We start from the raw sequence: 56,555 nt of genomic DNA, 5'->3' as shown, positions 1-56,555 counted from the left end.
GGCCATCCGCGTGGTCGGCGACGTCACCCGCGCAGGCTACAACCTGGTCAACGGCCGCAGCGTGACCGACACATCGTCCATCGCTGCCGCCAGTTGCGCGAGTCTGTCTTGCCAGACCTGGACCTCGCCACAGCAGGCGACCGAATGGGCCACACGGGTTCTCGGCGAACAGGTGCAGCGCACTTGCGATGCCTGCACCAAGACCGAAACGGTGCCCGGCGTCGGGCTGACGCCGCTGATCCAGGAGGAGTACGAGGCAAAGCTGGAAGCCTTGCAGGAACTGGTCTCGGGAACGCGCAACACCACCTTCGAGAACCTGCGTGCGGCTGGCAGCACCTCGCTGCCCATCACACGCGGCGTCATCGAGGCGCTGCGCGACGAGCCGGATCAAGACCTGCTGGCGCGGCGCCTGGCCTCGGAGGTCGCGCTGGCGTCGGTGCTGGAGAAGGCATTGCTGCTCCAGCGCACCCTGCTGACCGGCAAGAAGGAGCCCAACGTCGCGGCGAACCAGTTGGCGGTCGAGGCCGTGAACCACGAGAGCGACACGCTCGACCAGGAAATCCGCAACCTCAAGACCGAGCTGGAGCTGCGCCGCGAGCTGGCGAACAACTCCCCCATGGCCATCATCCAGCGCCACGGCACGCGCGCGGCTGGCTCGCGTGGCATCTACGAAGGCGATCCCATTCCCGACCGCCTTGACCGGCTCCAGAAGGGCAATCCGGGAGGCAACCCATGAACCCGACGCGCGCCAGTTGGCTGCGCCCGCGCTGGCTGCTGAATCGGCGCGCGGCGAAGGCATTGCTGTGGACGGTGGTGCTCGTCGCCGCTGCCGTGGGCGCCAACATCGTCGGCATTTTTCTCGTCGGCAGCATTGACAACTGGGAGCGCTGGCTGACGGCCACGGCGGGCTACTTCCTGGTGTGGCGGCTGTGCCTGTATGGCGCAACCGCCTACGGCTGGGTCTGGATGCGTCGCCGGCTGCTGGCGCGTGAGGCCCAACGCGGGGCGGATAGGCAGGCGCGGCGGCGACTGCTGCGCAGCGAGATCGCTGGCGTCGCCGCCATTGTGGCGCTGGAAGCCAGCCTGTTGCTGCAGGCCGCTTGAGGGGAGATCGGGGTCATGACGCTTTTCACCACCGACTACTTGGAGTACTACCTGACGCTGGTGTCGTGGATCGTCCATAACGGCATCTGGGCCGTGCTGGTGGCGAGCGGTGTATTCGCGTTGCCTTTCATTGCCATCATCGTGCAGGAGTGGCTGAAGGCCCGCGCGGAAGGCGCCGACGAAGGCAACAAGGGCGTGCTCTCGGCTGCGCGCATCGAGAACCGGGTCTTCGTCGCCATCGTGGTGGTGATGTTCGCCGGCATCCCATTCATCGACGTGGATCTCAACACCATCCGCTACGACAGCTCGCGCTCGGCCCAATGCCAGGTCAGCGTGCCGCAGCCCACCGATACCGGCTGGTCGCAGTCCTTCAGCACTATCAACAACCAGTCGGCGAAGGTGCCCGTCTGGTGGGCCTTTATGCACACACTCTCGCGAGCAGTGACCGGTGCCTCTGTGGCGGCGATTCCCTGCGGCACCGACTTGCGGCAGATGCGCATGGAGATCGACGCGACCCGCATCGACAACCCGGTGCTGGCTCAGGAAGTGGCGGATTTCTCGCGCGACTGCTACGGACCGGCGCGCGCCAAACTCTTCATGCAGCGCCCGAACCTCGATGAGGCGCAGATGCACGACGTGACCTGGATCGGCTCGCGCTTCTTCACTGACACGGGCGGCTACTACGACACCTACCGCTCCAGCACACCACGCGATGACTGGCCTTACGACAGCAACCGTGATGCTGGGCTTGCGCAGGTGGCCAGCGGTGGCGGCTATCCGTCCTGCAGGCAGTGGTGGGCCGATGGCAGCAATGGCCTGCGTGCACGCCTGCTGGGGCAGGTAAACCCAAGCCTGCTGAATCGCCTGGCGGGCTGGGCCGGATTCCTGACCCGTGCCGATGTGGACGACTCGGTGATCCGCACCATCGCCTCGCCGAGGCAGCAGAAACTGAACCAGGGCAGCGTCTATACGGACTACGGCGGTCAGATCGACAAGACCCTGCCGAACATCGTAACGCGGGCCACGGGCGACGTCGGCATGGCTTTCGGCGCGATTGCCGCGTTTCCCGCCATGGACGTGGTGCGCCAGGCGCTGCCTATGGTGCTCGCCTTGCTCAAGATGGCGCTGGTCATCTGCATCCCGCTGGTGCTGGTCGTGGGCACCTACGACCTGAAGACCGTCGTTACCGTGAGCGTCGTGCAGTTCGCGCTATTCTTCGTCGATTTCTGGTTCCAGCTCGCGCGCTGGATCGACAGCACCATCCTCGATGCGCTCTACGGCTGGGGCTTCGGCTGGAACCGGCCACACAGCAACTTCGACCCGCTGGTGGGGCTGAACAACGCCTTTGGCGACATGCTCCTGATGTTCGTCACGGGAACGATGTTTATTGTGCTGCCTACGTTCTGGATCATGGCCCTGGCTTGGGCGGGCGTTCGCGCCGGTAACGTCTTACAAGGCCTGGCTGGAGCTACCGGAGATGCCAAGGCCGCTGGCGGAAAGGGAGGAAGTACCGCAATCAGCGCGGTGCCGAAGAAGTGAGCACAGCTAATCGTCCTGGACATGAGGGTCAATGCGAAAACCATCGTAGGTGTACAGGCCGAATCCGGCAGGCCCGTTTCGCCATTCTGGTTCGGGCAGTTCATCGTTCAAGTCGGCATTGCGCGCCATCCAGGCAACCACCATGACGAACACCAGTAGCAGCGCCATCCAGAAGACTGCATAGAACAGCAATCCCAGCACAACCAGCTTGACCGTCCACAGCAGCACGGTGGCACCTGCCATCGGCACGCCCTTGGATACCAACCAGTTCGACGCCCGCCGTTCGCCACGCGCATAGGCGCGCCACCCACGGCCAAAGCTGCGGCCGAGGCGTTCTGCGGTGCTGATGCGGGTCGTCGTGCTCATGGTCGTCACCTGCTACATGTGAAATCGCTACTCCAGTTTGCTCCAATCCTGCTTGCTTGCCTGTACCAATGCGCTCCATTCGTCCGGCGGGTTCCCGCGCCCGAGCATCTTCTCGAACACGGCATACGGGTCTGATTTGCTTCCCGAAGACCGCAGAGTCTGCTCATCGTTGACCCAGGCGTACACGATGACTTTGGCCTTCGAGTCGTAGCGGAAGAACAGTCGGTATCGCCTTCCGAGCTTGGCCCGCCGCCAGTGGCGATAGGCCGATCCCATGGTGTTGCCCTGGCGGTATTCGTCGCGCGCCGGATCACTCGGCACCACGTCTTGCATCAACTGGACCAAGGCCCGGAAGAACTTGACGTTGGCGTTCGATCCGAACCCTTCCGGGTCGTTCTCTTGGGCGCGCAGCACGGCCGCGCGCAGCTTCATCATCTGCTCGATCAGGTTGTCGTGGAACAGCAGTGACCAGCCATGCTGTTGCATCAGATCTCCACGTCCTCATCGAAATCATCGCCCAGGTCCACCTTGTGCCCAGCGTGCTCCAGCATGGTGCGAGCCAGATCCTCGGGCAGGCCACGCACATTTCGGCCCGCTTCAATGTCGCGGGCCAGCAGGGTCAGAAACGCGGCAATGGCAGGGTCCTCGTGCTCGGCATCAGCGCGGGTCACGACGACTTCGCCGCCGCGCAGGTCGAACGCAACTTTGCCGCCCGTATCCACCCCCAGCGCCTGCCGGATGGACTTGGGCAGCGTGATCTGACCTTTGGAGGTCAGCGTGGCAACTTCGTGAATGGCAGGCATGGTGGCTCTCCTGATTGCGATACCCGCACGGTAAGGAAATTTCCTTACTTTGTCAATCTGAGGTCTCACGGCGTTCTCCCGAGTCCAAGAATCGGTCCATCGTAAGGCGTAAACAGCCAGCCTTCCTGCATCAATCCGGCCTGCCGCAACTCGTATTGGAGGTGGACGGCCGGCACCCGTCGCCCTATACCCAAAGGCTGTAAAGGGCCGAAATGGCAAGGGAATGGGGTGCAAGGGGAAAGGCCCTACCCGAAAAGGCGAAAAGGCCGCCCGCTTGCCCGCCACCAGGACACCCACATGCTCTCTCTGTTCCAGCGGAAACGGCCTCCGGTCGCTGCCGCTCCGTCGCCAGCACCCGTCACCGATCTCCCGAAAGGGCTGCTGCAACCGGAATCGGCCGCATCGCTGCTGGCGACACCGCGCCGGCAGAAGCTGCTGGAACACATCTGGCAGCGAACCTCGCTCTCGCGCAGGCAATTCGCCACCCTGTACCGCACGCCCCTGGAACGCTACGCCGAGCTGGTCCAGGCCTTCCCGGCCTCCGAGGCGCATCACCATGCCTACCCGGGAGGCATGCTCGACCACGGTCTCGAAATCGTCGCCTACAGCCTGAAGCTGCGGCAGTCCCATCTGCTGCCCATTGGCGCCAGTCCTGAGGACCAAGCGGCGCAGGAGGAAGCCTGGACCGCTGCAGTTGCCTATGCCGCGCTACTGCACGACGTCGGCAAGATCGCTGTCGATCTGCACGTCGAGCTAGCCGACGGCAATACCTGGCATCCGTGGCACGGCCCGCTGCGTCAACCATACCGCTTCCGCTACCGTGACGATCGCGAGTACCGGCTCCACAGCGCCGCGACAGGCTTGCTCTACCGGCAACTGCTTGACCGTGAAGTCCTGGATTGGCTCAGCTGCTATCCGTCGCTGTGGGCACCGCTGCTCTACGTCCTGGCCGGACAGTACGAGCATGCCGGGGTCCTGGGCGAGCTTGTCGTGCAGGCTGATCGCGCTTCTGTGGCTCAGGAGCTGGGTGGTGATCCGGCCCGCGTCATGGCAGCACCCAAGCACGCACTGCAACGCAAGCTGCTCGACGGGCTGCGTTATCTGCTCAAGGAAGAGTTGAAGCTGAACCAGCCGGAAGCCTCCGATGGCTGGCTCACCGAGGATGGTTTGTGGCTGGTGAGCAAGACGGTTTCGGACAAACTGCGCGCACACCTCCTGTCTCAGGGGATCGATGGCATTCCTGCGAACAACACCGCCGTGTTCAACGTGCTGCAAGACCACGGCATGCTCCAGCCCACCTCGGACGGCAAAGCGGTCTGGCGCGCGACCGTGACCAGCACGACCGGCTGGTCCCATTCGTTCACCCTGTTGCGTCTCGCTCCCGCGCTGATCTGGGAGTCTGGCGAGCGACCAGCACCTTTCGCGGGCACGGTAGAGATCGACGCGACGCCCGCGGAAAACGACGCCTGCATGTCGGCTCCCGCGCCTACCGTCTCGGTGAACCCAGCGCAGGGAGGTCAAGAGCCTCCGATTTGGGAGGGCGACAGCACCACCATCGTTTCACCGCCCGCAGCCCAGCCCGTGCCCGACGTCATGGAGGATTTGCTCGCGATGGTGGGCTTGGGTGAGTCGGCCGGCGTTGGCCAGGATGCCGAGGAGTTCCTCCACACCCCCGCGCCAGCAACAGCCGCGACGTCCATTCCATCGCCTGCACCTGCACCCGCGCCTACGCCTGGGTCATCGGCAACGAAGCCATCCGGGGAACAGTTCATGGTTTGGCTGAAGCAGGGAATCGCCTCACGACGGCTCATCATCAACGACGCGAAGGCACTCGTGCATACGGTGAATGAGACGGCCTACCTGGTCAGCCCGGGTGTGTTCCAACGCTATGCGCAGGAGCATCCCGAAGTGGCCGCACTCGCCAAGCAGGAGAATCAACAGGATTGGCAGTGGGTGCAGAAGCGCTTCGAGAAGCTGCAGCTACATCGAAAGCAGCCCAATGGCCTGAACATTTGGACCTGTGAAGTCACGGGCCCGAGGAAGTCCCGCCGACTGCATGGCTACCTCCTCGAAGATGGGGCCTTGGCACTCGCCGAAATACCGCCCAACAATCCCTATCTTGCTCTGACTCAGGAAGGATGACGCGATTCGGGCATTGATCGCCACCGTCGTGTGGCGACGATCAATGCCCCGCGAAAATTGGCAACATTTGGCGAACTGAGCTACTCGGCCCGCGCCAACTCCTGTGCAAGGAACGGAGCGGTTCTGCTGCCAGACGTTCGGGCCACCTGCTGAGGGGAGCCCGCCACCACGATGCTGCCGCCGGCAGCGCCTGCACCAGGCCCCACGTCGATCACCCAATCGGCCTGGGCCACCGCGCGCATATCGTGTTCGATCATCACTACGGTATTGCCGGCATCGACCAGGCGCTGCAACTGCACCAGCAGCCGGTCGGCGTCCGACGCATGCAGCCCGGTAGTCGGCTCGTCGAGCACGTACAGGCTTCGGCCGCGCTGGCTGCGCTGAAGCTCGGTCGCCAGCTTGATGCGCTGCGCCTCGCCACCGGAAAGCTCAGTGGCTGGTTGTCCCAGGCGCAGATAGCCCAGTCCGATGTCGCGCAGCAGTTGCAGGGGCCTTGCCACCGCGTCTTCACCCGCGAAGAATTCGCTGGCCTCGTCCACGGTCATCTGCAGCACCTCGGCGATGTTGCGCCCGTTCCACTGCACCTTCAGCGTGGCCTCGTTGTAGCGCGCGCCATGGCAGGTCGGGCACGGCGCGTACACGCTGGGCATGAACAGCAGTTCCACGCTAACGAAACCCTCGCCCTCGCAAGTCTCGCAGCGCCCCTTGGCGACGTTGAACGAGAACCGTCCGGCATCATAGCGGCGGCGTCGAGCATCGGGCGTGGCAGCGAACAGCTTGCGCACATGGTCGAACAGGCCCGTGTAGGTGGCCAGGTTCGACCGCGGCGTGCGCCCGATCGGTTTCTGGTCCACCTGCACCAGACGCTGTACGGCGTCCACGTCGCCCGCCAGATGGCCGCCGGTCGCTTCGATCACTGCCGGCCCTTCGCTGGTGGCGCTTTCGGCTACATCGTCTTCCGGCTCGTGGCCCAGGTGCAGCAGCACCAGCTCCGGCAGGGCCTGCGCGACGAGGCTGGACTTGCCCGAGCCGGAGATGCCGGTGACGGCCGTCAGCACGCCCAGCGGAATGCGCGCATTCACGCCATGCAGGTTGTGGCGGTGAATGTCCTGCAGCTCCAGCCAGCCGGTCGCTTCGCGTGCCCGGCTTCCCGGCGCGGGGATCTCATCGAACAGGTAGCGTGCAGTACGCGATTCGGCAATCTTGCGCAGGCCATCCGGCTCGCCGCTGTAGAGCACGCGGCCGCCACGCTCCCCAGCATCCGGCCCGACATCCACCAGCCATTGCGCGCGGCGCATCAGGTCCAAGTCGTGCTCCACCACGAACACCGAGTTGCCGGCGTCGCGCAGCCGGTCGAGCGCGTCGTACAGGGCCTGGCTATCGGAGGGGTGCAGGCCCGCGGAGGGCTCGTCGAGCACGTACACGACACCGAACAGCAGGGAACTCAATTGCGTGGCCAGCCGCAGGCGCTGCAACTCGCCGGCCGAAAGCGTCGGCGTGGCCCGGTCCAGCGTCAGGTAGCCCAGGCCCAGCCCACGCAGTTGGCGCAGGCGTGCCATCACGCCACCGGCCAGGCGCTGCGCGGCGAGGCGCTTTTCTTCCGATAGCGCCGAGGTGCGGCGCACGTCGGGCGATACCGCATGGACGGCGCGGCCGGAGGCCGCGCGTTCGGCACGGTCGCGTCGGGTCGCTTCCTTGTCCGTAGCCGCCCCCGCTGCATGGGCGCGGAAATCGCCCTGGGCGATGGGTTCGAGCAAGGCCGCCAACTGGTCCAGCGGCATCTGCATGAACGCGCCGATGTCCACGCCGGCGAAGGTGACCGACAGCGCCTCGGGCTTGAGCCGCTTGCCGTGGCAGGTGGGGCACGGTTTGCCCTCCATGAACCGGGACACGCGCTTTCTCATCAACGCGCTCTGGGTGTTGGCAAAGGTGTGCAGCACGTAGCGCCTGGCGCCGGTGAAGGTGCCCATGTAGCTCGGCTCCATCTTGCGCTTGAGCGCGGCGCGGGTTTCGGCGGGCGTGAAGCCGGCGTACACCGGCACCGTCGGTGTTTCCTCGGTGAACAGAATCCAGTCGCGATCCTTCTTCGGCAGGTCCTTCCACGGTCGGTCAACGTCGTAGCCCATGCTGACCAGGATGTCGCGCAGGTTCTGGCCTTGCCAGGCGGGGGGCCAGGAGGCGATCGCCCGCTCGCGGATGCTCAGGGAGGGATCGGGCACCATGATGGCCTCGGTCACCTCGTACACATGGCCCAGGCCGTAGCAGGTCGGGCACGCTCCCTGCGGCGTGTTGGGCGAAAAATCCTCGGCGTACAGCATCGGCTGGTTGGCCGGATAGGCGCCGGCGCGCGAATACATCATCCGCACCAGGCTGGACAAGGTGGTCACACTGCCCACGGAGGAACGCGCGTTGCTGGAGCCCCGCTGCTGCTGCAGCGCCACCGCCGGCGGCAGGCCGTCGATCGCATCGACGTCCGGCACGCCGGCCTGCTCGATCAGTCGCCGCGCATAGGGGGCCACCGACTCGAAGTAGCGTCGCTGGGCCTCGGCATAGATGGTGCCGAAGGCCAGCGAGGACTTGCCGGAGCCGGAGACACCCGAGAACACCACCAGCGCGTTACGCGGGATGGAGACGTCCACCTCCTTGAGGTTGTTCTCGCGCGCACCGCGCACTTCCACCATGCCGCTGGCCGCAGCGGTACAAGAGGATTCACCGAAAGAATTGTTTGGCAAGTTTTTATCCTGTAGTTCGTCCCGCTCAGGACGGGACTTCCTGAGTTCGGGTGCCGCGGCGGCTGGCTTCGAGCACTGCGGTGACAGTGCGGGCGTCGTAGCTGCCGCGCAGACGACGACCCTCGACGAAGAACGTCGGCGTGGCGTGCGCACCGCTGGCGACCGCACTGGCGAGGTCGCGCTCGACACGCTCGATCACCGCAGGGCTGTCGAGATCCGCGATGAACCGTTCGACGTCGAGCCCAAGCTCGGCGGCGTAGCCGATCAGATGCTCGCGCTCCAGCGCATGCTGACGGGTGAACACGAAGTCCAGCCACGGCCAGAACATCCCCTGGTTCGCCGCTGCCTCGGACGCCCGCGCGGCAATCGGCCCGTGCGGGTGGTGCGGCAGATGGCGCACCACATACCGCAGGTCGTCACCGAAGTGGGCGCGAAGATCGTCCCACGAACCGGTGGCGTGCGCACAGTACGCGCACTCGAAGTCCACGTACTCGACGAGTGTGAGCTGGGCGTCCTCCGGCCCGCGGATGTGATCGATCTCCGGATCGACCGGCGGCTCAAGCACCATCGGCAGGTCAGCGGTCTTCTCACCCCACCGCTGGGCGGCGACCTTGAAGATCAGCCACCCGAGCAACGTGGCGAACACCATCGACACGAGCACGCCGACCGTCGCCTGGCGGCCCAGGTCGGAGGTCGTGCCGAACGCGAGCCCGATGATCAGCAGCGACACGGTGAAGCCGATCCCGGACAGCGCCGCCCCACCGAACACGCTCCCCACCCCGACGCCCTCGGGCAGCCGGCCCAGGCCGAGACGGACGGCGACGAGCGTGGTGAGCCCGATGCCCAAGAGCTTGCCGAGCACGAGCCCTGCGATGACGCCCCACGTGACTGGCGAGCCAAAGGCCTCGGCGAGCAGCCCGCCACGCACGTCCACCCCGGCGTTCGCCAAGGCGAAGATCGGCACGATCAGCAGCGCCGTCGGCAGCCGCAGGAACTCGTGCAATCGCTCGTTCACCGAGATACCCCGGGACAGCCCGCAGTCCACCGCGCGGGCCGATGCGGCACTCGGCGACTGCCAGAAGTCACGGAACAACTGTCTTGCCGCAACGACCCCGTGACGTTGCGTCGCATAGGCGGGGATCAGCAGCCCCGCGGCCATCCCGGCGAGGGAGGCATGGATGCCGGAATACACGGTTGCGAACCACAGCACGATCACGATCAACACATACGGCGTCGCCCGCCACTGGCGGGTGCGCCCCAACAACCACAATCCAACGAGGCTGGCGAGGGCGATAAGCAACGGGACGATCCGGATCTCCTCGCTATAGACGATGCCGATGATGGACACTGCGAGGAAGTCATCGACCACGGTCAGGGTGAGCAGGAACACGCGCAACTGACCCGATAGCCGCGGGCCGACGATCGCCAAGGTGCCCAGCATGAACGCCGTATCGGTGCCGACCACCGCACCCCACCCGTGCAGGCCCTCACTTCCGGCTAGTTTCACGATCAGGACATACACCAGCGCGGGAAGCACGACTCCCGTGACCCCCGCGATCAGGGCGAGGCGGGCACGGCTGCGGTCACGGAGCGATCCGTGGGCGAACTCCTGACGCACCTCCAGTCCGATCAGGAAGAAGAAGACGACCATCAGGCCGTCGTTGACCCAGTGATGCAGATCCATGTGTAGGCGCAGTGGCCCGAAGTTGAACCCGACGTCTAGGTGCCACAACTCGAAATAGGCGTTAGATAGCGGCGAGTTCGCCCACACGAGCGCCACAACCGTGACGATCACCAGCAGCACCGCAGCGCCAGACTCCGTGCGTAGATAGTGGGCAACGCGTCTCCGTCTGATATGCGCCGAGGACTCACCAAAAGAAGAGGCTGGCATGTGCTTATCCTGTAGTTTGTGAGATCACGATGGGCAGGTTTCGGAGGCGACCGGTCAGGCGTCCGCCTCTGGCAGCGTCCCATCATCCAGCGAGCGCAGCCAAGTAAGCCATTCTCCCAGCCTGCGCTCAACACCTCTGTCCGTTGGCTGATACCAGCCCGGCCGCGCCACGCCCTCGGGAAAGTAGCTTTGCCCAGCGGCGTAGCCGTTGGGCTCGTCAGGAGCGTAGCGGTAGCCTTCGTGATACCCCATCTGCTGCATCAGCTTCGTCGGCGCATTGCGAAGATGGAGAGGCACAGGCAGGGAGCCGCTGTTCTTGACGAAGGTCTTCGCCTTGTTCCAGGCGGCATAGGCAGCGTTCGACTTGGGGGCGGCAGCAAGGTAGGTCGCCGCGTGGGCAATCGGTATTTCGCCTTCGGGGGAACCCAGCCTCTCATAAGCCAGCGCGGCATTGAGCGCCAGTTGCAGCGCCTGCGGGTCGGCATTGCCGATGTCTTCGCTGGCCACTACCACCATGCGGCGGGTCACCTGGCTGACGTCGCCGCTACCGTCAAGGATGCGGGCCAGCCAATACAGGGCCGCATCAGGGTCGGAGCCCCGTAGCGACTTGTGGAAGGCTGAGAGCTGCCAGTAGAACTCGTCACCGCCCTTGTCGAACCTGCGCAGCGATGGACTGGTGGACAGCTTGGCGGACTGGCCATCGACCACGGTCTTGCCAGCGCCCGACGCCGCATTCGTCACCTGCTCAAGCAGATTGAGGAAGCGCCTGCCATCGCCATCGGCAAAGCCCTTGAGCAGATCCAGCGCGTCCGCGTCCAACGTGACGCCCTGGAGATGCGGCAGTGCGCGTTCGTAGAGTTGGTTCAGTTCGTCGCTGGACAGCGGTTCGAGGGTATAGACCTGCGCGCGCGAGAGCAGTGCGGAATTGACCGCCAACCCCGGATGCTCGGTCGTCCCCCCCACCAGGGTCAGGAGCCCCGACTCGACATGGGGCAGCAGGGCATCCTGCTGCGCCTTGTTGAAGCGATGGATCTCATCGACGAAAAGCACCGTCGATCGACCATGGTTGTCCAGTTCGGCCTGGGCCTCGTCGATGGCTTGCCGGATGTCCTTCACCCCGGCCAGCACGGCCGAGATGGCGATGAATCGGCTGTCGGTCGCACTGGCGGCCAGGCGCCCTAGGGTGGTCTTGCCCACGCCTGGCGGCCCCCAGAGGATGAACGAGTGCAACTTGCCCGCCTCGAACGCGAGACGCAGCGGCTTGCCGGGGCCGAGCAAGTGCCGTTGCCCGACGAATTCGTCCAGCGTCTTGGGCCGCAGGAGTTCGGCCAAGGGAGGCTTGGGCTTTGTCGTGAATAGATCGGTCAAGTTCCTCTCCCTGGCATTTCTGATAGTTGACGTTCCGATAAGGTGGGCACCTCAATCCAGAGAGCCGGATTTATCCAACGCCGTGGGCTCTTTGTCGGCAATCGCATGCATGATGATGCGAGAGCCGCGGTAGCCGATGCTGTGGTTCCATACCCAGCTCAAAGCGACACTGAGACGATTTCGCGTGCCGATCAGAAAGTAGATGTGCGCCAGCTTCCAGATCCACCACGCAAAGGCACCACGCAGCTTCACCCGCCCCATGTCAATCACCGCCAGGCTGCGGCCGATGGTGGCCAGGTTCCCCTGATGCCGGTATTTGAAAGGCCCGTCAGCGGGCTTGCCCTTCAAACGCCGTCCAATCAGGTTAGCGACGTACTTCCCTTGCTGTTTGGCGGCCGGGGCGATGCCCGGCACGGGCTTCCCATCGGCCATGGTGCACGAGGCTGTATCGCCGATGGCGAAGACCTCCGGGCGACCGGCCACCGTCAGGTCAGGGCCAACGACCACTCGACCAGCACGATCAGACGCAGCGCCCAACCAGCGAGCCGCGGGAGACGCCTGGACTCCGGCGGCCCAGACGATGGTCTTGGCCGAAAGGGGCTTGCCGCCATACACCACGCCGTCGGCCGAGCATTCGGTGACCGGAGTACCCAGCACGACCTCGACCCCGAGTTTTTCGAGTGCCTGGCGCGTATAGGCCGAAAGATCCTCTGGAAAGACCGACAACAGACGCGGGCCAGCCTCGATCAGTACAACCCGCGATGTGCTCGGGTCGATCGAGCGGAAGTCACGCGCCAGCGTGTCTCGTGCCAGCTCGGCGATGGTTCCGGCCAATTCAACCCCGGTGGGACCACCACCGATGATGACGAACGTCTGCAGCGCGGCACGCTGCTGAGGATCGCTCGTGCGCTCAGCTTCCTCGAAAGCCGCGAGGATTCGGCCCCGAATGGTCGTGGCATCTTCCAGCGTCTTCAACCCCGGCGCGAAAGCCCCCCATTCGTCGTGTCCGAAGTAGGCATGGGTAGCACCTGTCGCGAGCACGAGCGTGTCGTAGGTTTGCCGCATTCCATTGTTGAGAATGACCTGACGCGCGTCCTGGTCGATACCTTCCACTTCCGCCATCAAGGTGTTCACTTCCGGGCGATTTCGGAAGAGATAGCGAATAGGCCAGGCGATCTCGGATGTCGAAAGTGACGCACCTGCGACCTGGTAAAGCAAGGGTTGGAACAGGTGATGATTGCGCCGATCGATGATCGTCACATCGACCTCGACACCAGCAAGCTGGTTGGCAACCTCGATCCCGCCGAAGCCCGCTCCGATAATGACGACGTGATGTCGGTTTTTGGAGGTCTTTGTCATGACCTGATCTCCTCTCTCAGCGTTTCAGCGCCGATGCGTGGTGTGCCATATGCTCGCCAATGAAGCTGGCAATGAAGTAGTAGCTGTGGTCGTAGCCTGGGCGCAGATTCAACGTGAGCGGGTGCCCCGTCTCGTCGCAGGCTTTGCGCAGCAGGTCGGGCTGAAGCTGGCTCTCCAGGAACTCGTCGCCCAAGCCCTGATCAACCAGCAACGGCAAACGCTCCTGCACGGTGCGAATCAGCTCCACGGTGTCGTACTGCTTCCACACTTCCCGATCGCTGCCCAGGTACGCCTCGAAGGCCTTGTGCCCCCAGGGAACCTGGGTGGGGGCGACGATGGGCGAGAAGGCCGAGACGCTTCGATAACGGCCCGGGTTGCGCAGGGCGATGACCAGAGCGCCGTGTCCTCCCATGGAATGGCCGCTGATGCTCCGCTCCGCTGTCACGGGAAAGTGGGCCTCGATCAGCGCCGGCAATTCCTGCACGACGTAGTCGTACATCCGATGATTCGCAGCCCAGGGTTCCTGTGTGGCGTTGACGTAGAAACCCGCCCCCTGTCCGAGGTCATAGGCAGGATCGTCGGCAACGCCTTCGCCGCGAGCACTGCTATCGGGCGCGACGACGGCAATGCCATGTTCGGCCGCGTAGCGCTGGACGGCGGCCTTGGTGATGAAGTTCTGCTCGGTGCAGGTGAGGCCTGAAAGCCAGTACAGCACCGGCACCTTGCCGTGCTGTGCCTGCGGAGGCAGATAGACGCCGACCTTCATCGTGCAACCGAGCGTCGTGGATTCATGCTGATAAACGTCCTGCCAACCATCAAAGCTGGCGTGATGTTCGATGCGTTCCATGTAGTTCTCCTATGTTCAAAGGAACGGCGCAGCTCTCGCGCGCCAGGACGGCAGCTCGTCAGGAAGATTTCTCTTCCGCTGCCGTGTCGCCGTGGGCGTGTCTGATCCTGCGCACGATCCACCAGATCGTCAGCATCACCGCAGGCACCAGAACCGCCATCACCGGCGCCACGCTGTCGTGAACCATCGGAATGCCCTTGAGCAAATAGCCGAGAAGACTCACGACGTAATAAGAAATTGCCGCGACCGACAGGCCTTCGACGGTTTGCTGAAGGCGCAATTGCATCTTGGCCCGGTTGTTCATCGACGCAAGCAGATCGCGGTTCTGGCGTTCAAGCTCGACGTCGATCCAGGAACGCAGCAACGCGATGGCCCGGGTCAGCTTGTCGGAGAGCTTGGTCTGGCGCTCCTTTACGGATTGGCATGTCCGCATGGCGGGAGCGATGCGACGCTGCAGGAAATCCGCCCAGGTGCAGTACCCGGATACGGCCTCTTCCGAAAGCGCTGCCAGCCTTTCCTCGACGATCTCGTAGTAGGCACGACTGGCGCCGAAGCGATAGAGATTCGCCGCAACGCCAGCTTCCAGTTCGGCAGCCAGGCCGGTCAATTCGGACAGCAGCACGTCGCTGTCGCGCCGTTCCACCAAGCTCGTACACATCTCGTCGGTGATCGCCGCAAGGCGCGACTCCATGCGCCGCAGCTCCGACGTCATCGACCGCGTCAACGGCAAGGACAGCAACGCCAAGGTACGGTAGGTCTCGATCTCCAGCAGACGTTGAGCCAGCGCACCCGCCCGCGCCGGGGTCAAATCGCGGGCAAGGACGAGGATCTGCGTCAGGCCATCCTCATCCTGTCGGAAGTCGGTGAGGATGGCGGCAGAGCCGTTCTCCACCAGCGAGTAGCACAGGCTGGCAGGATCGAAGCGATCGGCCTCCTTCTCCGTTTCCGGCGTCCATGGAAGAAGTCTCAAACGGATGCCGGATACGACCGGGCCGGGAGGAACAAATCCATGCTTGAACGGATTTTCGCCGCACGGCTCTCCCGTCTCGGAATCCAGCGAAGCGCACCAGAGATACGTTGAGAACTCGGTGTGCTTTTCACAGTGCAGGTCTCCCTCATCCCATGTCATGCCGTGAAGCGGCGTAGCGTGGTCGGGCTCGGCAACGCCGAAGCGATGAGACAACTCACTCATCGCCATCTGATCCCTGGCCTGATCGCCTTCGGTCATGAAAGCGAGCTGCAATATGCCGCGGGGGGCCTGAATCAACAGATGCGGGCGCGCATGCACTTCACCCACGGCCGCAGCACGATCGGCATAGGCCGGCATGCCGTACACGGTGGCGGTCGGGGCGGGTTGTACGGTCGTCGCATTGATGTTGGCCGGCTCTTGCATAACGACCTCATTTCTCATTGGTTGAAAAACACGCTTCAAAGCAAATGCCCGCAGCCATGCGTTTCGCACATGGCTGCGGGCCGATCTTCATGAGCAGGCACCGCTCTACACGGTCCGTCTAATAGGCTCGCCGTATAGAGGCTTGTGCTGGCCCTTTCAGAACGCCCTCAGCTTCCTTGCTTTCAGACGAAGGTGTACGAGCAGACCTTGTTGCCCGCCGGATCACGCAGGTAGGCCGCATAGGCACCCGGCAGGTGACCACGTGCGCCAGGCTGGCCCTCGTCGGTGCCGCCTGCGGCAAGGCCGGCAGCATGGAAGGCATCCACTTCGGCGGGAGTGGCGGCCGCAAAGCCGATCGTCACGCCGTTGCTGGAGGGCGCTTCACCATTGCCCGGACGGGCGATGATGAAAGCCGGCTTTTCGCGACCGAAAAGTACCCATCCGTTGTTGAAAGGACCGAGGTTCTTGATGCCAAGAGCACCCAGAGCGGCGTCGTAGAACGCGACCGACTTCTGAAGGTCGGCAGCGCCGATAAAAATGTGCGAAAAGATGCCATCGCCAGAAATGACAGGAGTGGACATGATTAATTTCCTTGGTGGTTGGTGTTGAATGGGTAGTGGGCGGTCAGTAGTGGATCACCGTGCGAATCGACTTGCCTTCATGCATCAGGTCGAAGGCCTTGTTGATGTCGTCGAGGCCCATGGTGTGGGTGACGAACGGGGCGAGATCGATCTCGCCTTTCATTGCGTCCTCCACCATGCCGGGAAGTTGAGTGCGGCCCTTGACCCCGCCGAAAGCCGAGCCCTTCCAGGTGCGACCGGTGATCAACTGGAACGGGCGCGTCGAAATTTCCTTGCCTGCACCAGCCACGCCGATGACGATCGACTGGCCCCAGCCACGATGTGCTGCTTCTAGTGCCGAGCGCATCACGTTGACGTTGCCGATGCACTCGAAGGTGTGATCGACACCCCAACCGGTCATCTCGATGAGAACCTCGTGAATCGGCTTGTCGAAGTCCTTCGGGTTGAGGCATTCGGTCGCGCCGAAGGTACGAGCCAGCTCGAACTTCGCTGGATTGGTGTCGATGGCGATGATGCGACCTGCCTTGGCCTGGCGTGCCCCCTGAATCGCAGCGAGCCCGATGCCGCCGAGGCCGAAGATGGCCACAGAGTCACCCGGCTGAACCTTGGCCGTGTTGTGAACAGCGCCGATGCCGGTGGTCACACCGCAACCCAGCAGGCAGACATGCTCGGGATTGGCGTCCGGGTTGATCTTGGCCAGCGAGACTTCGGCCACCACCGTGTATTCGCTGAAGGTCGAGCAGCCCATGTAGTGGTAGATCGGCTGGCCGTTGTAGCTGAAGCGGGTGGTGCCATCGGGCATCACGCCCTTGCCCTGGGTGGCGCGCACCGCGACACACAGGTTGGTCTTGCCGGACTTGCAGAACAGGCACTCGCCGCACTCGGCGGTATAGAGGGGAATGACGTGATCGCCAGGCTTCACGCTGGTCACACCTTCACCCACCTCCACGACGATACCCGCACCTTCATGACCCAGCACGACCGGGAAGAGACCTTCGGGGTCGTCGCCCGACAGGGTGAAGGCGTCGGTATGGCAAACGCCGGTGTTCGTGATCTTGATGAGCACCTCGCCCTTGCGCGGCGGCTCGACGTCGATCTCGACGATTTCCAGCGGCTTTCCTGGCCCGAAGGCAACTGCTGCACGTGATTTCATGATGTCGCTTCCTTTACTAGCTAACTAAATTTGCCCTCACCGAGGGCACCCTGGTGCCTCTACCGCAGATAGGAGCGGACGATAGAGATGGTCTCGTCAATGGACTTGTTCTGCGAATCGCTCCTGATTTCGCTACTGGGAAACTCTTCCCGCAGATAGCTCTCCAGAACGGTTGCCATCAATCCGTTGACTGCCCCACGAACGGCCGCAAGCTGCTGAAGAATTGCAGGGCATTCCGCACCTGCATCGAGCGCTTGCTCAAGAGTCGCTACCTGACCTTTGATGCGCCGGATGCGCGTCAGGGCTTGCTTCTTTTCTTCCGGGCTGTGTGGCATCGAACACCTCTCTACTTGGGTACACCGCCGCATTATACAATACTCCACCATAGTATATGCGGCCGAACTTCGCCACAAATTCTGTGCTCTTCGAGCACTATTACAGGCTAGTACAGATTTGTTCCCAAGAAGCGCAAAACATTCAAATCAATGAATATTTCTTGCATGTATCGACAGCATCGGGGCAAGTTCAAAACCGGTCAAACTGGAAAAATCTATGCGCAGATAGATATGGCCTATCTAAGCCAACTCATCGAGCTGAAGCTATCAAGATGAGACCGGCTAGGCGACCTGACGACCCGAGTACCGAGCCTTCCTCAGTGCAGGCAACATCTGGCCGTCCCAGTCACGATCGACCGCAACCTGGGCCTGTTCCTGGTTTCGTTCGAGGGCTTCAACGTCCAGATCAGCAATCGCCCATGTCTGCGTGCCGCAAGTCGTCGCGAGAATGCCATCCTCCGGGAATCCGCGATCCATGGGTGCATAGATCGTGGCCTCGCCAGTATTCGTGTCCAGCGCCGGGCTCCAGTCAGCAGCTCCGGTCGTCACGGCCTGCGCGATGAACATTCGGTTCTCCAGTGCCCGCGCCATGCAGCCCACACGGACCCGGGTTGCACCTGCTTGGGTGTCGGTACAGCTCGGGACCAGCAGCAGGCGCACTCCCGCCTCTCGCTGGGCTCGCACGGGCAATGGAAACTCACTGTCATAGCAAACAGCGATGCCGGCACGCACGCCTTTCAAATCGAACACCTTCAGTTCGTCGCCACCCTCGATGACGCCGGCGTCTTTCTCGAACCCCGTCAACTGCAATTTGTCTTGGTAGTCGCGTGTGCCGTCAGGCGCAAACCACCAAGCCCGGTTGCGGTAGCGGTCCAATCCAACCTGGGTCAAAAACGTACCGGCCTGAATGGTCATGCACAACTCGCGCGACAGGTCGGCATACAGTGCCAGCCACGCAGGCTGCAAGGCCTGCAGCGCGGCCAGAGAGGCGTTGAAATCATGGCGGATGCCAGGCTCGAACGTTGCAGCCAGTTCGAGGGATAGATACTCGGGCAACACGGCCAGTTCCGCCCCGCCACGGCGCGCCTCCTCCAGAACCAGCCGCTGCCGCGCAGCAAATGCCTCGAAGCCCGCGGGCTGACCCACTGAGTATTTCGCAACTGCTACTTTCATTTCGCGTTCTCCAGGGAGTGCAGCCACATCGTGAGCGTCTGCTCGGTTTCGCTCGGCTCACCCACCTGCTTCCAGGGCAGCGTAACCTTCATGTCCGACTGCCGCACGTAGCCGCGACGGGTCCAGAAGGGGTCATTACTGCGGTAGTTGGAAGGACGCCGGAGATCGTCGTCTGCACGATCCACCGACGCGAACGATGCCCACTGCATGCCGCCCAACGAACGGGCATGCGCTTCGCGCTCGTCAAAGAAGCGATGGCCCAGGCCAAGGCCCCGGAAGGCCGGGAGCAGGACTGATTCGCCACAGTAAAACACTGCCTCCACCGGGATTCCTCGATCGGCGAACGGCACATGGAAGGCCGGCTCCGCATCGCCGAGCGGCAACCCCGTGGACGCACCCACGACCACATCATCAGCGAGCGCGAGTACCAGCAGGCTGTCTGCCGAACGGGCGTACATGGCGAGGTAGTGCTTCTCGTATTCGGTGTCGCCCTCGTACAGGTAAGGAAAGCTGCGGAAGACGCTCGCCCGCAGGCCTGCCACGGCATCGAACCATTCGGCAATGTCCGGGCCACGACGAACCAGCACCTGCACGTCGCTGGTCATTTCAGGCGTCCCCTCCAACCTGTGCGATCCAGTCGCCGAGGTTGTAGTAGTTGGTGACACGAGCGATCTTGCCATCGCGGATCTCGAAGAACGCGCCGCCCGGCAGCACGTAGCGCTGGCCCTGGGCTTCCGGCAGCCCGTCGTCCGTCACCTTGTATTCGCCATGCACCACGTACTCCGCGCCTGCACGCAGGCCGTCGGCGCTGACCATCACCACGATCCCGCGCAGTTGCTCGCCATAGCAGCGGTCCATGCGCTGCAGGAAGGCGCGGAAGGCTTCGCGACCGACCTCACGAGCGCCCTGGTTCAAGTCGTGCGCGACGTCATCGGTCAACATTGACAGCATGGCCTCGCGGTCGCCGCGGTTGAAGGCGTCGTAGTAGGCAGTGATGAGAGTCGCAGCGTTCATTCGCGTTCCTTGTTGGGTTGTTCGGAGCGGAGCATTCCGGGGTGTTGTCAGTCTGGGCAACCGCGCTCTCCTTGTATATGGAATTGTTGCGATTTTATAATTCCACAATCTGGAACAATTAACGAGCAGCGAAACCGGCCATGAGGCGTGCGTCATGAACAAAGAAATGGAACTACTGCGCATCTTTCGGGTGGCGGCCGAAAGCAGCAGTTTTCGCGATGCGGCCGTCCGGCTGGGGACTTCTCCGCAAGGTGTAACCCGTGCCATCCAGCAACTGGAGCAACACTACGGCGAGGTGTTGTTTCATCGAAGCACGCGCCAGGTGCGCATCACCGCCTTCGGCGAAGGGCTGCTAGACCAAGTGCGCCCCGCATTGGAGCGGTTCGAGGATCTGTGGCGAACGCCTAGCTCCGACCAGCAGGCCTCTCTGTCCGGCACGGTTCGCATCACCGCACCGCACAGCTTGGGCACCAGAGCGGTGCTACCGGCACTGGAGCGCGTGGCCGCGCGTCATCCCGGCATCACGCTGGATGTGCGCCTGTCCGATCGCATCAGCAATACGGTTGACGAAGGGATTGACGTCGGGATCAGGGTCGGATTCATGCGCGATAGCCGCTTCGTCGCACGCAAGGCCGCCGACATGAGACTCCCCATCGTTGCCGCTCCGCGCCTGATCAAGAAAGTGGGCGTACCTGCAAACATCGATGCGCTAAGCAGCCTGCCAGTTACCGTGGCCTTGGATATCAATACCGGCCGCCCCTAGCCTTGGCACTTCAAGGCGGGACGCCAGTGGACACCTACCGCACCCACTCTCGTCGCTGACAATGCCGACATCGAAATGGGGGCAGCGTTGGCCGGAATCGCCTTCGCGCAACTGGCGGACTACATGGCTGCCCCCTACATTGCCAACGGGAAGCTGGTGCGAGTGCTGGAGAACGAAGAACCTCCGGCATGGGGGTTGTACGTCTATCGGCCTCAGCGTGGCCCCATTCCAGGACGGGTTCGAGCGGTATTTGATGAAATGCTGCTCGCCGTGGGATCGTTGCCAGCTTTGCCCTGACTCCTCGCAAGACGCTGTAGGGCACACATCTTGGAAAGCGGGGCACTGAGCCTCGGCGGCTCACCCCTCCGGTTGAATGATGAGCCGACCGTCTGCCCGCTTGCCCCAGATGCAGATCGGTCGGCCATGCAACCCAATGCCGGCGAACGATTAGATGTAAATGAATTGCCGGTACAACCCATCCAACTGACGACGAATGTCTTCGACGCGCTGCTCGTCACCGGTATCGGTAAATTCGAGTAGCTGCTGTTCCTTGGCAGTGATCTGATCGCAAAGGTCGGACAAGTTCTCGCAGAAAGCCTCGGAATGAACGGTGGGCTCCTCCGTATTCGTCTCTTCCCCTGCTAGTTTTCGCACAGACGAGGCTGGAGAAATCCCATTTTCCTCGTTAAAGGCAATTTGAAGCTGCCTGCGCCTATTGGTCTCATCGATCGCCTGCTTCATCGCCGGCGTCACCGCGTCGGCGTACAAGATCGCCTTGCCGTTTTCATTCCGAGCGACTCGACCGATCATCTGAATGAGCGCATGGGCCGAACGCAAGAACCCTGCACGGTCTGCATCGAGAATGGCAACCAATGATGCCTCTGGAATATCCAGCCCTTCGCGCAAAAGACTAATCCCAATCAAAACATCGAACTCTCCTGCGCGCAGGCCATTGATGATCTCAACACGATCCTCCGCTTTTATGTCCGAATGCATGTAGCGCGCTCGAATCCCGTTGTCCGTCAAGAAATCCGTTAGCTCTTCTGCACTGACCTTCGTCAGCGTAGTCACAAGCACTCGATTCTTTCTCTTCACGCACTTCGATATTTCGGCAAGCAGGTCATCTATGTATCCATCCGCTTTCCGCACTTCAACCTTGGGGTCAAGCAGTCCCGTTGGCCTGATAACCTGTTCGACAACCCTGCCTTTCGACACCCTCAGCTCGTAGTCGCCCGGAGTAGCGGAAACAAAGATGGTCTGAGGCTTGACCTTCTCGAACTCGTCAAAGTTCAATGGCCGGTTGTTCTTCGATGAAGGCAAACGGAACCCGTAATCGATCAGCGTGTCCCTAGAGAGCGACATCGGTTTGGCATCACCCACACCGTAGCCGAGGGCTCTGCAGTCATGGGTGGATCAGCTATCCGCCAGGTGGCAAAAACTTAATCAAAGAAGGCCAGGGTGCGAACTTCGATACTCTCGCGCGGTGGGGCTCCCGGCGGCGTATTTGGGTCCCGGAAGGCGGTATGGGGCGTGAAGCGGGCTCGGCCGTCGTGACGCGAGTCATACCCCTTGATCAGCAAGACTTCGTCACGGAGCATGTCCGGAAAATAGTACCAGCGCTGGTGCGGATTGTAGGCCAGGTGGTAGATCTCACCGATACGATCCGGATAGACCAGGTCGGTGGCCAGCAGGTCATTGGGGTCGAGCGTCGAGGCGTCCAGCACGGCCAGCGGCGAGCGCTTAACGGGCCCGCTCATCGGGCGCCAGAGGTTGATCTGGGCCACCGGCACCGCTGCCAGTGTGGCGGCCTGATCCATGCCCAGCGCGTCGCGGATACGTTCAGGCCCCGAGTGCTCTGTGTAGTCATTATGCACACGGCTGGCTGGGCCGCGAACATCCCGCCCCTCGGCGTCGCTGCGCCTGGTGTGGTCGAAGATGATGACCCGGCTCGCGCCCGTCAACTCCTTGATCAAGGCCTTGACCTCTTCATAGTAGACGTTTTCCACTGAGGTATCGTCGTAGAGGTCGTCGACCACCGTATCCCGCCGATGGAATTCGAACCCCTGCTTGTCCAGAGAAAGGCTGTCTGCCAACGGACGACCGCTGTGTATCGTGACCTCGCGCTCCTCCTGCTCGGCAAAGTAATGCGGTTCACTGTCGCCGGTCAGAGCCTCGGTATGCACATAGGGCTTCGCATCGTGCTTGACCAGGTAGGTGAGTGTCGTGATGACACTGGCGGGCATATCGGTTGTGCATTTCAAGTAACACCTCCCGGTCTGCTGACCGCATCCGGCGTGGTGTCACCGTGGCGGCGCTGTAGCTTGCATGTAGACTCTCGATTGTATGCCTTCGAACGGACACTTTCAAATGCTCCCCGAGGTGCATGGTCCCCGACCGGTAGAAAAGGACATCTCTCAACTCGGCACCGACGACCAGCTTGACCAGGACTGGCGCGTCGGACTCCAGGCCCGCGCCCAGGGCGACTACTAGGGATGGTCTGAAGTAGTTGTGTATTTCTGGCTGACTTCAGCCCCTGCCGATTTTAAAAGCGGCAAATCGATCAAAAACGCTCAGATCACCCGCCTATTTCTGTGTTTTTAGCCGCCGCGAGCACCTCGCGGCAGCCATTTCCCACATTACAGGCGCACCTCTCCTGCATTCGCCAGTAAATGTCGGCGCGCCATCCACAGGTTCGACAGCGCGAACAGCGTCACCAGTTGCGCCGTGTTCTTCGCCAGACCACGGAAGCGCACCTTCACATAACCGAACTGGCGCTTGATCACCCGGAACGGATGCTCGACCTTGGCTCGTACCTGAGCCTTGGCCTTCTCAATCTTGCGCTTGGCTTTGTACAAAGCACTGCGCTTATCAAGCTTCTTGTAAGTACTACGGCGGGCGGCGATCTGCCAGATGACCTCCCGGCCTTCATGTTCAGGGCGTTTCTCGACGCCGGTGTAACCCGCGTCGGCACCGACCATGTTCTCATCGCCGTGCAGCAGCTTATCGACCTGGGTGACATCGGCCACGTTGGCCGCCGTGCCCACCACGCTGTGCACCAAGCCCGACTCATCATCGACACCGATGTGCGCCTTCAGTCGGGTAAAGCAGGAGTGTTACCACTCCTGCCTCCCCTAAGAACCGTACTTGAGAGTCACCCCTCATACGGCTCAAGCCTTCCAGCAGCCTGAGTGAGACCGGGCTACCTGACAATGCGCTCTTCGGCGCTCAAGGTAAGACGTCCATGCCGGATCGAACGGGTTCGCTGCACTGCATATTTTGATATGCCGAACAATCGAAACACTGGCTGCGGCAAAAAGCCAAGCGGGTTGACTCATGCCACGTACTTTTTCCTTGCTGGCGAAAATCCAGTGCCGTTGACCCACTACACGAAAGTATCGTTGTTTTACCCAATGGGCACTTTTCATGGCATGCCGGCGGACAGCCCAGCGCCATAACACTCGCCAAATCTGATGGTCGATCCACGCGAAACGCTTGGCAGCGACAACATGACGATGATACATGGCCCACCCCCGGATTACCGGGTTCAGGACCTGAATCAGGTTTGCTTGCATCGCCGCCTTGTTTCCGTTTGTGATTTCCCGGACCTTATCCAGAAGCGCTTTCACACTCTTGCGAGCCGGAGTGATGAGTAGCTTGCCAGCGTACTTACGTACGTTCTGGCCCAGAAAATCGAAGCCTTGCGAGATATGCGTGATGTGAGTCTTTTCATCAGAGAGTTCCAAGCCTCGCTCTTTCAGGAATGCCTCAATTGCAGGTCGAACCTGACTTTGCAGGATAGCCTTCGAAGTTCCCGTGATGATGAAGTCATCGGCATATCTTACGACGTGTATCTTGAATGGCTGTCGCTTTCGGTTCGTCGAAGCCACGCTTGTGTGGACAACATGTTCCAGCCCATCCAACGTCCAATTCGCAAGTATCGGGGAGATGATTCCCCCTTGCGGGGTTCCTGCCTCCGTTGCGAACAAGGCTCCCTGATCGACATACCCGGCTCGAAGCCACTTACGCAGAACCGCTTTATCCATGGGTACGTTGGCGAGCAGCCAATCGTGGCTGATATTGTCAAAACAGCCTCGAATGTCGCCCTCAAGTACCCATTGCGCCGAACTGCGTTTCGCCAGTGCATTGAAGCAATGTGCGATTGCATCGGCCGTGGATCGCTGCGGCCGAAATCCATACGAATTTGGATCCGCACGCGTTTCTGCAACCGGCTCAAGTGCCAGTTTCCACAGTGCCTGCATTGCGCGATCCCGCATCGTTGGAATTCCCAGCGGGCGCTTCTTGCCATTGCTTTTGGGTATGTAGATACGTCTCAGCGGTTGAGGGCAATAGCCCCGATGCTGTAACGCTTTCACTCCCTTCGATTTGGCCACAGGGGTTGACCAGATCTTGCCATCAACTCCCGGTGTTCTCTTGCCTCTATTCTCCGTCACTCGCTTAACGGCCAACATCTTGCCGCGGTACGAGCGAGTCAGCAGCCGCTGCAAGGCTTGCACCTTGCCCCATCTGCCTTCTCGTGTTGCCTTGGCGATACGTACCTGGAGTCGTTTCACTTGCGATTCGATTTGGCACCAGGATAGGGGCCAGACCGACTCGAAGTTCGAAGATGCACCAGTGCCCGCCGGTGCTTGTGCATGGGATGTGAGCACTACCATCTGCTTTCCTCCGTACAACGATTGATCAGGTTGTTTCGCCATGGAAGACCTTGTGGAAGTCTGCTCGCTTTCGCGCCAGATGATCTTTCAACCTGTATTCGCCCCATTACAGGGCGACCTTCGCTTTTTCCACATTCCTTTACCCGCAGCACCAACAGCTTGCTTTACAGCTCACCTGCCGAAACCGGCAGCGCTACGGGCTTACCCTGTTCCACATGGATTTCCGAACGGGTCGGGCTCCTCGATTTCGCCGGCGGCACCACATCCACGAGGGGGTATCGGTAAGACCCCCTGCCTGTCCGCTTACCTTTTGGTTCAAGCCTGTCAGCATCTTTGGCTTGGCTATTTTGACGACGTTTATATGAGGTTCACGTGTGTTAGCCGTACCCGTTCATCCCTAGCACCTCTCCGCCTTGATGCTGGCAGATTCAGTCTGGCCTCACGGTTCGACCTACCGAAAATCGGCGGTTACATTGTCCCCAGGGCTTCAGACCCAGCTGTTACCGGCCGCGCCTGTCTGGGTAGGGAACGAGTGGTGGAACAATCGGTTCCGTCGGGCGTTAACCTGCGGAACAGAAACCCATGCGACTTTCAGGTCGCACTGCCGAAGTGGTGAGTCGGCCACAGGAACTGCCCCCGTAGCCGCTCGCAGAACCGTACGTGACACTCTCGCGTCATACGGCTCCCGTTATCCAACCTGTTGCTCGGTTACTTGCCAGTGATAAAACAGTCGAGGGGCAGCCGTCTGCACCGTGTCCAACCATTGAGATATGCGCCGCTTGCGCCCGTGAAGTATTTTGTACTTACGACCGGCCCAACGCTTGAGTGCGCTATCGATATGTCGAAAGATGCCAAGCATGGCCGTCCGATAGAACGCGCCATAATACTGCCACCAACCTTGTATCACTGGGTTGTAAAGCCGAGCCACAGCAGCCAGCGTCACGTGAGTTTGGCGGTTGACCCGCCACTCGCGCACTGCTCGCCGCATCCGCTTCAACGCTTGCGCACTGACTCCCGGCAGGAAGCTGGTGAAAAGGTTGTTCTGTTGGCCGATTGCCTTCCTGGGTCTAAAAGTGAAACCAAGGAAGGTAAAGCTCACATGCGGATACTCCGCGCGTCGATTGCTGTCCTTGCAGTACACGATTTTCGATTTCTCGGGATGCATCGTGAGACCACAAACTGCTAGACGTGAAGCGATTGAACGCATCACGTGTTCTGCCTGCCTCTCGCTACGACAATGCACTACCGCATCATCGGCGTACCGGGCAAAAGGACAGTTTGGGCTGTTTCGTTGCATCCAAGCGTCAAAGGTGTAATGCATGAACAGATTCATCAGCATGGGACTGATCACGCCGCCTTGCGGGGTGCCACGTTCGCGTTGAATGCGAACGCCATCTGCTGCCTCGAACGGAGCAACCAGCCATCGTTCGATGTACAGCAGTATCCAGTCCTCTTTGATATGGGTTCGCACCGCTTTCATCAGCAGTTCATGATCAATGTGATCAAAAGCCGCCTTGATATCAAACTCCACCACCCAGTCGTATCGCCAGCAGCGCTCGCGTGTGATCGCTATGGCCTGTTTGGCTGAACGCCCTGGTCGGTATCCATATGAGTCCGGATGGAAAAGCGCATCCAGCTTCGGCTCGATGAGGAGTTTGACTACAGTTTGTGCGATACGGTCGCTGACCGTAGGCACTCCCAGCCTGCGTATACCCCCCGATGCCTTCGGTATCTCAACAACCTTGACCGGCGGCGGGAAATAAGACCCCGACGACATTCGATTCCATAGCTTGTAAAGATTCTTCGGCAGGTTCCGCTCAAAATCGGCAATGGTCTCATCGTCGATTCCAGCAGCTCCCCGGTTGGTTCTGACCTGCTGATAGGCCTCCCATATCACGCGCTATGTTGTAAGGTTTGTTCGAACTCACGCCACTCATCCCCTGAGGTTGACAGCGTTCGTTGACAGGATAACGCCTCCCCTTCGCTCCGCCTTCATTACAAAGGCTTCATCACTACTACAGGAGGCTCCGCCCCTCATTCCAGCATTGGTATTCTTCCTCATGGTTTTAGCCATTTGTCATTTTCCTTTGCATCTGGAACAAGGTTCTCACGTTCCGTACCCAAGCCTGTATGGAGATCATGCCGCCTTTACACCGGCTGCCACTGGGGCCGTAAGCAGGTAACGCCCCAACTCGTCCTGAAGCCAGTACTCAACCTCAGTTTCGACAGCACTTTAGGGAATAACGATGCGTCATCGGACGGTTTGCTTTCGCTCATCTTCTCCATACTCACCTGCCATCATCATGGGATGACTTTTCCTCGGTTGCTCACCACCGCACCTTTTGGATGCAGCAGCACCGGGTGGTTTGAAGCCTGCTCCTGCAAGCCGACTTCGGAAGGCCTACTTCCATCTTCGGTACAGCATCACAGGTCATACGACCTGTGTTCGTGACACACAGTACTGGTTACCCTTCTTGGTCTGATGCATTTCCGGGTCGCGCTTACCGTCCTTGTTCTTGGTCGAACTCGGCGCATTGATCAGCGTGGCATCGACGATCGTGCCTTGGCGCAGCGACAGCCCTCGGTCGCCCAGATAGCCATTGATGACAGCCAAGATGCCGGCGGCTAGTTCGTGCTTCTCCAGCAAACGACGGAAGTTGAGGATGGTGGTTTCATCGGGGATACGCTCCAAGCTCAGCCCCGCGAACTGGCGCAAGATGGTGGTCTCGTACAGCGCCTCTTCCATCGCTGGATCGCTGTAACCGAACCAGTTTTGCATCAGGTGCACGCGCAGCATCGCCATCAGCGGATAGGCCGGACGACCGCCTTCACCCTTGGGATAATGCGGCTCGATCAAGGCAATCAAACCCTTCCACGGCACCACCCGATCCATCTCGATCAGGAACAACTCTTTGCGGGTTTGTTTGCGCTTACCGGCGTACTCGGCGTCAGCGAAGGTCATCTGCTTCATGGGGAAACTCAGCGGGTGGAATCCGGGTATTTTGCCAAAATCTGGAAGTCTTCTTCAGATGGTATGGACGCCTCCCCCCGGCAGCGGGCCGACCGCCGCACTGTGCACGACAAGCGGATCTCGCGGCCCCGATATACAAGTGTCAAAGTAACGCGTGTGAACAGCAAGAACACCTCTAACAGGAGGATCCACCATGAAACAGAGTGTGATTGGTATGGACATCGCCAAGAAGGTTTTCCAACTGCATACCGTCGATCAGCGCTCCGGAAAAATCGAACGTTTCAAGCTGCGGCGTGAAGAGGTTTTGGCGTTTTTCGCCGAGCGTCAGCCCTACTTGGTAGCGATGGAGGCTTGTGGCAGTGCGCACTGGTGGGCGCGCCAGCTTCAGCAGTTGGGGCATGAGGTGCGCTTACTGGCTCCTCGCTCGGTACGCCCATTCGTACTCAGGAACAAGACCGATGCGGCTGATGCCCAAGCGATATGGACAGCAGTGCAGCAGCCCGACGCCCACCAAGTCGCAATCAAACAAGCTGATCAGCAGGCCATCCTCTCGCTGCACCGCATCCGCGCTCAACTGCTGAAATTTCGCATTATGCAAAGCAATGCATTGCGCGGCTTGTTCTATGAGTTCGGGATTGTGTTGCCGGAAGGCTACACCCCGCTGACCAAGGCGGTGCCTAACGCCTTCGTCGATGCGGAAAATCAAGTACCCCATGTGCTGTTGGAAAGTCTGCGCGAGCAGTGGGCACGGGTAATCCGGCTGGACGAAGAAATCCAAGCGATTGAACTCCGTTTGAAACACTGCATGCGTGAGCGTCTCGATTGTCAAAAAATTGCAGAAATCCCCGGAGTAGGCTTGTTGACGGCCACAGCCGCAGTTGCCTCGCTGGGCGATGCCAAAACCTTTCGCTCCGGTCGGCAGTTTGCCGCTTGGGTGGGACTGGTTCCTCGACAGACAGGCACAGGTGGTCGAGTTCGGCAACTGGGGCTGAGCAAGCGCGGTGACACCTATCTGCGAACACTGTTTATGCATGGTGCCCGCTCAATCATTGCCAGGGGGCAGAAGTCTGAGTGGGTTGAGCGCTTGCTTGCCAGGCGACCGTATAACGTGGTGGTGGCCGCAGTTGCCAATAAACTCGCGAGAACCGTTTGGGCTGTGCTGGTCAAAGGCTCCCGATATCGCGCAGAACTCTTTACGGCATGCCCTGTAGGGCATTGAAAAAGCTTATAGACAAAAGGCTTCACAAGGAGCGCACGCGGTAGATACGTGATGGCGAAATAGGTCAGACCGTGACGAGGTAAACCTGGTAGGGAATATGAGCTATGGGCACACCATCAGCTCGATTTTCAGATGAGGGCCTCGTCAGCGGATTCCATCAGGGCCAGTAGGCTTGTCGGCCTGCACAAACAGGCCGGATATAAGACTGCTCCTACCTATACGTCAGCATGACTACCCCATTGAGCTTCGGGAGGCGTCCATATAAGTTTCCCTAAGCTACATGAGGACGACTCGCCCACAGCGCAAAGCACCTGTGTTCGCGCTATTGGCTGTCCCGTGCGTTGTGGTGCTGACCGTCGATGACGAGTCGAACCTACTGTATGGACACTGCGCGCGGCAGCCTTTCATGCGTGCCAGCTACGTGCCCAAGGTTGGACGCGGATCGAAGCGTGCGCAGGGTTTTTCGTGAAAGTATAAAATCCAATCAACTTTATCAGAAGAAAATATATGATCGTAAGAAACTTTGAATACTTGCTTGCTTTGCACCGTGAAGGCCATTTTGGCAACGCGGCCAAAAGCTGCAATGTTTCTCAGCCGACACTCTCCGCGGGCATTAAGCAATTGGAGGAAGACATGGGTGTCGAGATCGTGCGTCATGGCCGACGCTATGACGGCCTCACTTCTGAAGGGATGCGCGTACTGTCTTGGGCTCAGCAGATGTATGACGACTGCAAAGGGCTGGAGCGAGAACTCTCCGCACTACGGCGAGGTATAGAGGGGCAATTCCGGCTAGGGATACTCCCAGGAACTGCCGGTGTAGCGCCCACATTAAGCATCGCCCTTGCTGAAAAAACACCCTTACTTCAACAATCAGTTCTGGTTTCCGGCGCTTCTTCCCTGCTACAGGCGATTCGAGAAAACAATTTGGATATCGCACTCATGCATTTGGAGGATATCCCAGGGGAAGACTTCGATACTCACCTTCTGTACCGTGAACGCATTTTCCTTTTTCACGCCGCGAGAACACAGCAACCCCGAAGCACAACGTGGGACCATGTTCTCAATAGACAACTCTGCGTGCTGAACTCGGCAGTACCTGAACCCATTCAAGATAGGCTGATGCAATGTACCGCGCAGACTATTCGCACTGATTCAATTGACGTGCTATCGGCACACGTGGCGACAGGAAAATATTCGGCAGTTCTTCCGCAATCTCTCGCCGGCCAACTCGCGCACATTCCAAATCTCCACGCAATCGCAATCAATGGACCAATGTCGCACTCAAATGTCGGATTCGTTGCTGGGAAAAATGCGTTCGAGGCACCGTCATCGCGTGCATTGCTCGAAATGGTGCACACCCCCGAACTCGCCACCACTCTTCAATCCGTTATATCGATCCATCGTCGGTTCCAGCCCAAAGCAGACTCATCTCAAAGCCCCCTGAAATAGCGAGTCTTGAAGAGCAACTCTGTATTGCTTCAACCAGGCGAAGATTGCAGGCATGCCGTGTGCGCCGCTAACAGGCGCCACGTGCTGAGCAACCCATCGAAGGCCACTAGGTCCAGGGGCAACTCGGGGGGGCAGGAGTACCTGCTGCATGCGGCCTCCTCATGTCTCGCTGGGTCGAGCTGACTGTTCCTAGATCAAGCTAGGAGGCGCGATGTAGCGATGATCGTTGCCCTCTCCCGGCTAGGAGACGAGCACGGCTCGACGATCCCGCGTAGATAGATCGTGCCTATCTGCACATAGATTATTCCAGTTTGACCACTTCTGAGCTTGATCCGATGCTGTCAAGACCGCAGAAGGAGACGCGGCCAACGGCTAGGCAATACCACGATCGTTCTTCTTGACAGCGGTAAATTTCGTTTCCCACTTCGATTTAGAAGATGGAAACATTAACGCACAGAGGTGACGAAATGACTCCGACCGGTAACCGAATCGTGACTTTCGAGAAGCCCTTGGAAATGAAGGTCAACACCTTCAAATTTCCAGAGCTGATAACCCCTCAAGGGAAAAGCGCACCCCATGGCGCTATCCTCAAAATAGTTACCACAAATATCTGTGGCAGCGACCTTCACATTTATCGCGGTTCGTTTGCTGTTCCCAAGGGAATGACCATGGGCCATGAAATGACCGGCGAAGTGATCGAAGTGGGATCAGACGTCGAAGTCGTGAAGAAGGGCGACATCGTTTCCGTTCCCTTCAATGTGGGGTGTGGGCGTTGCTACAACTGCAAGCATATGCGCTCCGATGTATGCGAGAACACCAACCCCGAAATCGACTGCGGAGCCTACGGGTTCAACCTCGGTGGCTGGACGGGGGGGCAAGGTGATTATCTCTTCGTACCGTATGCGGATTTCAATCTCCTTCGCTTCTCTGACAAGGATGCCGCCATGGAAAAAATCCGCGACCTGACCCTTCTCTCTGACGTATTACCCACAGCTTTCCATGGGTTCGCTGGCCCAGACTGGCCAGCCGCGCCGGCCTACGTCGTCGGCGAAAACATCCTGATCTTCGGTGCCGGGCCGGTCGGCAGAGCGGGTGCCGCCTGCGCCAGACTTCTGGGTGCAGGCGCCATCATCGTTGCCGATTACATTCAAGAGCGGCTGGACCTTCTCAAGCCACACGGCGTGGAAACCATCAACCTTTCCGACGGCGTGCCGATCGAGGAGCATCTCGAACGCATTACCGGGCACAGGGAGGTGGATCGCGTCATCGACTATGTTGGTGTGGACTGCCGCGGGTTTGGCGCGGAGGCTGACAAGATCGTGGAGAGCGCTGTTACCAACGCAATGCTCAAATATGTCCGCTTCGGCGGAATGACCAGTACGGTCGGTGTGTACTGCGCAAACCCGATCTCGAAAGACCCGAAAGCCAAGAAAGGCCATATGGATCTGGAATGGTCCAACGCCTGGATCAAGTCGCCGCGAATGTCGGCTGGTCAATCTCCGACGGCCAACTACAACCACGCGTTAATGCGGGCGATACTGAACGATCGCATGCCTTACCTTTCGCCGATGATGAACACTAAGTTCATCAAGCTCGAAGACGCGCCCGCCGCGTACAAAGAGTTCGACGCGGGTTCTGCATACAAGTACGTCATCGACCCGCATGGTTCAGTGCGGCATTAAGCATCCGGCGCGGGCTAAGCATCAGGATGTCTCACACTTTCTGGTGAGAGGCATTCTGGTCCCGCCAGTCTCCGGGCAGCAACTGGAGCCGGCGAATATTTTCGCCGGCATTTGCCGTCTGCCCCAGGGTACTTGCCTTGGCTCGGACCAGGAGCAGAGCCTCAGCAATCCGCAGGTGATGATCAACCGCAAGCGTGTTCAAGCGCTTGGTTCGCAATCGGCCAAGGGTCAGACGGGGACGATGCACGGCATCCATTGACGTGCGTGGCTGGAGATAGCCTTCGTCTGATCCTTATCACCCCACGGACTTGATCAGGCTCGCCTGGTGTTGTGCCTGCCTCGGGCCATCGCACGGTCAACCCAGCCCTGGCTCATTCAGCCAGAAGTTTCCAATGATGTGGCCGAACTCGCCGCCGCCAGAATGGCAGTCACTTCTATAGGGAGATAGCACAGTGTTGGATAAGTCGGAACGGGAGGGTGGCCTATGGAGCTGCGCCATCTTCGCTGCTTCGTAGTTCTTGCTGAGGAGCTACATTTCACGCGGGCGGCTGAGCGCCTGCATATCGAACAACCACCGCTATCACGAGCCATCAAGGAACTTGAGGACGAGTTGGGCGTAGTGCTCTTCGACCGAAACCGACGAGGAACAGTTCTAACGGCGGCGGGCGCGGTCTTCTTGCAAGATGTTCGCCGTCTATTCACAGTGCTGGAACAGGCTCGTGAAAATGCCAAGGCTGTGGCATCGGGCTTGCGCGGTAGCCTGCGCATCGCTGTATCAGATGGGGCTATCGATCCACGGCTGTCGGCATTTCTGGCTCGTTGCCGCGCCGAGGAGCCGGAGATCGAAATACGCTTGTCAGAAGTGCTTCTGGCAGAGCAAGTGCGTGGCTTGCGTTCGGGCGACTTCATGATCGGGTTCGCGCACACGGGCGATGTCGGCGACGGTATCGCTGCCGAACCAATCTGGCACGACCCGCTGGTGATTGCGGTGCCAGCTCGTCACTCATTGCTCACCTACAAGGAGGTGCCACTTCAAGAACTTCAAGGCCATCCACTTGTCCTGTGCGACCCGCAGGTATGCGAGGGCTATTGCCGCGAACTCAAGCGGCTGCTCAACACGTTGGAGCACAAGCTGAATGTTGTCGAGGAAGTGTCCTCGCTGGACATGATGCTCACGTTGGTCGGCGCCGGCTACGGCATCGGCTTCATGACGGCGACCAAGATTCCCATCTCCCAACGGCCGGATGTGGTGATCCGCCCCTTGGCGATGGATTCTGCCGTGATCACCACCTACCTGCTTCGGCCCGACGGCGGCAATTTATCGGCTTCGGTGGAGCGATTTATCGTTCGCCTTCGCGACTCTTCGGACGGTTGACGGAGCCTGGCAGGCTAGACACTCAGGGATCAGTGTCGGCACGCAGATTGCGTTCGGTCGCCGTCATCAGGTCAGCCGCGCTTATTCCAAGTGCCGTAGAAATTTTCAGTATGAGCGGAAGCGTGGGCACGTGCTCACCACGCTCGATCTTACCCATGTGAGAACGCGAAATGCTTGCCCGAGATGCGAACTCGTCTTGCGCGACTCCTTGAGCGACGCGCGCAGCGCGCACGGCCTGTCCGAAGGCTAACGCCGACTCGGATTCATACGTCGATGTGCCAGAAGGACGGCCTGGCTGAATTGTTGATTTCTGCATTAGCAGAAGCGTCAAACAATCTGCCACAATTAACCACGTTAAAGATAACGACGTTAAACTTCACTCTTTCCTGCAACGCTGGTTTGCCTTTCTGGACAGATCGCTTATTGGGGGCCCTCATGCATGACGCCACCAGCCAGTTTTCCCATTTCAGGCTTGCTATCGCGCCCGGAGTGCCATCCTCTTGCCTCACAACGCTTCTTGCCCTACAGCGCGCGGAGGAACCAGAAGTCACCATCACGTTCTTTGAGACCTCAGCCGATGATCTGTTGACGGGCCTTGAGGAAGGCCGCTACGACGCTGGAATGACGCTTCGGAACGCTGGTGCTCCGGCCGTGAAAAGCCAACCGCTCTGGGTGGAGAACGTGGCTGTTGCAGTGCCGCTGGGGTCCCCCTTAGTTGCCCAGGCGAAGATCACGCTTGCCGAGCTTCTGGACTATCCGGTGTTTCGCTGGCCGGCGGAGGCTTGCCTACTGCTGGATCAGCGACTGTCCTTTCTTCCGTTGAGCCAGCAGAGCATTCAGCACGTGACTTCGTTCGAGATGATGGCGCTTTGGGTGACCGCTGGCTACGGAGTGGGGCTCTCCGCGCAATCGCGCATTGAGCGTGCCCATGCGTGGGGGATCACTATGCGACCGCTTTCAGACGGCCCCTACGAGATCGTGACATATCTGCAGCGGCCCCACGGACGAGCCAATGTTGTTTCTGAGCGGTTCGAGCACAGGGCAATGTTGGTTGCCAGGGACAGGGCGGCTTGCTCGAATACCCCATAGCCCGCTCTCGCCGAGGCTGCGTGCGGGTAATTGCAGCGGCACGCGCCTGTTAGCGCGCCAGTGATAGCGCTTCCATCTCTGGCAATATGATGAATTAACATGGTCTTTGGAGGCACGAATGGTTGGAAGTGGTTGGGATCGAGTACCAATTGACTCGCAAAGCATCGATGCGCCGCTGTCGCGCGCGGCGGTGTTTCTCACGTTGACAGTCGCCGAGGGCCACGAGGCCCTTCAGGCGGTCGCCGGCGTCTTGGACGGGCTGGACGACCTGATCAAAACGGTGGGCTTCCGCGATCTCAACGGCCGGCTGTCGTGCATCACTGCACTGGGATCGGCGCTATGGGACCGTTTCCAGACCGGGAAGCGCCCGAAGGAACTACGGCCCTTCGTGCCCATCGAGGGTGCCAAGCACACCGCGCCTGCCACGCCCGGCGACCTGTTCTTTCACATCCGTGCCGAACGCGAGGACCTCTGTTTTGAATTCGAGCGCCTGCTGCTGGACCAACTGGGCAGCAGCGTGACGGTGGCCGACGAGGTGGTCGGTTTTCGCTACTTCGACTCCCGCGACCTGCTTGGCTTTGTCGATGGCACGGCCAACCCGACCGGGCACGACATCGGCGCCTCGACGCTGGTCGGCAGTGAAGATCAGGCGTTCGCCGGCGGCAGCTACTTGGTGGTGCAGAAGTATCTGCACCAAATGCAGCCGTGGGCTCGGCTCGCCAAGGACGAGCAAGAGCGGATCATCGGCCGGGAGATCGTCAGCAATGTCGAATTGCCCGACGCGACGAGCGGCCAGAAATCGCACAAGACCCTCGCCACGATCGTGGACGACGACGGCACCGAGCACGACATCCTGCGCGACAACATGCCCTTCGGCCGCCCCGGCCAGGGCGAATATGGCACCTACTTCATCGGCTACTCCAGGCATCTGTGGGTGACGCAGAAGATGCTGGAGCGCATGTTCCTCGGCGATCCGCCAGGCATGCACGACCGCCTGCTCGATTTCTCGACGGCGCACACCGGCGCCGTGTTCTTCGCTCCCGCACCGCGCACGCTGAGCGAACTCGTGGAGGCGGTGCAAGCGTAATGCAGGGGCCGCAAGGCCCCTGCAAGGTTTGAGAGCCCTATGCTCCGTCTAGAACTACTGCGCTATCCACCAGCCGACGAACGCTTTGCCGCACATCCTCGGGGATGGGGTACGGGGCAATGGCCTCGGGCATATCCGCATAGTGCTGGTAGTCGCCCATGATGACCTGGATGATCGCCGGCACGTTGGTCGGCGTGACCGCATCAATGGCCGCGCGGTCCCCCAGGTCAGGGTGCGGCTGGGTCAGCATGCGGTACAGATCCCACGAATCCGCGTGCGGGCACTGGTTCATGAGCACCTGGGCCAGCTTGTGCTTGAGCGGCACCAGTTGCCAATCGGGAACACGCTGCCCCCGATTGCCCAAACTGATGGACAGCAACTTGCCCGCTTTCAGTTCGCGGTTGATCTGGTCCTTGGACTTTCCGGCCAGCTTGCCGAACAGCGGGACCGGCAAGCTGCTTGGAGACTCGTAGATGGTCAGCATTTCCTCGCGCTCGCGCTGGATCGCGGACACTTCCGGCTCTGGGGCATGCGTCGGAGGCGGCGGTACCTGAGACAGCCGCTGGAACGTGATGCCGCCGTTGCTCGGGGTTACGACAATAGGCGTGGCCACGACGGGCGGGACGCCGGGAGGAGTGGGCTCGGCCATCGCGAGGGTCGCATCCACCGCTTCCTCCACTTCTGCCATCGCCGGCACCCCGTCGATACGGATGGTCAGATGCGCGCTCGCGGCTTCCACTTCGCCCTGTTCGAGCAGGTCGAGCCGATCGGCCCAGTCCTGCATCATCCGACGGCGCGGCTCAACGTACTTGGCGTGGTTGTAGGACGAACTCACCTTGTTGGGGTCGGAATGGGAAAGCTGCGCGTCCACCCAAATCTTCGGGTAGCCAATCTCGTTGAGCGCCGTCGAGATAGTGCCGCGGATGCCGTGGCCGGTCAGGCGCCCCTCATAGCCCATGAGCTGCACGGCCTTGTTGAGGGTGTTCTCGCTGATGCGCTTCTTGAGTTCGCTGCGGTGTGACAGCAAGTACTTCTGCGCCGGCCGCATCACCCCCAGGAGATAGCGCACGATCTCGATGGCCTGCAGGGATAGCGGCACGATATAGGGGGGCACATCCTGCGGCCGCTTCCCTGCCTTGCGCATTTCATCCTGGAGCTGCTTGACGATCTGCGGTGGGATGATCCACAAGCCCCTGTCGAGGTCGAACTGTTCGGGTTCGGCCAATCGCAGTTCGCCGGTGCGCACCCCGGTCAGGAACAGCAGCCGGACGCCAAGCTGGGTCTGCCAGCCACGGGGGTTGTAGAGCCGGAGCTTCTGGAGGAACTCGGGCATCTCGGGCAGGTGCAGGTAGGGATTGTGGGCTACGGGGGGCTTGGGCTCTGCCACCACGTCCAGGTCGGCGGCCGGGTTGACTTCCAACCCCTCGGCAATGACCAGGGCATAGCGGAACAACTGGTTGAACCAGGTGCGGACCTTCTCGGCGGTGGTGAACGCCTTGCGTTTCTCGATCGCCGCCAAGACGCCCAGGAGTTGGGGGCGGCGAATGTCGTAGATCGACATTCTTCCCAGGGTGGGCAACACGTCCTTGTTGAAGATGCGCAGGATCTGCGACAGCGTGCTTTGACGGCCTTCCTTGAGTTCCTTGCGGCGATGCTCGACCCAGGCATCGAAGACGGTCTTGAAGGTGTATTCGCCCGCCAGCTTGGCCGCGTGCCGTTTCTGGTCGCGCTCGACCTGAGGATCGATCCCCCTGGCGAGCAGGGCCTGGGCCTTGTCTCGCTCGATCCGGGCCTCGCGCAGGCTGAGAGCAGGATAGCCGCCCAGGCACAGGCGCTTTTGCTTGCCCAGCCAGTAGTAGCGGAATTGCCATGACTTGCCGCCTGCGGCTGAGACCATCAGGCCCAGGCAGTCGTTGTCGGAGAGGGTGTAGCGTTTTCCGGTGGTCTTCGCCTGCCGGACGGTCAGATCAGAGAGCGCCATTTCGAGACTCCTAAGTAATGACTTAGGCCCTATGCTCGTCATGGTCCCCGCTCAGCCCCAGCAACTATCCGGTAGCCGACCCACCCGTATTCTTGTGCCTTATTTGGTCACTCAAAAACGGTAGCTGTGGGTGGATTTCCGTGGCACTCGCTGGAATGAAAAAAGGAGCCGAAGCTCCTTTTTTCAATGACCTACAGACCCCAGTAGAAGTCTGTGGATCAAAATTTGGAGCGGGAAGACGAACTGGGGGTCAGTCTTTTCGACAGGGATCGACGCGGAACTCGGCTGACTCCGGCAGGCGCTGCTTTTTTGCTGGATATCCGCAGACTCTTCACTGTTCTGGACCAGGCCAGAGAGAACGTCAGGGCCATCGCAGCCGGTCAAAAAGGCAGCCTACGCATCGCCATATCCGATGGCGCAGCCGATCAGCGGCTGTCTGCGTTCCTCGCACATTGCCGTGAGGATGAGCCCGAGATTGAGGTACGGCTGTCCGAAGTCCCGCTGGCTGAGCAGTTGCGTGGGCTGCGGTCCGGCGATTTCACGATAGGGTTCGCTCACACGGCCGAAGTTGGCGATGGCATATGTGCCGAACCAATCTGGCAAGACCCATTGGTGATCGCCATGCCGATCCGCCATGAATTGCTTGCTCATAAAGAGATACCGCTTCACAAGCTCGGGGAGCACCCGTTGATCCTGTGTGACCCGCAGGTGTGCGAGGGCTACTGTCGCGAGCTGACACGTCTTCTGCGACCCTTGGAGCGGGAGCCAAACATTGTCGAGCACGCGTCGTCTTTGGACATGATGCTTACGCTGGTCGGAGCAGGCTACGGCATTGGCTTCACCACGGCGGCGAGGATGGCAACCAGTCAGCGTACTGATGTGGTTGCTCGGCCATTGGCGGTGGATTCGGCTGTGATCAATACCTACCTGCTGCGCCTGAGCAATGACACGTTGTCCCCGTCCTTGGAGCGGTTCATTGCCCGCCTGCGCTCGCAAGGCGGCAGCGCAGCAAGTAATTGAGGCCAACGTGCCCGATGGACCAGCCATGGCTTCCAGTAGATGTAGGTAGACTGCGGTGGACACACGTCTGTTGCCAGATGGCTGGAACTGGTACACTTACTGGCCGGTTGCAGTGCAACGAACCGGGAAAACCCATTTTTAATCAATGGGTTGGATGCGCGGATTTGTTCCCATCGCCCGCTCCACACATCACCTAGCTCCTTGATTCCAACGGGCTAAGTGCATGTCTCACGAGCTTCACCGCACCACTACTACAGTGGTCTCCTACGGTGGCTCAAACCTCCTGCCTCTATCGTCGCCCCAGCGGCATCTACGTCGTCCGTCTCGTCGTCCCCAAGCGGTTGCGCTCAGCAGTCGGCAAGAACGAAATTCACGCGTCCACCCGCCTCCGGGATTGGGAAGCCGCTAAACTCGTCGCCCATCAGATTCAGTCGCATTGGCGCGGGCACTTCATGACGTTGGACATCGAAAAACTGCGGGCAGGAAACCCGTTGCTTGACGGCGAGGGCATGATTCCCATTGTCGAGGCTGCCCGGACCGTCGGTATGCAGGCGGAATCGCTGGCGAATGAACTGCTCAACGATGGCGGGCCGGTCTTCACGCACCTGCACGGGCAATCCTGCTGGCGGGTGCCCGTCCTCAACGACCTGGACCGGGACTTCGGCGGCGAATTCATCTGGAACGAGGTGGAGATCAACGGCGAGCGAACCGTCCACACCGGAACCGTGCGCGTCCTCGACGGGCGGGCCACGCTGCAACAGGTCATCACCGCCGGGGCGGCACAAGAAGGTGTGTTCCGAGACGGCAAGTCAGCGGGCATCTTTCTTGACGACCCGATAGCCATCGACCTCGCTCGTTGCATCGTTTACAAAACGGCCGTCACAAAGGTTCGCGCCCGGCTGGTTGCATCACTCAGCCCTGCCTCCACTGTCGCCCTGCCACCGCCGTCGATCATTTCGAGCGCATCCATAGCTGCATTGTCCGTCCCAAGCCCGTCAGCGACCGTTGGCGCCGTCCCAACCGGGTTGCCGACGCGCATTGAACCAACGCCGGTCGTATTCGATCCGATCACGGCCAAACATGGCAAGAAACGATTCTGGGACCTGTTCGAGCTTTACGCACGAAGTCGCACATGGGGCGAGGATCAAACCCGGCGCATGACAACAGAAGCACGTCTTTTTCGCGACCTCATGGGCGACCCGGAACTCGGCGAAATCGAACTGGAGACCATCGACCAATACGCCAGCCGCTTGGCGCAACTACCTTCCGACATCTATCTAGCCAAGCGCCGGTTCGGAACCGAGTCGCTCGACGACTTAATCCGCATTGCGGAACGCGAAGGACTTGAACTCAAGCGGGAAGCGACGATCAAGGGGCACATTGGACGCCTTAGCGAGATCCTCGCATTCGGCGAGCGCAAGCACATGCTGCGGTTCAACCCCGCATCCGACTACAAGCGTGGCGATGGGCGGTTCAATGCGCCGCGCGCTCAGGACGAGCGACACGCATTTACCTCGCAGGAGTTGTCGTTGATCTTCGCGCAGGACTGGTTTGCTACCGGTGCGGGTTCGTTCAACCGGACGGGTTGGACCACTTGGCGCCCACACTACTACTGGCTGCCCTTGCTCGGTTTATTCACTGGCGGACGAATCAACGAACTCTGCCAGTTATACCTGTCGGACATCCACCAGACGGAAGGCGGCGCGTGGTATCTCGATTTCAACCTCATGGGGCCCGACAAAGTTGACGAGAGCGACAAGTCTCTCAAGACGATCAATGCGCTACGCGTCGTCCCGCTACATGACAGGCTCGTCCAACTCGGGCTGCCGGAATACGTCCAGACGCTTCGCAAAGCAGGCTACACCCGTCTATTTCCGGAACTCAAACGAGATGCGGTAAAAGGTTACGGTAAACCCGCCAGTTCTTGGTTCAATGAACGATTCTTGGGACGAACGCTCGGCATCGAACGAAACGGAATGAAGACGTTTCACTCGTTCCGACACACGTTCCTGACCGCAACCGAACGTCTGGGCACCCCGGAACGGGTGATGGCGCAAATAGCAGGGCATCAGCGCGGAGACACTGAAAGCTGGAACCGTTATGCGAAGGACCGGGATGCGGACCAGTTGGCCGCAGTCATCAATGGGCTTACCTTCCGTGAGGCAAACGGCATCGCGCCATTCATTGCGTCAGACGGCATCCGGGCCATTGAATGTGCCAAGCGTCAGAAGGAACTTGTGCGTCGTGGATCCAGCGGCACGCGGGCTGACGAGCCCCTAGTCTTGAACTGACGGTGCGCCCTCCGCACCGTCTTCCTCGAACAATGTCTTGACCGGCACGCCGAGAGCATCGGCAATTGTCTGAATCGAGTCCAAGGATGGATTCGCCTTGCCCGTCTCGATCTTCCCCATATAGCTGCGAACGAAGCCGCACTTGTCGGCGAAAGCCTCTTGGCTCAACCCGGTCGTAGCTTTCCGCAGTTCTCGAACCCTCGCCCCAAAGCGATTCCTGAGTGATGTGTTTGCCGTCATCCGTGGGATGTTGGCGGGCGCGTATAATCGCGACCACACCCTAATAATGGCCACCCTAAAAGTAGCCACCCTATAAATGACACAACCACATGCAAACCATCGGCGCGCAACGCGCGCTTCCGTAGCGTTGCTGCTGGCGCTGATATGCGGACCGGTAGCGACCAACCGGGCATGGGCTGGCAGCGAGGGCATCTGTTTGCAGATCAGTCGGATGGCGCTGGAGATGGCTCGAGACAGGGACGATGGGGTTCCCTATGCGACGGAGCAAGCGAAATTCGAAACGAGCCTCAAAACGATCAAGCCCGAGTGGCGGCGCGAATTCCGCGGACTCTACATGGGCTCACTCGATCTGGTTTACAAACGTCAACGCGACGCCACACCGGATCAGTTGCAACGCGCCGTCTACAAGGTTTGCGCTTCCGAATACTGAAACGCAACGCTGCCGTAGCGCAACACACGCGGGGCACGTCTTGTTGCGTTTGTCCACCTCCCGCCATATCTAGAAAGAGACCTGACCAATGATAAAGAAGCTCGGGGCTTGCGCCCTGGCCCTTACCCTGTCCGCGTGCATGACGATGGGAAGCAAGTTCGACATCCACGACGCCGACCAATTCGTTCCGGGCGTGACGACGATGCGGCAAGCGCAAGAGAAGCTTGGCACACCGACGGCGACCAACGCTATGCCGAACGGCGGCACGCTTCAACAATGGATGTATTCGCAAGCGTCAGTGATCGGTGGCACTTCGTCCAACCTTGCAATCCTTTTCGACAAAGACGGCAAAATGATCCGCATCCAAAGTCGCGGACAGGTCAATACCCGGTAGTGCCGGGGTCATCCACGAAGGGCGGCGCGCGCTTTGGCGCACCGCTGCCCTAGCACTAGCATGGGCACCATCAACCGGTCGGTAAACCGGGCCGCATACGCCCAGCGCGTCGCATTTTGGGTCACCGCAGCCATGTAATTATTACCGTTCGCCTGCTCAATTTTTAGGCTCGCGAATTTCGCTTCGCAACTCATTGATTTTATTGAATTAAAAAAATGAACGTTGCCTACCAGAGCTATTGAAAAGCCTACCTCCGGTTTATAACCTTCTTCCTCCCAAGCACGCCGCAACGGCGAGCCAATCACACAAAGCGGAGGAATAATGGCTATCCATGTAATCGAGGACTACAGAAATTTTGGATCGAAGGCGAAGGAACTCTATAGAGAAATCGAAGGGGAGATGGAAGGCGCTCTTTTTCTTCTCGCCGAGTCAATCATCAAAACAGATATAGAGCCAGAAAATTGGTCGAGAAAGCTCTTTAAAAATCCTAGCGACGCCGTGTTATTTATCGAGGATCTTAGGGACGAGAGCGACTGCTATCGAATAGTCGACAAGATATATAACCCCTTCTTCTATCAATGGTGCATTTGTCACTTCAACTCCTTGGAAGAGCTTGCGGAGCTTCTTGTAACTTACGACGAAGAATTTTCTCAATTTATCGACGAGCATGGTTGACTATAGCCTGATAGGCCATTGAATCAATAACGGCTCGTCTCGCTGGGAGGCTTGACTAGACTTGAGACGTCCCGGCGAGCACCAATGCCAAATGCGCCCTAGTCTACGGCCACCAAGATCCTGGCAGATTATTGGTCAGCGCAAACTTCTCAGCTTCATGTGGAAATTTATATGCGGTCGAGAACCTTCCGTTAAATTCCATCCCGAATAGCGTTGATCGTTGCACGGGAGACCGCATAGGCCCGTGCAATGGCGCTTACCGACTCGCCCCGCCCTACCGCTTCCAGAATCTCGCGGCGCTGTTCTGGCGTGGTTTTAGACGGTCTGCCGAGCTTCTTCCCCTCCTGACGTGCGCGAGCAAGTCCGGCTTGCGTTCTCTCAACCAGTAGATCGCGCTCCATCTCTGCAACAGACGCCAGCATCGTGAGCAGCAATTTCCCCGCAGGTGACGTTAAATCGGTCTGCCCCAACTGCATCACGATTACTTTGATTGACCGCTTTTCGAGTGCCCGAATGGTTTGCAGCACATCCACAGCGTCACGCCCGAGCCGGTCGAGCTTTGCGACGACGAGCGTTTCGCCGTCCCGAATCTTGTCGAGCAATCGCCCGAACTCTGGGCGCTCACTGGCGCAGGTCTTTCCGCTGATCCCGTGGTCCGCGAACCAGTAGTCAATCGCGAACCCGGCACCCTCAAGCTCAAGTCGCTGGTTCTCTGTTGTTTGCTGGCCGGTTGACACCCGCCCATATCCGAAGGTCTTCATCCTGTCCGCCCCTGTTAGAAAACGGTGCCAGGTTAGGATGGCCTGTTGGAAAAGCCAAGGGCTATATTTTCAACACATTGGCACCCGCTGCCGGAGAGGTGTCGGAAACCGGTCGTTATTCGGCGCCCGATCAATCACACTTTGTCACACTGGTGTGATATAGTTTGTTCTGTTGTTTCCCCATCACTCTTTTGGAACTGACTCATGGCTACTGACAAGCGCCGCATCACTCTGGCAGTGGATACGTCCACCGCTGACCTTCTCTCTTGGCTTGCCGACGCAACTGAACTCACCGAGTCCGGCATCGTCAATCGTTTGTTGTCCTCACATATCGAGGAACTGTGGGAACTGCGAACATGGCTCGAACAGCTTCCGCGCGACAGCAAGGAATGGGCGCTGGGCACCAACCTCCTCGCGAGCTACGGCCCGGATGATCTCGTCAAAGGAATCAAGCGCATTGCGCCCGGTTACGAGACTATCGGCGACCGGTTTGAGCGCAGCTTAAGCGAGGCCGGGGTATCGAAATGAACGCCGCAGCGATCCAGCACGACACGACTTTGCAGGCGCGAGACGATCTGGATTCGCTGCTTGACGATCTACCGATACCGACGCACTCGGGTGCGTCACAACTCAAACTCGTCGGACCGGCTAGCATTGCGGTCCGCACCGAGACGCGGGCATACGAGTTTCCGTGCGATGGATGGGAGCATCTGACTGAAGTAGACGACCACATACTCCTCGACAGGCTACGCGAGTTGACAGGCCCACTCACCTCCCCGACGACATCTGGGCGCTACATGCAGCACCGCGTGGAAATCGGTCAACTCGGTCTTGCGCTCAACCGGCGCGGCAAGATCGCCCCTCGCTTTCGGCCACTTCCAAAACCTGCCCATACATGCGCCGCAGGTGGCCCCGATGAGTATCTAGGGCGAGACCGGCAAGTTATCGATTGCCACTGGTTGCACGAACGTGGGCACCGCTATGTGATCGACACGGAACTGGACTTTCGTGAGCTTTTCACTGGCGAGTCGTTCGATTTCAAGGGCGCCGCGGAGTTTGCGCGTGCTAAGTGGACGGGCGAACGAAAGCTCCAAGCGCTAGGCATCGATGACGCACTCGCCGCAGAACTTGCTGCCCTACAGACCGACTCAATCCGCGAGAAGTGGAAGCGTATCGACCGATCCAAGGCTGCATGGCGCAGCGCCCTCAACAACGCAACACGTCGTCAGCGGAACGTGCGTAGCCACATCGACGACTGGATCGACGTGCGCGTAGCAATGGAACTGATTGGACTTGACGCGCCAGCGCACGAGCTAGCGTCACTTGTCGCTAGGATGCGCGGGACAAAGCCCATCGATGTGCGGGGCATGAAACGCAAGGTCGATACAATCAAAAAGCACCTGGGCCTCTCGCAGTAGGGCGCAGAACTGCGGATAGTATCCGGGATACATTCCGGGATGGTTGCAGGGATATATCACGGGATAGTTGACCCGATAGTTTTCAAATAAAATCAATAGCTTACAAGAAAACCCGCTCCATAGCCTGTAGCCAGTAACCGAGTAACGAGGTATCCGAGTAACCATGGGCGGCTGACGCCGCCCTTGGGTTCCCCCTCTCCGCTTTCAGGGAGACTCCGGAATGGGAAGCTCGCGGAAAGAAAAATACGTCCCGGTTTGCTGGGTTTTTCGCGCCTTTCCGCACGGAAAGGCGCGCACATATGCGCGCTCCCGCTCGTCCACGGCATATAGCGTTCCTGCTTTCAGCAGCGAGTGCGAAGTCGAGAACATTAAGCAATAGCTAATCGGATATCCAACTAATCCTCATATAACTCACGTCAATGTCGTTCGATCGCAACCATCTGCGGACGCTCGCGTGTAAGCAAGGCCTCACTTGCTCCGCTAGATCAGGAACGACCGCCTCCGAATGGAAGAGAGCGCTCACGCGAACGCTGCTAAGCTTCGCGCAATCTCTGAGCACATAGCCGACAAAGCGGTGGGCTGCGCGGAGAGCAACTATCGCGTCTTGGGTCGAGCAATATGCAGGAATTTTTGCTATCCCGAGAGCTGCACTCTTTGGCGAGGTTGATACCGACGATTCCTCTGACCACTCTATCCAATCATATTTTTGCGCTTTAGGATGAACAAATGCATCGCGAAGTGTTTTTAATTCTGCGTATCCTTGGAATTCGCTTCGCGATCGATCAAGAGGCTTCGAGCGCGGGTGCAGTCTGAGAAAAAAGTCGAACTTTCCGGCCGTCGATAAGCGATCGACCTCTTCAGAAAATCGACGTCCAAGGTTCAACGTGTCGAGACAAGCGTTGGCACACGCCTCTAAAAAGAGCACTGACGAGAGTATCGATGCACGCGCCAACGTATTTCGGAGGTCGAAGTTATCGTGCACTTCAGATTCCATGGCAAGCGCAATTGCATCATCGATCAATGACGGGATTCCGCGTTCGACGGCTGCTGGCGCTTGAGTAGCTAATGTGGTGGTCGAAACCTTGATGTTCATATAGTATTGGCGAGCAATTATTGACTTGCAGCGATCTAATCATGCATGAGGCGCCCTCTTCGAGCACGACGGCTTTACAAGAATACCTCAGTGGGTTCGTGCCATCTTGGCAGAGCCCCACACTAGACCCCAAGTCCTTTGGGATGCTCAGTTATTCAACCCCCTTGTGCCCTGACAACTATCTTACGTTTGCAGAGAAGGATCTGCGTCTCGGCGGCCCTCGTGGCCTTGTGAACAGCTTAGCAAACTCCAAGCGAGCCATTGATTGCCAAATTTTTGGCGTGCTGCACGCGCTGGGACTGCCGGAGCCGCGTAATTTTCCAGACCGACTTGAAAGGCTCAAAGCATTGGGTTTATTGGCCCCCAGAGTCGTAAAAAAAATTGCGCAATTGCGAAATGTCCTAGAACACCAATATTACAAACCGACGTTAGACGAAGTAGAAGACGCATTGGATATCGCAACCTTATTTCTTGGAACATTGCGTCCTTACTTCGCGGGTGGCTCATACATGGAAAGCGCATGGCTAGCTGATGAAATTTCAGTTAACCCTCGCGGTCAGATAATACGGACTCGCACACACACAACGTGGAGTCATGCGGACGAACCTCGTTTCACGTATGCGCGGGGAATATTTATCGCCGCCGAAACCGGAGCCAAGTCGATCGAACTTGCCCTTGTCCACGATAATATTGAAATTGCCTGTGTGCATCTGTGGCCGAACGACGCGAGTTACGTTGAACTCCAAGGGCTTTTATTGAGATCGTCGGTCGAAAACCTCCCATATTCGAAGGCTGGAGCCCGGCGCTTTCTGAAAGCACTGAATTCGGCGACGGCGCACTCTGAACGCAACGTTTAATGCCTAGGAAATGCGGCCAGACAAACGAATCGTCCGAGACGAGCGACGGTTCTACTCGTGGTAGCGCTCCCTGTGTTCTCTCCCGCAGTTCCCCGGTCCTCCCCGTTTCTGACTCTGTTAGCATCGCAAACGTCCAGCTACAACGCACCAACGAGGGCACCAGTCGGACTTCGCACGGCGGTAGAGAGTCCTAGGGAATCCGTGACCGCCTCAAGGTATCGCGTCCTTCAATCGAGGCCGCGGATCGCCAATCCTTATAGTTGGCAGCAACGCCTGAGACTTTCTGGCGCAAAACGCTCTACCACGCCCGTATAGTGGAGTTAATTAGGCCAATGGCAACCGTTGCGCTAATCGGCGCAGGGTGTGTTATCCCACTCGTCCTGACTCATTCGCTTGAAAGCATATTTGCGCAACATACAAGCGTCGTGCTTGAGTTTCTCCTGTTCACGGAGAAGGCGAATCTGCTGAAGGTATCCACGATTTTCCATCTGTGTCGGCGCTAGCAGTGCGCGCGCCTGTTCATCACTCATGGCCAATATCTGCGCGTCGGTGTAATAGGTAAACCCGTGCGCGGATACTGCCACCGCACACAAAATAACACCCAGCAAAGATCGCCTCATTTCATCCCCGTGGTATTTGATTATCGGTCGCGATACTCCCCGACCGCTATAGGGTTGTCAAGCAAGGCAATGGCCCTTCCTCGCGACCTCGCACGAGGATATGTCACCGCGAACGTTCATCGGGCTTGCGACGCCGAAACCGCCATCGGAGCCCAGTGCTCTGGTAAACTGCTACACAAGCATCCGACATGGAGTAGCGCTGCCCGCTCCATGTTCCTTTTAAATCAAGGTGTTGCGGGGGCGCGTGGACGGTGCTTCGATTCCCATCGCCCGCTCCAGTACATCTCAAACCCCTGCCGCGCAAGGCTTGCAGGGTTCTCCGGCAGTCACTGCGCCTCTTCCCGCGATATCCGTCTCGAATGTGTGCCACGGTGCATTTCCGTCGCGCGCCTGCGCCAGGATCGACCGATAGCTCACCCGTGACGTAGCGTCCGGCGTCTGCCCCATCCGCCACATACCTCCAGCCGCCCTCGCCCAACGACATGCGAAGGCCGGTCGACGCACGCGGCGCCTACCTCATGCCGCCCGCAACATCACGATGAGGATGGGCAAGCACAGCAGGCCATGAAGCACGATCGCGCAATAGGCCGGCACCAAGTCCACTCCGGCATCATCTTTCGCATGCAGCAACGCACCGATCGCCCAGACGAGACCGCCCAGCGAAACGATCCCGCACAGAACCACGACAGCCAGCGCCGTACCGATCGCACCAAATCCCGACGCCCCCGCGAAGGCCCCCGGATCATTCAGGATCGATATACCGACGATGCCGGCAATCGCACACTCGGCGAGTGCAAGGATGGCCGGGCTGCTACCGATCTTGCGACGCACGGAAGTTGTTTCACTCATGGCTTTTCTCCCCAAAGGCCAGTGATGGCGGATCATGCCGACGCACCCACTCGCACGGTTGTTGCAAGCGCAACAACCGGCGAAGCATGAATCGTCGCGGCAGCCGTCATCGCTTCTTGTCGTTCTGGCCGCAGGCCGTCGAAACGAAACGCGCACTGTTCATTTTCATCACGTTGCGCACGCGTCTCACGCATCCGGTCATGCCGCTGCGTACGCGATTCTACTCAATCGTCCGAACCATCCCGCCCCCCAAGAAAAAAGACGCACGCTCCCTCATCGGGAAAATCGGTCATCGAACAGACGAACGCCGGCCTCGACGCACTGACCGACGACGAGGAAATCCGCCTGCAACGGATGAATCGCGCGTATCGCGAGCAGCATGGCTTCCCGTTCATCATCTGCGTGCACCACTACACGAAGGCCAGCATCTTCTTCGAACTCGAGAGCCGCGTGTCGCGCGAGACCGCATTCGAACGCGACTACGCGCTGAATCAGATCAAGGCGATCACGCGCCGCCGGCTCGACCAGCGCGTCGGGTTACGCGCCACGCATCCGTTCGCTGAAACGAGGGCCGATGTGGCATGCGCTTCGGCCCCGTCCCCATATGCCCCCTCCCCCGAGCACGTCGACGCCGGGCCGACGGCAGCACCGCCGCAGCCCCCGCAACCTTGCCAGTCGGATCAAACCAGTCCATAATCCGGCTCTTTCCGGTTGGCTGAACGGGAAATCCTTAAGGATCAACGGCTTGACGGCGTATCGCCGCTCCCGTCGCCACGTTCCGCAACCGCGCGCCCAGCCGCCTCGTCGAAGGCGGCTTTTTTGTACCGCGCTGGCGCGTCCCGCGCGCCCGATGCCCTCGCCCGCAACCGAGCCTTTCTCTGTCACCGATGATGCACGACGACCCGAACGAAACCGGCCTGCCGCCGCACGACGACGCCATTCCCGACGAAGCCGCCGAAGGCGCCGACGCAGTCAATCCGCTGCACCACCGCCGCATCCGCAGCTTCGTGACGCGCGCCGGCCGCGTATCGACCGGCCAGCGCCGCGCGATGGACGAACTCGGCCCGCGCTTCGTGGTGCCGTACACGCCGGAACTGCCCGACTGGAACGCGGTGTTCGGCCGCAACGCGCCGCGCATCCTCGAAATCGGCTTCGGCATGGGCGCATCGACCGCGGAAATCGCTGCGAACCGCCCCGGCGACGACTTCCTCGGCGTCGAGGTGCACGAGCCGGGTGTCGGCGCGCTGCTGAAACTGATCGGCGAGCAGGATCTGCCGAACATCCGCATCATCCAGCACGACGCGGTCGAGGTGCTCGAGCACATGATCGCGCCGGAAAGCCTCGACGGCGTGCACATCTTCTTCCCCGACCCGTGGCACAAGGCGCGCCACCACAAGCGCCGGCTGATCCAGCCGCCGCTCGTCGCGCATCTCGCGTCGCGCCTGAAGCCCGGCGCGTACATTCACTGCGCGACCGACTGGCAGAACTACGCGGAACAGATGCTCGAAGTGCTCGGCGCGGAGCCGACGCTCGAAAACACGGCCGCCGACTACGCACCGCGCCCCGACTACCGCCCGGTGACGAAGTTCGAACGGCGTGGGCTGCGGCTCGGCCACGGCGTGTGGGACCTGGTGTTCCGCAAGCGCGCAAGCTGAGCCCTCCCGCCGCGGCGGCGCATGCCGCCCTGCTCCGGACAAGAAAAAGCCCGACCGGCATCCGCCGATCGGGCTTTTTTCATGGGAGGCGCGCCCGCCTCCGTATTCGCGTCACGCCCAGTTCAGCCAGCCGCTGTACCCGACCAGCAGCACGAACAGCCCGAACGCAATCCGGTACCACGCGAACACCGTGAAATCGTGCGTCGCGACGTAGCGCAGCAGCCAGCGCACGCACACGAACGCGCTGACGAACGCCGCGACGAGCCCGAGCGCGAACAGGCCGAGCGAATCGACGGTGAACGCCTCCCAGTCCTTGACGGTTTCATAGAGCGTCGCGCCGAAGATGATCGGAATCGCGAGGAAGAACGAGAATTCGGTGGCGACGCGCCGGTCGAGGCCGAACAGCATCCCGCCGATGATCGTCGAGCCCGAGCGCGACATGCCGGGAATCAGCGCGAAACACTGCGCGATGCCGACCTTGAGCGCATCGAGCGGCGTCAGCGCATCGACCGACACCACGCGCGGCGGCTCGCGACGCTCGCGCTGCCGCGCCTCGGCCCACAGGATGATCGCGCCGCCCACGACGAGCGCGAACGCGACGGGAACCGGCGAGAACAGCACGGCCTTGATCTTCTTCTCGAACAGCAGGCCGAGTGCGATCGCGGGAATCGTCGCGATCACGACGTTCAGCGTGAAGCGCCGCGCGTCGGGCCGGCTCGGCAGCCCTGACACGATGGACGCGATCCGTTGCCGGTATTCCCAGCAGACCGCGAGGATCGCGCCGAACTGGATCACGACGTCGAATGTCTTCGCGTGCGAATCGTTGAAATTCAGGAAGCTGCCCGCGACGATCAGGTGACCGGTACTCGACACCGGCAGGAACTCCGTCAGCCCCTCGACGACGCCGAGGATCAAAGCCTTGCAGATCAGGATCCAGTCCATCCGTGGCCCAACTCCGAAATGGTCGAATGAATGGGCCACTCTTCCACGCGCGGCCCCCCTCCGGCCGAGCGCGGGTCGTCGTCATTTTTCGACGATCGCCACGCGTATGCCGTTTGTAAGAATCGTAATTGTACCGGGTTCGTAGTTCACCCCGGCAAATTGCAGTTGTTCGGGCTTGAACGTGTAGATCGGATAGTTGGTCAGCAACTGCGTCGCGAGCAGGCCGGCGGCCGCGCCGACCTGTTGCGCGTACATCTGCGCGTCGCCGTCGAGCGCGAGGCTGTCGACGGCCGGCGACTTCAGCACGACCGAGCGGCTCGGCGCGTCGTAAGCAAGCTGGCCCGACACGGTGAACTTGCCGTTGACGGGCGCGCGCAGGAACGGGCTCACGAAATGCGCGTCGAGCTGCACGGCGACGCGGTTCTGGTCGGGCAGCAGGCTGACGGCCGGGTTCGCGAGCGATACGTCGACGACCTGCGCGACCGTCTTCTGGTACGGGAACTTGCGCGCGACGGCTTTCTGCACGTCACCGCGCGAGAACGTGTAGTGATCGGGGATGAACGGGAACGTCGACGCGCACGCGGCGAGCGAGAGCGTCACGCCGATGGCGCCTACGGTTGCGGCAAGAAAACGGCGCCGGCCGGGCGCGCAAGGTGCGGTCATGCTAAACACTCTCCTGGTGACGACGGCCGCGTCGCGGCCTCGAGACGCGTGAGCCACGCGAGCGCGTCGTCGCGCGATGCGCCGCACATGTCCGCCGCCGGCTGCAACCCGGAACAGCACGCGGGCCGCTCGGGGCGGCCGAAGATCCGGCAGCGCAGGTCGTCGCCGAGCTGCACGCAGCGCACGCCGGCCGGCTTGCCGTCGGGCATGCCGGGAATCGGGCTGGAAATCGACGGCGCGATGCAGCACGCGCCGCAGCCCTCGCGGCACGCATGCGGCGGCGGGACGGCTGACGCCGGGCGGACAGGCAATTCGACGGACACTCGGCTCTCTCGAACGAACAACAAAAAAACGGTGCGGCAACCGGACGCGGTGCCGGCAGCCCCACCCCGCATTGTGCCATCGCCGGCTGCGACGTTATTACACAATGCAGCCCAATCGCGCGTTTATATACTCGAATGCATCTAAAAAGCGCGAGACCATCATGCGTTCTGGTTCTGCCGACACAATGTTCCGTCCCGATTTGCTCGCGAAGTACGGTGCGAACGGGCCGCGCTATACGTCGTACCCCACCGCGCTGCAGTTTCGCGACGATTTCGACCCGGCCGACTACGTGCGCGCGGCAAGCGACCCCGGCGCGTCGTCGAGCGAGCTGTCGCTGTACTTCCACATCCCGTTCTGCAACACCGCGTGCTTCTACTGCGGCTGCAACAAGATCGCGACCAACAACCACCGCCGCGCGCGCCCGTATCTCGACCAGCTCAAGCGCGAGATGGCGCTGCAGGCCACGCTGTTCGATCCGTCACGCCCGGTTACCCAGTTGCACTGGGGCGGCGGCACGCCCACCTTCCTGTCCAACGACGAAACGGCCGAGCTGATGGCGGCCACCCGCGAGCACTTCGCGCTCGCGCCGGATGCCGACGCCGAATTCTCGATCGAGATCGACCCGCGCACGGTCACGCCCGCGACGCTCGTGCACCTGCGCAACATCGGCTTCAACCGGTTGAGCCTCGGCGTGCAGGATTTCGATCCGGTCGTGCAGCAGGCGATCAACCGCATCCAGCCACTTGCGATGACGGCCGACCTGCTCTCGGCCGCGCGCACGACGGGCTTTCATTCGGTGAGCGTCGACCTGATCTACGGGCTGCCGCACCAGACCGTCTCCGTCTTCGCTCGCACGCTGGAAACGATCATCGAACTCGCGCCCGACCGGCTGTCGGTGTTCGGCTACGCGCACATGCCGCACCTGTTCAAGATGCAGCGGCAGATCGACGATGCGACGCTGCCGCCGCCGGAAACGCGCATCGCACTGCTCGGCCTCGCGATCGACATGCTGACGTCGGCCGGCTACGTGTACATCGGGATGGACCACTTCGCGCGGCCGTCCGACGAACTCGTGCACGCGCAGCGCAACGGCACGCTGCAGCGCAATTTCCAGGGCTACAGCACGCGCGCGGATACCGATCTCGTCGGTTTCGGCGTGTCGTCGATCGGCAAGGTCGGCGACGTCTACGCGCAGAACGCGAAGGACCTGCCCGCCTACGGCGCCGCGCTCGACGCGGGCCGGCTGCCGATCGCGCGCGGCGTGCGGCTCACGCCCGACGACCGGCTGCGCCGCGACGTGATCACGCAACTGATGTGCAACCTCGACCTGCCGTTCTCGCACGTCGAGGCCGCGCACGGCGTCCGCTTCGCCGATCATTTCGCGCGCGAACTCGACGCGCTGCGCCCGTTCGAGCGCGACGGGCTGGTGACGATCGTGGCCGACCGCCTGACGATCCATCCGGCCGGCCGGATGGTCGTGCGCAACATCGCGATGGCATTCGACGCGTATCTCGGCCAGACGCAGCAGCAGCGCTACTCGCGCACGGTCTGAACCCGGCGGGCCCCGGCCGGCCGCACGCGGGCGGCCGGTTTGATACAGTGTGGGGCTTACGCCCCGCCAGAATCCGCACGATGCGCACCACCAAAGCGACCCACGCGGTCGAACGCCTGAAGACCCGCTCCGGCAACCCGCAATTCGCGGCCGTCGCGATGGCGGGCGGCCTGTTCTATCTCGTCGACCGCTCCGGCGGCACGGCCGAGAAGCGCTGCGAGCCGCTGCCGCTCGACGAGTTCGTCAAGTTCGTCGACGAATTCGGCCCCAAAAAACCGCGCAAGGCGAGCAAGCTCGACCTCGCGTTCGAGGCGCAGATCAAGAAGAGCAAGGGGTAAAGGTCTGTTGCAGGCCGCCTGAAGGCTTCGCGGCCGCCCCGTTTGGTACAATCACGAAGTTTCTCTATCCCCGCTGATGGCCGACCAGGCTGCGTGACCACACCATGAATATCGAAAACGCGCGTTTCAACATGATCGAACAACAGATCCGGCCGTGGGACGTGCTGGATCTCGACGTCCTGGGCCTGCTGTCGATCGTCAAGCGTGAAAACTACGTTCCGGCCGAATACCGCGATCTCGCGTTCGCCGACCTCGAACTCCCGCTGCCCAACGGCAACAGCAAGATGCTGTTCCCGCGCGTCGAAGCGCGCGTGCTGCAGGAGCTGACGGTCAAGAAGCACGAGAACGTGCTCATCATCGGCGCCGGCTCGGGCTACCTGGCTGCGCTGTTCGCGCACCGTGCGCAGCACGTGACGGCCGTCGAGATCGATCCGACCAACGCGAAGTTCGCAGAAGACAACCTGCGCAACGACGGCGTGACCAACGCGGAAGTCGTGCTCGGCGACGGTTCGCGCGGCTGGGCCGGCAAGGCGCCGTATGACGTGATCTGCGTCGCGGGCGGCCTGCCCGTCGTGCCGCAGGAAATGCTCGAACAGCTGAAGGTCGGCGGCCGCCTCGCGGCATTCGTCGGCGGCCGTCCGGTGATGAAGGCGCAGATCATCACGCGCATCGACGACAAGCAGTACCGCGTCGCCGACGTGTTCGAAACGTACATCGACCACCTCGTCAACGCGATCGAGCCGTCGCGCTTCAAGTTCTGAGCGGCGGAGCCACCATGCAGATCCTGACGGCCGCGATGCTCGCGGAATGGCTCGGCGACAAGGCGCGTCCCGCGCCGGTCGTGCTCGACGTGCGCGAACCGTGGGAAATCGCGACCGCGCATATCGCCGGCAGCGTGTCGATCCCGATGCAGCAGATTCCCGCGCGCAGCGAAGAGCTCGACGACGAAGCGGAAATCGTCTGCGTGTGCCATCACGGGATGCGCAGCGCGCAGGTCGCGATGTTCCTCGAATCGCGCGGCTTCACGAAGCTGTACAACCTGCAAGGCGGGATCGACGCGTGGTCGCGCGACGTCGATCCGTCCGTGCCGCGTTACTGATACTGCCGGTGGCGCATCGCTCGCCGCCTCGCCGATCGGCACACTGCCGCCGGCCGCACTGATCCCCCGAACGGGCACGCATCGCGTGCCCGTTTCTCTTTTCCGCTCCGGTTAATCACTTCAGCGTCGTCTCGATGACCGGCAGCGGCACTGCGCTGTGTCCGAGCCCTGCCCTGCCGGCGTGGCGCGAAGTCACGGTGCACGGCAGTCCCGCACCGCGTTCCGGTGCCGGCACCGGAACGGGGAACCCCGACCGTGCACCATTTGCGCCCGTGAACCTGCACCGCGACGGACCGCCCATGCTGCACGACGCGTCATGCGCACCGTCCCGACGCCACGCACCGCCCCGCTCAGGCACGCCGGACGTGCATCCGCACGACTGGCACATGCCTTGCGTTACCCCCTTGGCCGACGCCTGCATGGCGCACGCATATCCAACACGTCAAGGGGAACCCGATGAAACGTCGCAGTCTGTTGAAGTTCGGTTCGATGGCCGGCGCACTCGCGCTCGCGGGCAAGAGCCCGTTCGCGCACGCGGCCGATGCGGGCACCGGCCCGATCAAGGTCGGCATCCTGCACTCGCTGTCGGGCACGATGGCGATCTCGGAGACGTCGCTGAAGGACACCGCGCTGATGACGATCGCCGACATCAACAAGAGCGGCGGCGTGATGGGCCGCAAGCTCGAGCCCGTGGTGGTCGATCCCGCATCGAACTGGCCGCTGTTCGCGGAGAAGGCGCGCCAGCTGCTCACGCAGGACAAGGTCGCGTGCGTGTTCGGTTGCTGGACGTCGGTGTCGCGCAAGTCCGTGCTGCCGGTATTCGAGGAGCTGAACGGCCTGCTCTACTACCCGGTGCAGTACGAAGGCGAGGAAATGTCGCGCAACGTGTTCTATACGGGTGCGGCGCCCAACCAGCAGGCGATCCCGGCCGTCGAGTACCTGATGAGCGCGGAAGGCGGCGGCGCGAAGCGCTTCTTCCTGCTCGGCACCGACTACGTGTATCCGCGCACGACCAACAAGATCCTGCGCGCGTTCCTGAAATCGAAGGGCGTGAAGGACGCCGACATTCAGGAGGTCTACACGCCGTTCGGCCATAGCGACTACCAGACCATCGTCGCGAACATCAAGAACTTCTCGCAAGGCGGCAAGACGACCGTGATCTCGACGATCAACGGCGACTCGAACGTGCCGTTCTACAAGGAGCTCGGCAACCAGGGGATCAAGGCGACCGACGTGCCGGTCGTC

At 60.7% G+C, this 56,555-nt stretch carries 54 protein-coding genes and 3 pseudogenes (2 of these 57 cut by a window edge); 26 read left to right on the top strand and 31 right to left on the bottom strand.

Going from position 1 to position 56,555, the window contains the following annotated elements; all coding sequences use genetic code 11:
• The 3 genes in view from BDO18943_RS07750 to BDO18943_RS07740 are tightly spaced (at most 15 nt apart) and all read left to right on the top strand, a layout consistent with a single transcriptional unit that may run on beyond the window.
• Positions 1-736: the 3' portion of an integrating conjugative element protein gene (locus BDO18943_RS07750; protein WP_012205992.1), read on the top strand. The gene continues 671 nt to the left of window position 1, outside the view; the window shows 736 of its 1,407 coding nt (coding positions 672-1,407); the start codon falls outside the window, past its left edge; the stop codon is at positions 734-736.
• Positions 733-1,104 carry a hypothetical protein gene (locus tag BDO18943_RS07745; RefSeq protein ID WP_008264618.1) on the top strand — a complete coding sequence of 124 codons (372 nt, stop codon included), beginning with the start codon at positions 733-735 and terminating at the stop codon, positions 1,102-1,104. Before BDO18943_RS07750 ends, BDO18943_RS07745 begins: the two co-directional genes overlap by 4 nt.
• A 15-nt stretch (positions 1,105-1,119) precedes the next feature.
• Complete coding sequence (locus BDO18943_RS07740; protein ID WP_008266205.1) at positions 1,120-2,643, top strand: conjugal transfer protein TraG N-terminal domain-containing protein; 1,524 nt, start codon at positions 1,120-1,122, stop codon at positions 2,641-2,643.
• A 6-nt stretch (positions 2,644-2,649) separates the two neighbouring features.
• Here the strand turns inward: BDO18943_RS07740 and BDO18943_RS07735 are convergent, their stop codons facing one another.
• From BDO18943_RS07735 to BDO18943_RS07725, 3 genes are read right to left on the bottom strand one after another with little or no spacing between them, the layout of a single operon-like run.
• The gene (locus BDO18943_RS07735) at positions 2,650-3,009 is read right to left on the bottom strand and encodes a DUF3742 family protein (protein WP_008264713.1); all 360 of its coding nucleotides are present in this window, start codon (positions 3,007-3,009) and stop codon (positions 2,650-2,652) included.
• Between the two features lie 27 nt (positions 3,010-3,036).
• Positions 3,037-3,495, bottom strand: coding sequence for a type II toxin-antitoxin system YhaV family toxin (locus tag BDO18943_RS07730; protein WP_012205993.1), 459 nt, complete (start codon positions 3,493-3,495; stop codon positions 3,037-3,039).
• Positions 3,495-3,812, bottom strand: coding sequence for a type II toxin-antitoxin system PrlF family antitoxin (locus tag BDO18943_RS07725; protein WP_008265574.1), 318 nt, complete (start codon positions 3,810-3,812; stop codon positions 3,495-3,497). Before BDO18943_RS07725 ends, BDO18943_RS07730 begins: the two co-directional genes overlap by 1 nt.
• 297 nt (positions 3,813-4,109) lie before the next feature.
• Here BDO18943_RS07725 and mobH point away from each other — a divergent pair, with 297 nt between their 5' ends.
• Positions 4,110-5,954 carry a MobH family relaxase gene (gene mobH, locus BDO18943_RS07720; RefSeq protein ID WP_175021860.1) on the top strand — a complete coding sequence of 615 codons (1,845 nt, stop codon included), beginning with the start codon at positions 4,110-4,112 and terminating at the stop codon, positions 5,952-5,954.
• A gap of 80 nt (positions 5,955-6,034) precedes the next feature.
• Here the strand turns inward: mobH and BDO18943_RS07715 are convergent, their stop codons facing one another.
• The 12 genes from BDO18943_RS07715 to BDO18943_RS07660 all read right to left on the bottom strand — a co-directional run bounded on the left by BDO18943_RS07715 (position 6,035) and on the right by BDO18943_RS07660 (position 19,800).
• On the bottom strand, positions 6,035-8,686 hold the full coding sequence (locus tag BDO18943_RS07715) for an excinuclease ABC subunit UvrA (protein WP_020924950.1): 2,652 nt from the start codon (positions 8,684-8,686) through the stop codon (positions 6,035-6,037).
• A 25-nt stretch (positions 8,687-8,711) separates the two neighbouring features.
• Positions 8,712-10,577: a Na+/H+ antiporter NhaA gene (nhaA, locus tag BDO18943_RS07710; protein WP_011871462.1), complete on the bottom strand. Its 1,866-nt coding sequence runs from the start codon at positions 10,575-10,577 to the stop codon at positions 8,712-8,714.
• Positions 10,578-10,631: 54 nt separating this feature from the next.
• Positions 10,632-11,945 carry a replication-associated recombination protein A gene (locus BDO18943_RS07705; protein WP_023106336.1) on the bottom strand — a complete coding sequence of 438 codons (1,314 nt, stop codon included), beginning with the start codon at positions 11,943-11,945 and terminating at the stop codon, positions 10,632-10,634.
• 51 nt (positions 11,946-11,996) lie between these two features.
• Entirely contained in the window at positions 11,997-13,304 is a 1,308-nt protein-coding gene (locus BDO18943_RS07700) for an NAD(P)/FAD-dependent oxidoreductase (protein WP_011871464.1), read from the bottom strand.
• Positions 13,305-13,320: 16 nt separating this feature from the next.
• Positions 13,321-14,151 carry an S-formylglutathione hydrolase gene (gene fghA, locus BDO18943_RS07695; protein WP_011871465.1) on the bottom strand — a complete coding sequence of 277 codons (831 nt, stop codon included), beginning with the start codon at positions 14,149-14,151 and terminating at the stop codon, positions 13,321-13,323.
• Between the two features lie 58 nt (positions 14,152-14,209).
• Positions 14,210-15,544 (bottom strand): DUF3422 family protein, encoded by a 1,335-nt coding sequence (locus tag BDO18943_RS07690; protein WP_023106334.1) that lies wholly within the window; start codon positions 15,542-15,544, stop codon positions 14,210-14,212.
• Positions 15,545-15,726: 182 nt separating this feature from the next.
• Positions 15,727-16,125 (bottom strand): VOC family protein, encoded by a 399-nt coding sequence (locus BDO18943_RS07685; RefSeq protein ID WP_017514589.1) that lies wholly within the window; start codon positions 16,123-16,125, stop codon positions 15,727-15,729.
• A gap of 43 nt (positions 16,126-16,168) precedes the next feature.
• Positions 16,169-17,278, bottom strand: a complete 1,110-nt coding sequence (locus BDO18943_RS07680) for an S-(hydroxymethyl)glutathione dehydrogenase/class III alcohol dehydrogenase (protein ID WP_007182549.1) — start codon at positions 17,276-17,278, stop codon at positions 16,169-16,171.
• Between the two features lie 59 nt (positions 17,279-17,337).
• Complete coding sequence (frmR, locus tag BDO18943_RS07675) at positions 17,338-17,613, bottom strand: formaldehyde-responsive transcriptional repressor FrmR (protein ID WP_007182548.1); 276 nt, start codon at positions 17,611-17,613, stop codon at positions 17,338-17,340.
• A gap of 282 nt (positions 17,614-17,895) precedes the next feature.
• The gene (locus BDO18943_RS07670; RefSeq protein ID WP_007182547.1) at positions 17,896-18,786 is read right to left on the bottom strand and encodes a carbon-nitrogen hydrolase family protein; all 891 of its coding nucleotides are present in this window, start codon (positions 18,784-18,786) and stop codon (positions 17,896-17,898) included.
• Complete coding sequence (locus tag BDO18943_RS07665) at positions 18,783-19,391, bottom strand: GNAT family N-acetyltransferase (protein WP_007182546.1); 609 nt, start codon at positions 19,389-19,391, stop codon at positions 18,783-18,785. The genes BDO18943_RS07670 and BDO18943_RS07665 overlap by 4 nt, the downstream gene beginning before the upstream one ends.
• Position 19,392: 1 nt before the next feature.
• A complete protein-coding gene (locus BDO18943_RS07660) occupies positions 19,393-19,800 on the bottom strand; it encodes a ketosteroid isomerase-related protein (protein WP_017514126.1) in 408 nt (135 codons plus the stop codon).
• Positions 19,801-19,954: 154 nt separating this feature from the next.
• Here BDO18943_RS07660 and BDO18943_RS07655 point away from each other — a divergent pair.
• Positions 19,955-20,860 (top strand): annotated as a pseudogene (locus tag BDO18943_RS07655) (LysR family transcriptional regulator).
• A gap of 150 nt (positions 20,861-21,010) precedes the next feature.
• On the opposite strand, the gene BDO18943_RS07650 reads toward BDO18943_RS07655, so the two are convergent.
• The 6 genes and pseudogenes from BDO18943_RS07650 to BDO18943_RS07625 all read right to left on the bottom strand — a co-directional run.
• Positions 21,011-21,943, bottom strand: coding sequence for a helicase-related protein (locus tag BDO18943_RS07650; RefSeq protein WP_286962390.1), 933 nt, complete (start codon positions 21,941-21,943; stop codon positions 21,011-21,013).
• Positions 21,944-22,002: 59 nt separating this feature from the next.
• Positions 22,003-22,824 carry a CmcJ/NvfI family oxidoreductase gene (locus BDO18943_RS07645; protein WP_024569584.1) on the bottom strand — a complete coding sequence of 274 codons (822 nt, stop codon included), beginning with the start codon at positions 22,822-22,824 and terminating at the stop codon, positions 22,003-22,005.
• Positions 22,825-23,199: 375 nt separating this feature from the next.
• Positions 23,200-23,658, bottom strand: a pseudogene (locus tag BDO18943_RS07640) (IS5-like element ISPre1 family transposase); the annotation flags it as partial.
• A gap of 72 nt (positions 23,659-23,730) precedes the next feature.
• Complete coding sequence (ltrA, locus tag BDO18943_RS07635) at positions 23,731-25,236, bottom strand: group II intron reverse transcriptase/maturase (protein ID WP_035834956.1); 1,506 nt, start codon at positions 25,234-25,236, stop codon at positions 23,731-23,733.
• Positions 25,237-25,924: 688 nt separating this feature from the next.
• Positions 25,925-27,133, bottom strand: a complete 1,209-nt coding sequence (gene ltrA, locus BDO18943_RS07630) for a group II intron reverse transcriptase/maturase (RefSeq protein WP_231582312.1) — start codon at positions 27,131-27,133, stop codon at positions 25,925-25,927.
• 561 nt (positions 27,134-27,694) lie between these two features.
• Positions 27,695-28,207 (bottom strand): annotated as a pseudogene (locus tag BDO18943_RS07625) (IS5-like element ISPre1 family transposase); the annotation flags it as partial.
• 193 nt (positions 28,208-28,400) lie between these two features.
• On the opposite strand from BDO18943_RS07625, the gene BDO18943_RS07620 reads away from it, so the two are divergent.
• The 4 genes from BDO18943_RS07620 (at position 28,401) to BDO18943_RS07605 (ending at position 33,932) form a co-directional block, all read left to right on the top strand.
• A complete protein-coding gene (locus BDO18943_RS07620) occupies positions 28,401-29,426 on the top strand; it encodes an IS110 family RNA-guided transposase (RefSeq protein ID WP_141123344.1) in 1,026 nt (341 codons plus the stop codon).
• A 507-nt stretch (positions 29,427-29,933) separates the two neighbouring features.
• On the top strand, positions 29,934-30,875 hold the full coding sequence (locus BDO18943_RS07615; RefSeq protein WP_058655490.1) for a LysR family transcriptional regulator: 942 nt from the start codon (positions 29,934-29,936) through the stop codon (positions 30,873-30,875).
• Between the two features lie 515 nt (positions 30,876-31,390).
• Entirely contained in the window at positions 31,391-32,557 is a 1,167-nt protein-coding gene (locus BDO18943_RS07610) for a glutathione-independent formaldehyde dehydrogenase (protein WP_226929782.1), read from the top strand.
• Positions 32,558-33,041: 484 nt separating this feature from the next.
• Positions 33,042-33,932, top strand: a complete 891-nt coding sequence (locus tag BDO18943_RS07605) for a LysR family transcriptional regulator (protein ID WP_017514782.1) — start codon at positions 33,042-33,044, stop codon at positions 33,930-33,932.
• Between the two features lie 22 nt (positions 33,933-33,954).
• On the opposite strand, the gene BDO18943_RS07600 is transcribed toward BDO18943_RS07605, so the two are convergent.
• Positions 33,955-34,248, bottom strand: a complete 294-nt coding sequence (locus BDO18943_RS07600; RefSeq protein WP_009459591.1) for a helix-turn-helix domain-containing protein — start codon at positions 34,246-34,248, stop codon at positions 33,955-33,957.
• On the opposite strand from BDO18943_RS07600, the gene BDO18943_RS07595 reads away from it, so the two are divergent.
• Complete coding sequence (locus BDO18943_RS07595; RefSeq protein ID WP_017514781.1) at positions 34,206-35,021, top strand: substrate-binding domain-containing protein; 816 nt, start codon at positions 34,206-34,208, stop codon at positions 35,019-35,021. The genes BDO18943_RS07600 and BDO18943_RS07595 overlap by 43 nt on opposite strands.
• 118 nt (positions 35,022-35,139) lie before the next feature.
• Positions 35,140-36,108 (top strand): Dyp-type peroxidase, encoded by a 969-nt coding sequence (locus BDO18943_RS07590; RefSeq protein ID WP_020924940.1) that lies wholly within the window; start codon positions 35,140-35,142, stop codon positions 36,106-36,108.
• A gap of 37 nt (positions 36,109-36,145) precedes the next feature.
• Here BDO18943_RS07590 and BDO18943_RS07585 read toward each other — a convergent pair whose 3' ends face one another.
• The gene (locus tag BDO18943_RS07585) at positions 36,146-38,089 is read right to left on the bottom strand and encodes a tyrosine-type recombinase/integrase (protein WP_009876631.1); all 1,944 of its coding nucleotides are present in this window, start codon (positions 38,087-38,089) and stop codon (positions 36,146-36,148) included.
• Between the two features lie 213 nt (positions 38,090-38,302).
• Here BDO18943_RS07585 and BDO18943_RS07580 point away from each other — a divergent pair, with 213 nt between their 5' ends.
• Positions 38,303-39,109, top strand: coding sequence for a LysR family transcriptional regulator (locus BDO18943_RS07580; protein WP_235995879.1), 807 nt, complete (start codon positions 38,303-38,305; stop codon positions 39,107-39,109).
• Positions 39,110-39,378: 269 nt separating this feature from the next.
• Positions 39,379-41,400 carry a site-specific integrase gene (locus tag BDO18943_RS07575; protein WP_175021859.1) on the top strand — a complete coding sequence of 674 codons (2,022 nt, stop codon included), beginning with the start codon at positions 39,379-39,381 and terminating at the stop codon, positions 41,398-41,400.
• Here BDO18943_RS07575 and BDO18943_RS07570 read toward each other — a convergent pair.
• Positions 41,386-41,640, bottom strand: coding sequence for a helix-turn-helix domain-containing protein (locus BDO18943_RS07570; RefSeq protein ID WP_076605870.1), 255 nt, complete (start codon positions 41,638-41,640; stop codon positions 41,386-41,388). The two genes, BDO18943_RS07575 and BDO18943_RS07570, sit on opposite strands and share 15 nt — an antisense overlap.
• 76 nt (positions 41,641-41,716) lie before the next feature.
• Here BDO18943_RS07570 and BDO18943_RS07565 point away from each other — a divergent pair, with 76 nt between their 5' ends.
• From BDO18943_RS07565 to BDO18943_RS07555, 3 genes are all read left to right on the top strand, one after another.
• The gene (locus BDO18943_RS07565; protein ID WP_175021858.1) at positions 41,717-42,070 is read left to right on the top strand and encodes a hypothetical protein; all 354 of its coding nucleotides are present in this window, start codon (positions 41,717-41,719) and stop codon (positions 42,068-42,070) included.
• 88 nt (positions 42,071-42,158) lie between these two features.
• Positions 42,159-42,464 carry a hypothetical protein gene (locus BDO18943_RS07560; protein WP_235995877.1) on the top strand — a complete coding sequence of 102 codons (306 nt, stop codon included), beginning with the start codon at positions 42,159-42,161 and terminating at the stop codon, positions 42,462-42,464.
• A gap of 321 nt (positions 42,465-42,785) precedes the next feature.
• Entirely contained in the window at positions 42,786-43,139 is a 354-nt protein-coding gene (locus BDO18943_RS07555) for a hypothetical protein (RefSeq protein ID WP_175021857.1), read from the top strand.
• 191 nt (positions 43,140-43,330) lie between these two features.
• On the opposite strand, the gene BDO18943_RS07550 is transcribed toward BDO18943_RS07555, so the two are convergent.
• A complete protein-coding gene (locus tag BDO18943_RS07550; protein ID WP_175021856.1) occupies positions 43,331-43,900 on the bottom strand; it encodes a recombinase family protein in 570 nt (189 codons plus the stop codon).
• A gap of 204 nt (positions 43,901-44,104) precedes the next feature.
• Here BDO18943_RS07550 and BDO18943_RS07545 point away from each other — a divergent pair, with 204 nt between their 5' ends.
• On the top strand, positions 44,105-44,428 hold the full coding sequence (locus tag BDO18943_RS07545) for a hypothetical protein (protein ID WP_055320267.1): 324 nt from the start codon (positions 44,105-44,107) through the stop codon (positions 44,426-44,428).
• Positions 44,425-45,318, top strand: a complete 894-nt coding sequence (locus BDO18943_RS07540; protein WP_175021855.1) for a hypothetical protein — start codon at positions 44,425-44,427, stop codon at positions 45,316-45,318. Before BDO18943_RS07545 ends, BDO18943_RS07540 begins: the two co-directional genes overlap by 4 nt.
• A 379-nt stretch (positions 45,319-45,697) precedes the next feature.
• Here the strand turns inward: BDO18943_RS07540 and BDO18943_RS07535 are convergent, their stop codons facing one another.
• Complete coding sequence (locus tag BDO18943_RS07535) at positions 45,698-46,411, bottom strand: hypothetical protein (RefSeq protein ID WP_144446011.1); 714 nt, start codon at positions 46,409-46,411, stop codon at positions 45,698-45,700.
• A 41-nt stretch (positions 46,412-46,452) separates the two neighbouring features.
• Here BDO18943_RS07535 and BDO18943_RS07530 point away from each other — a divergent pair, with 41 nt between their 5' ends.
• Positions 46,453-47,268 carry a hypothetical protein gene (locus BDO18943_RS07530; protein ID WP_175021854.1) on the top strand — a complete coding sequence of 272 codons (816 nt, stop codon included), beginning with the start codon at positions 46,453-46,455 and terminating at the stop codon, positions 47,266-47,268.
• 347 nt (positions 47,269-47,615) lie between these two features.
• Here BDO18943_RS07530 and BDO18943_RS07525 read toward each other — a convergent pair whose 3' ends face one another.
• Together BDO18943_RS07525 and BDO18943_RS07520 are read right to left on the bottom strand one after the other, a co-directional pair.
• Complete coding sequence (locus BDO18943_RS07525) at positions 47,616-47,798, bottom strand: hypothetical protein (protein ID WP_175021853.1); 183 nt, start codon at positions 47,796-47,798, stop codon at positions 47,616-47,618.
• Positions 47,799-48,404: 606 nt separating this feature from the next.
• Positions 48,405-48,737 (bottom strand): hypothetical protein, encoded by a 333-nt coding sequence (locus tag BDO18943_RS07520; RefSeq protein WP_175021852.1) that lies wholly within the window; start codon positions 48,735-48,737, stop codon positions 48,405-48,407.
• A 90-nt stretch (positions 48,738-48,827) separates the two neighbouring features.
• Here BDO18943_RS07520 and BDO18943_RS42570 point away from each other — a divergent pair, with 90 nt between their 5' ends.
• Together BDO18943_RS42570 and trmB are read left to right on the top strand one after the other, a co-directional pair.
• A complete protein-coding gene (locus tag BDO18943_RS42570) occupies positions 48,828-49,433 on the top strand; it encodes a 2-oxo-4-hydroxy-4-carboxy-5-ureidoimidazoline decarboxylase (RefSeq protein ID WP_321533528.1) in 606 nt (201 codons plus the stop codon).
• Between the two features lie 191 nt (positions 49,434-49,624).
• On the top strand, positions 49,625-50,392 hold the full coding sequence (gene trmB / locus BDO18943_RS07510; protein ID WP_175021851.1) for a tRNA (guanosine(46)-N7)-methyltransferase TrmB: 768 nt from the start codon (positions 49,625-49,627) through the stop codon (positions 50,390-50,392).
• Positions 50,393-50,503: 111 nt separating this feature from the next.
• On the opposite strand, the gene BDO18943_RS07505 is transcribed toward trmB, so the two are convergent.
• From BDO18943_RS07505 to BDO18943_RS07495, 3 genes are all read right to left on the bottom strand, one after another.
• Positions 50,504-51,334: an undecaprenyl-diphosphate phosphatase gene (locus BDO18943_RS07505; RefSeq protein WP_175021850.1), complete on the bottom strand. Its 831-nt coding sequence runs from the start codon at positions 51,332-51,334 to the stop codon at positions 50,504-50,506.
• 81 nt (positions 51,335-51,415) lie between these two features.
• Complete coding sequence (locus BDO18943_RS07500; RefSeq protein WP_175021849.1) at positions 51,416-51,997, bottom strand: DUF1439 domain-containing protein; 582 nt, start codon at positions 51,995-51,997, stop codon at positions 51,416-51,418.
• Positions 51,994-52,320, bottom strand: coding sequence for a YkgJ family cysteine cluster protein (locus BDO18943_RS07495; RefSeq protein ID WP_407649795.1), 327 nt, complete (start codon positions 52,318-52,320; stop codon positions 51,994-51,996). The genes BDO18943_RS07500 and BDO18943_RS07495 overlap by 4 nt, the downstream gene beginning before the upstream one ends.
• Positions 52,321-52,481: 161 nt before the next feature.
• Between BDO18943_RS07495 and hemN the strand changes: the two genes are divergently transcribed.
• The 5 genes from hemN to urtA all read left to right on the top strand — a co-directional run.
• Entirely contained in the window at positions 52,482-53,873 is a 1,392-nt protein-coding gene (gene hemN / locus BDO18943_RS07490; RefSeq protein ID WP_175021848.1) for an oxygen-independent coproporphyrinogen III oxidase, read from the top strand.
• A gap of 80 nt (positions 53,874-53,953) precedes the next feature.
• Positions 53,954-54,211, top strand: a complete 258-nt coding sequence (locus BDO18943_RS07485) for a hypothetical protein (RefSeq protein ID WP_006488573.1) — start codon at positions 53,954-53,956, stop codon at positions 54,209-54,211.
• Positions 54,212-54,315: 104 nt separating this feature from the next.
• Complete coding sequence (locus tag BDO18943_RS07480; RefSeq protein WP_043181658.1) at positions 54,316-54,972, top strand: protein-L-isoaspartate O-methyltransferase family protein; 657 nt, start codon at positions 54,316-54,318, stop codon at positions 54,970-54,972.
• 14 nt (positions 54,973-54,986) lie between these two features.
• On the top strand, positions 54,987-55,310 hold the full coding sequence (locus BDO18943_RS07475) for a rhodanese-like domain-containing protein (RefSeq protein WP_011351193.1): 324 nt from the start codon (positions 54,987-54,989) through the stop codon (positions 55,308-55,310).
• Positions 55,311-55,766: 456 nt separating this feature from the next.
• A protein-coding gene (urtA, locus tag BDO18943_RS07470; RefSeq protein WP_039367747.1) for an urea ABC transporter substrate-binding protein crosses the window boundary here: on the top strand, positions 55,767-56,555 show its 5' portion. The gene runs 519 nt beyond the window's last position; only the first 789 of its 1,308 coding nucleotides appear in the window; it begins with the start codon at positions 55,767-55,769; its stop codon lies beyond the right edge, outside the window.

It is taken from the genome of Burkholderia aenigmatica (assembly GCF_902499175.1).
Classification (GTDB): Bacteria; Pseudomonadota; Gammaproteobacteria; order Burkholderiales; family Burkholderiaceae; genus Burkholderia; species Burkholderia aenigmatica.
The sequence above is the reverse complement of the archived record's forward strand: the minus strand, read 5'-3'. Positions and strand labels throughout refer to the sequence as shown.

What these genes read in the sequence shown, in the direction of transcription:
- BDO18943_RS07555 (WP_175021857.1), top strand. Translation starts at nt 42,786, where the DNA reads ATGGCTATCCATGTAATCGAGGACTACAGAAATTTTGGATCGAAGGCG.
- BDO18943_RS07545 (WP_055320267.1), top strand. Translation starts at nt 44,105, where the DNA reads ATGGCTACTGACAAGCGCCGCATCACTCTGGCAGTGGATACGTCCACC.
- BDO18943_RS07660 (WP_017514126.1), bottom strand. Translation starts at nt 19,800, where the DNA reads ATGAACGCTGCGACTCTCATCACTGCCTACTACGACGCCTTCAACCGC.
- BDO18943_RS07725 (WP_008265574.1), bottom strand. Translation starts at nt 3,812, where the DNA reads ATGCCTGCCATTCACGAAGTTGCCACGCTGACCTCCAAAGGTCAGATC.
- BDO18943_RS07520 (WP_175021852.1), bottom strand. Translation starts at nt 48,737, where the DNA reads ATGAGTGAAACAACTTCCGTGCGTCGCAAGATCGGTAGCAGCCCGGCC.
- BDO18943_RS07615 (WP_058655490.1), top strand. Translation starts at nt 29,934, where the DNA reads ATGATCGTAAGAAACTTTGAATACTTGCTTGCTTTGCACCGTGAAGGC.
- BDO18943_RS07595 (WP_017514781.1), top strand. Translation starts at nt 34,206, where the DNA reads ATGTGCCAGAAGGACGGCCTGGCTGAATTGTTGATTTCTGCATTAGCA.
- BDO18943_RS07735 (WP_008264713.1), bottom strand. Translation starts at nt 3,009, where the DNA reads ATGAGCACGACGACCCGCATCAGCACCGCAGAACGCCTCGGCCGCAGC.
- BDO18943_RS07585 (WP_009876631.1), bottom strand. Translation starts at nt 38,089, where the DNA reads ATGGCGCTCTCTGATCTGACCGTCCGGCAGGCGAAGACCACCGGAAAA.
- BDO18943_RS07700 (WP_011871464.1), bottom strand. Translation starts at nt 13,304, where the DNA reads ATGACAAAGACCTCCAAAAACCGACATCACGTCGTCATTATCGGAGCG.
- mobH (WP_175021860.1), top strand. Translation starts at nt 4,110, where the DNA reads ATGCTCTCTCTGTTCCAGCGGAAACGGCCTCCGGTCGCTGCCGCTCCG.
- frmR (WP_007182548.1), bottom strand. Translation starts at nt 17,613, where the DNA reads ATGCCACACAGCCCGGAAGAAAAGAAGCAAGCCCTGACGCGCATCCGG.
- BDO18943_RS07730 (WP_012205993.1), bottom strand. Translation starts at nt 3,495, where the DNA reads ATGCAACAGCATGGCTGGTCACTGCTGTTCCACGACAACCTGATCGAG.
- BDO18943_RS07540 (WP_175021855.1), top strand. Translation starts at nt 44,425, where the DNA reads ATGAACGCCGCAGCGATCCAGCACGACACGACTTTGCAGGCGCGAGAC.
- BDO18943_RS07600 (WP_009459591.1), bottom strand. Translation starts at nt 34,248, where the DNA reads ATGCAGAAATCAACAATTCAGCCAGGCCGTCCTTCTGGCACATCGACG.
- BDO18943_RS07610 (WP_226929782.1), top strand. Translation starts at nt 31,391, where the DNA reads ATGAAGGTCAACACCTTCAAATTTCCAGAGCTGATAACCCCTCAAGGG.
- BDO18943_RS07665 (WP_007182546.1), bottom strand. Translation starts at nt 19,391, where the DNA reads ATGACCAGCGACGTGCAGGTGCTGGTTCGTCGTGGCCCGGACATTGCC.
- BDO18943_RS07690 (WP_023106334.1), bottom strand. Translation starts at nt 15,544, where the DNA reads ATGCAAGAGCCGGCCAACATCAATGCGACGACCGTACAACCCGCCCCG.
- BDO18943_RS07740 (WP_008266205.1), top strand. Translation starts at nt 1,120, where the DNA reads ATGACGCTTTTCACCACCGACTACTTGGAGTACTACCTGACGCTGGTG.
- BDO18943_RS07530 (WP_175021854.1), top strand. Translation starts at nt 46,453, where the DNA reads ATGCATGAGGCGCCCTCTTCGAGCACGACGGCTTTACAAGAATACCTC.
- hemN (WP_175021848.1), top strand. Translation starts at nt 52,482, where the DNA reads ATGCGTTCTGGTTCTGCCGACACAATGTTCCGTCCCGATTTGCTCGCG.
- BDO18943_RS07620 (WP_141123344.1), top strand. Translation starts at nt 28,401, where the DNA reads ATGAAACAGAGTGTGATTGGTATGGACATCGCCAAGAAGGTTTTCCAA.
- nhaA (WP_011871462.1), bottom strand. Translation starts at nt 10,577, where the DNA reads ATGCCAGCCTCTTCTTTTGGTGAGTCCTCGGCGCATATCAGACGGAGA.
- BDO18943_RS07590 (WP_020924940.1), top strand. Translation starts at nt 35,140, where the DNA reads ATGGTTGGAAGTGGTTGGGATCGAGTACCAATTGACTCGCAAAGCATC.
- BDO18943_RS07670 (WP_007182547.1), bottom strand. Translation starts at nt 18,786, where the DNA reads ATGAAAGTAGCAGTTGCGAAATACTCAGTGGGTCAGCCCGCGGGCTTC.
- BDO18943_RS07500 (WP_175021849.1), bottom strand. Translation starts at nt 51,997, where the DNA reads ATGACCGCACCTTGCGCGCCCGGCCGGCGCCGTTTTCTTGCCGCAACC.
- BDO18943_RS07535 (WP_144446011.1), bottom strand. Translation starts at nt 46,411, where the DNA reads ATGAACATCAAGGTTTCGACCACCACATTAGCTACTCAAGCGCCAGCA.
- BDO18943_RS07570 (WP_076605870.1), bottom strand. Translation starts at nt 41,640, where the DNA reads ATGACGGCAAACACATCACTCAGGAATCGCTTTGGGGCGAGGGTTCGA.
- BDO18943_RS07565 (WP_175021858.1), top strand. Translation starts at nt 41,717, where the DNA reads ATGACACAACCACATGCAAACCATCGGCGCGCAACGCGCGCTTCCGTA.
- BDO18943_RS07745 (WP_008264618.1), top strand. Translation starts at nt 733, where the DNA reads ATGAACCCGACGCGCGCCAGTTGGCTGCGCCCGCGCTGGCTGCTGAAT.
- BDO18943_RS07550 (WP_175021856.1), bottom strand. Translation starts at nt 43,900, where the DNA reads ATGAAGACCTTCGGATATGGGCGGGTGTCAACCGGCCAGCAAACAACA.
- BDO18943_RS07560 (WP_235995877.1), top strand. Translation starts at nt 42,159, where the DNA reads ATGATAAAGAAGCTCGGGGCTTGCGCCCTGGCCCTTACCCTGTCCGCG.
- fghA (WP_011871465.1), bottom strand. Translation starts at nt 14,151, where the DNA reads ATGGAACGCATCGAACATCACGCCAGCTTTGATGGTTGGCAGGACGTT.
- BDO18943_RS07475 (WP_011351193.1), top strand. Translation starts at nt 54,987, where the DNA reads ATGCAGATCCTGACGGCCGCGATGCTCGCGGAATGGCTCGGCGACAAG.
- BDO18943_RS07525 (WP_175021853.1), bottom strand. Translation starts at nt 47,798, where the DNA reads ATGAGTGATGAACAGGCGCGCGCACTGCTAGCGCCGACACAGATGGAA.
- BDO18943_RS07505 (WP_175021850.1), bottom strand. Translation starts at nt 51,334, where the DNA reads ATGGACTGGATCCTGATCTGCAAGGCTTTGATCCTCGGCGTCGTCGAG.
- ltrA (WP_035834956.1), bottom strand. Translation starts at nt 25,236, where the DNA reads ATGGTAGTGCTCACATCCCATGCACAAGCACCGGCGGGCACTGGTGCA.
- trmB (WP_175021851.1), top strand. Translation starts at nt 49,625, where the DNA reads ATGATGCACGACGACCCGAACGAAACCGGCCTGCCGCCGCACGACGAC.
- BDO18943_RS07485 (WP_006488573.1), top strand. Translation starts at nt 53,954, where the DNA reads ATGCGCACCACCAAAGCGACCCACGCGGTCGAACGCCTGAAGACCCGC.
- BDO18943_RS07685 (WP_017514589.1), bottom strand. Translation starts at nt 16,125, where the DNA reads ATGTCCACTCCTGTCATTTCTGGCGATGGCATCTTTTCGCACATTTTT.
- BDO18943_RS07480 (WP_043181658.1), top strand. Translation starts at nt 54,316, where the DNA reads ATGAATATCGAAAACGCGCGTTTCAACATGATCGAACAACAGATCCGG.
- BDO18943_RS07605 (WP_017514782.1), top strand. Translation starts at nt 33,042, where the DNA reads ATGGAGCTGCGCCATCTTCGCTGCTTCGTAGTTCTTGCTGAGGAGCTA.
- BDO18943_RS07680 (WP_007182549.1), bottom strand. Translation starts at nt 17,278, where the DNA reads ATGAAATCACGTGCAGCAGTTGCCTTCGGGCCAGGAAAGCCGCTGGAA.